The organism is Nocardia sp. CC213A (assembly GCF_030766805.1).
In the GTDB taxonomy this organism is placed as follows: Bacteria; Actinomycetota; Actinomycetes; order Mycobacteriales; family Mycobacteriaceae; genus Nocardia; species Nocardia otitidiscaviarum.
This window is the reverse complement of record NZ_JASFXA010000008.1, coordinates 227430-284330: the sequence shown is the minus strand read 5'-3', so window position 1 is coordinate 284330 and position 56901 is coordinate 227430. Positions and strand designations below refer to the sequence as shown.

The window sequence follows — 56901 nt, the reverse complement described above, 5'->3', positions numbered from 1 at the left end:
CGACGTGCTCGGAATCCCGTTCTACGTCTGGGATTTCGCCGATCGGTTCAAGGAGGACGTGATCGACGACTTCGTCGCGTCCTATGCCGCCGGGGAAACCCCCAATCCGTGCCTGCGCTGCAATGAGAAGATCAAGTTCTCGGCGCTGGCCGATCGCGCGGTGGCGCTCGGCTTCGACGCCGTGGTCACCGGGCACTACGCGCGCCTCGCCGACGGGGTGCTGCGTCGCGCTGTGGACGCCGACAAGGACCAGTCCTACGTATTGGCGGTACTGACCGCCGAGCAGCTCGCGCGGGCCATGTTCCCGGTGGGCGACACCCCCAAGCCGCTGATCCGCGAGGAGGCCGCTTCGCGCGGCCTCGCCGTGGCGAACAAGCCCGACAGCCACGACATCTGCTTCATCCCCTCCGGTGACACCCGCGCGTTCCTGGGCGCGAAGATCGGTGTCCGGCCCGGTGCCGTCCTCGATGCCGACGGCACCAAGCTCGCCGATCACGAAGGCGTGCACGGCTTCACCATCGGCCAGCGCAAGGGCCTGGGCCTGCCCGGCCCGGCCGCCGACGGCAAGCCGCGCTACGTCACCGATATCGACCCGGAGACCGGGACCGTGCGCGTCGGCTCCGCCGCCGACCTCGAGGTGTGGACGGTGCTCGCCGACCGCGCCATCTGGACCTCCGGCGAGGCCCCCGATGGTCCGATCGAGTGCGTGGCCCAGGTGCGCGCGCACGGCGGCACCGCACCGGCGGTCGCCGAACCCGCCGACGGCGGCCTGGTGGTCCGCCTGCGCCAGCCCCTCACCGGTGTCGCCCGCGGCCAGGCCGTGGTGCTGTACCGCCCGGACGCCGACCACGGTGATCAGGTGCTCGGCAGCGGGACCATCAGCGGCACCGAGCGCGAACGGCATTCGTACGCGACGGAATTGGCGTCGGACGCCACGGTGTGAGCAGCGCGTGTGCCGGTGCACGGTCGCGAGAGACGGAGTAACCGACGTGGGTGACGGCGGAGCGGGCGAGCCGGTGCGGCTCCGGGGTGGTATCGCCACCGGGGTGGGCTCGTGGCCCGGGACCGATATCCGAGAGTCCACGGCGACCGTCGTCGGCGAACTCGGCGATCTCCCGCATCTGGTCGAGTTGCCCGCGCGCGGCGTGGGCGCGGATATGACCGGCCGCGCCTCGGCGCTGCTGGTGGATATGGCCTTCGACAGCACGCCCCGGGGCTACCGGCTGGCCGCACGGCCGGGCGCGGTGGCCCGCCGGGCCCGTGATCTGCTGCGCACCGATCTCGACGCCCTCGAAGAAGCTTGGGAGACAGCCGGTCTGGCGGGCGCCGGGCGCACGGTCAAGGTGCAGGCGACCGGCCCCCTGACCCTCGCCGCCCAGGTCGAACTCCCCGTCGGGCATCGCGTGCTCACCGATTCCGGTGCCCTGCGCGACCTTTCGGAGTCCCTCGCGGAGGGGCTCGCGGGCCATGTCGCGGAGGTGGGCAAACGCCTGGGCGCGAACGTCGTCGTCCAACTCGACGAACCGTCGCTGACGGCGGTGCTGGAGGGTTCCCTGCGCGGTGCCAGCGTCATGAACACCGTGCGCGCCCTGCCCGCCCCGGAGGCCCAGCACATCCTCGACACCGTGATCGCAGCCCAGCCCGCCCCGGTCCTGATCCACAGCTGCGACGCCCGCCCACCGCTGGGGTTCCTGCGCCGAACCACCGCTGCCGCGGTCGGCTTCGACCTGTCCGTCATCGGTACCCGCGATCTCGACAGTATCGGCGAACTCCTCGACACCGGTCGCCACCTGGCCCTCGGCCTGATCCCCACCACCGCCCCCGCCACCCCGACCACCTGGCGCGAGATCGCCGAACCCGCCGTCCGCCTGCTGGATCGCCTCGGCCTACCCCGCCGCCTGCTCGCCACCCACATCCTGGTCAGCCCCGCCTGCGGCCTGTCCGGAGCACCGTTGACCTGGGCCCGCAGGGCGCTGGAACTGTCCGCCGAATGCGCCCGCGCCTTCTCCGACGAACCGGAAGCCCTGAGTTTCGACTGACGTCACCGTCCCCCTGGGGGTCCCGGCCCGGTGCCGGGCCATCCGCGCTCAGGACCCGAAGTACGGCCGCGATCCCGGATGCTGGATCTGCCAGTTGTCCGGTTTCCCCGGCGGATACGCCACCGGAATCTGATCGCCCACCGACGGCCACTGCTTCACATCCCACGCGAACCGCCCGTACGTCTCGTGCGCCACCACCGACGGCCCGGAGATATTGCCGCTGATCGTCACGTACTGATCCCCGGGCACATCCGGTCGCGGACTCACCCCGGTCACATACAGCGTCCCGTTCTCGGCCCCCGTCATCGGCTTCCCCTGCCGTCCGCGCCGGTAGAGCATCACCACCGCCACCAGAGAACCGACGATCATCACAAGGAAGGCGAATTCCAACATGCCTTCCATGCTATTGCGCGGCCCGGCGGTGCCTCAGTGTGCCGTGAGTTCGCTGGTGCCCTCGGGGGTGCGGCGCAACTGCCAGACCGTGGTGCGTTTGGCTTGGGACCGGCCGTTGCCGCGGTCGATGAGGGTGCGGTTGGGGGTGGTGAAGACCAGTTGGGCGCCGTGGGTGTTGGTTTCGGGGTTCTGGAAGAGCTGGATGAGGCGGTCGGTGGCGTCGGGGGTGAGGTGGGCGTCGATATCGTCGACGGCCAGGACGCCGCCGGAGTCGAGGGTGTCGAGGATCGGGGGGAGCAGGCGGAGCAGGGCCAGGGTGGCGGTGGACTCCTCGGTGATGCCGAAGGGGGTGTCGATGCCGTCGTGCACCAGTTCGAGGCCGACGCCGCGGCGGGCCACCATGCGGGCGTAGAGGGCGTCGCGGGCGGCGTAGAGGGCGGTGAGTTCGCGATGCAGCACCGTGACGGTCAATCCGTGATCGCGCAGCAGCACCTCGGCGCGGGCGGGGGAGGTGGTGGCGGCGTCGATCTCCTTCGCGGTGGTGGCGATATCGCTGTCCAGCTCGCGCAGATAGTCGGCGTACATGGGGTCGTTCTCGGGGATGAGCAGATCGGTGATGCCGAGATCCGCGGAGCGCAGCAGCGTGAGCAGGCGGGCGGCGTGGTCGGTGGAGCGGGAGATGTGACTGCCCAGGCGGTGCGCGATGGCCTGCGGATCATGCTGCCCGCGTTGGACTTCCAGCAGTGACTGGAACCAGCGGTAGGCGGGGACCAGTGCTTCGGCGTACATCTGCCCGGACAGGCTGAGCAGCAAGGCATTCGGGCGCACCAGCGGCACCAGGGCGCCGATGCCGTAGCGGGCGGCCTCGAACATGGGGCCGACGCGGATATCGGTTCCGGTGCGTTCGAAGACGATGCGCTTGCGGTTGTGCGGGTGCGTGTGCAACCACTCGGCCGTCACGTCGGCGTTGTCGAGCCGGAATCCGTAGGTGTACGGGCAGCCCTCGGCCACGAAGTTGACCACGAATTCCGAAGGGCGGTCCGGGAATCCGAGATGCGGGTTGCGGACGGGTCCGGCGAAGGGATCCCAGCCGGTGACGGAGTTCAGCACCGCGTCGCGCATATGCCACAGCGCGTCGACGAGCGAGGTCTTGCCGGTGGCGGCCCCGCCGTGCACCGCGGTGACCGGAACCGCGACCGGTCCGCTACCGCGGGTGAGCCGCAATTCCTGCGGTTCGGCGAGGGATCTGTGATTCGACACCTGGAAGCTGCGCAACACGCTCGCCATCCTGCCGGGCGCTGCCGGAATGCGCGAGCGGGGGGTCTCGTCGCAACCCTTGACATGCAACCAATAGGTTGCCTATGGTCTAATGTGCAACCAAGGAGTTGCCTATTGAGGAGATGGCGTGGACGAGGTGTTCAAGGCACTGGCCGACGCGAGTCGCCGCCGCCTGCTCGACAGCCTGAACGACCGCACCGGTCAAACGCTGCGCGAGTTGTGCGCCGGGCTCGACATGTCCCGGCAGGCGGTCAGCAAGCATCTGGCCGTGCTGGAGGCCGCCAATCTGGTGACCACCCGCCGCCACGGCCGGGAGAAACTGCACTACCTGAACGCCGCGCCCGTCAACGCCATCGCCGACCGCTGGATCAACCGCTACGACCGCGGGCGGGTGCACGCACTCGCCGACCTCAAGACCGCATTGGAGAGCACCATGGGCAGCAACGAATTCGTCTACGCCACCTACATCAAGACCACCCCGGAGAAGCTGTGGCAGGCCCTCACCGAACCGGCCTTCACCAAGCGCTACTGGGGCGCGAGCTTCGACACCGACTGGCAGCCGGGCTCGGAAATGGTCTGGCACGAACGTGAGTGGACGAGCAAGGCTCCCGAGCAGGTGGTGCTGGAGGCGCAGCCCTACACCCGGCTGTCCTACACCTGGCACTCCTTCGGCCCCGAGTACGGCAAGGAGTTCGGGCTCGACCAGGACACCATCGACGCATGGGCGAACGAGACCCGCTCCAAGGTGACCTTCGAACTCGAACCGGTCGGCGCACTGGTCAAACTCACCGTCGTGCACGACGGGTTCGACGACGGCAGCGGCCTGCTCGAGGCCATCAGCCACGGCTGGCCCGGCATCCTCACCAACCTGAAGGCCCTGCTGGAAACCGGCGAGACCCTGCCCGAACTCGACCCGGACGCCTGGACGCCCGAATCTGTGTGAGCCAGCGGCGATTCAGCCGAGCATGCCGTACGCCCGCGTCGTCGTGATCCGCACGACGACGCGGCGGTCGGCCACCATGGCCCGCCGATAGTCGTCCCAATCCGGATGCTCCCCGCTGAGCGCGCGGTAGTAGGCGATCAATTCCTCCACCGTCGCATCGCCCTCCTCGGCCGCCACCGGCGACAGCTCCGCCTTCCCCTCCAGCACCGCGTACGACCAGAAGTCCTCGCTGGTCACATGCAACGCCGCCCACGGCTCCCGCCGCAGATTGTGATACTTGGCCCGATCGGCCGTGATCGAGATCCGAATGATCCCGTCCTCCGCCACCCAGTGCGTGACATTGGACAGCTGCGGCCGCGTGTCCTTGCGAATCGTGGCCAGTACCGACCGGCTGTGCTCGCGGGCGAATGTGACGGCGGTCTCGATATCCATACGCTCTGCAACCGCCGTAGGCGTGGCGCTGTTCCCGCCGCACAGTGTCCGAAATCCGCTGGTGCGAGACAGCACCGACCGGTCGCGACTTGGTGGTGATACCCGCGCGACGTGCGGGAATGTCGCGCCTGAGTGTCGGTGGGCTCCGATAGGGTGCCTGTGTGAGCGAATCGGGAATCGAGATCACCCCGGCGAGCGGGGACGAGCGCGTGGAGTGGCAGCGACTGGCGGAGGAGGTTCGCGACCATCAGTTCCGCTATTACGTGCGGGACGCGCCGATCATCTCGGATGGGGAGTTCGACACGCTGTTCCAGCGGCTCGAGGCGCTGGAGGAGGCGCATCCGGATCTGCGGACGCCGGATTCGCCGACGCAGCTGGTGGGCGGGGGATTCACCACCGAGTTCGCGCCGGTGGACCATCTCGAGCGAATGTACTCGCTGGACAATGTGTTCAACGACGAGGAGATGCGGCAGTGGATCGCGCGGGTGGAGGCCGAGACCGGGCCGGACATCCAGTACGTGTGTGAGGTCAAGATCGACGGCGTCGCTCTCAATCTGGTCTACGAGGACGGGCGGCTGGTCCGCGGCGCGACCCGGGGTGACGGACGCACCGGGGAGGACGTCACGCTCAACGCGCGCACCATCGACGACATCCCGCACGTGCTCACGCCCAGCGACGAATTCCCGGTGCCGAAACTGCTCGAGGTGCGCGGCGAGGCGTATATGACGCTCGAGGACTTCGCCCACCTCAATGCCGCGATCGTGGCGGAAGGCAAACCGCCGTACGCGAATCCGCGCAATACCGCGGCCGGATCGCTGCGGCAGAAGGATCCGGCGGTGACCGCGCGGCGGCGGCTGCGCATGATCTGCCACGGCTTCGGCCGCCTGGACGGCTGGTCGCCGGAATCCCAGCACGAGGCGTACCGGGCGCTGTCCGCCTGGGGCCTGCCGGTCTCCGCGCACACCGTGTTGTTGCGGGGTGCGGACGCGGTACTCGAGCGCGTCGCGTACTGGGGTGAGCACCGCCACGACATCGAGCACGAGATCGACGGCCAGGTCGTCAAGGTCGACGAGTTCGCGCTGCAACGCCGCCTCGGCGCGACCTCGCGGGCCCCGCGCTGGGCCATCGCGTACAAGTACCCGCCCGAGGAGGCCACCACCACACTGCTGGACATCCAGGTGAATGTGGGCCGCACCGGCCGCGTTACCCCGTTCGCGGTCATGGAGCCGGTGACGGTCGCGGGCTCCACCGTCGCCATGGCCACCCTGCACAATGCCGCCGAGGTGCGGCGCAAGGGCGTGCTCATCGGCGACACCGTCACCATCCGCAAGGCCGGTGACGTGATCCCCGAGGTGCTCGGCCCGGTGGTGGACATGCGCGACGGCAGCGAACGCGAATTCGTCATGCCCACCCGGTGTCCGGAGTGCGGTACCGAACTCGCCCCGGAGAAGGAGGGCGACGCCGATATCCGCTGCCCCAACCAGCAGTACTGCCCGGCGCAGCTGCGGGAACGGGTCTTCCACGTGGCGGGCCGGGGCGCGTTCGATATCGAAGCGCTCGGCTACGAGGCCGCCGTCGACCTGCTCGAATCGGGAGCCATCGCCGACGAGGGCGACCTGTTCGATCTCGACGAGGACAAGCTGCTCACCACCAAGCTGTTCACCACCAAGAACGGCACGCTCTCGGCGAACGGCAGGAAGCTGCTCGACAATCTGGCGGCCGCCAAGGACCGCCCGCTGTGGCGGGTGCTGGTGGGCCTGTCCATCCGGCATGTCGGGCCGACCGCCGCGCGGGCGCTGGCCTCGGAATTCTGGAGCATGGAGCGCATCGACGCCGCCACCGTCGAGGAACTCGCCGCCACCGACGGTGTCGGGCCGACCATCGCCGCCGCGGTGGCGGAGTGGTTCACCGTCGACTGGCATCGGGCCATTGTCGACAAATGGCGGGCCGCGGGCGTGCGCATGGAGGATGAGCGCGACGAGTCCATCGAGCGCAATCTGGAGGGGCTGTCGATCGTGGTGACCGGTTCGCTGCAAGGGTTCACGCGCGACGGGGCCAAGGAGGCGGTCATCGTGCGCGGCGGGAAGGCGGCCAGTTCGGTGTCGAAGAAGACCGCCTTCGTCGTCATCGGCGACGCGCCCGGATCGAAAGCGGCCAAGGCCGAGGAATTGGGGGTACCGATTCTCGACGAGGATGGCTTCCGGCGGCTCCTGGAGGGCGGACCCGACGCCGTCGGGGGGTGAGCAAGATCATGGGGAACCGGTGGCGGTCGCCACTCGCGCACTGCCGCCGTCAGTTCCCCGTGATCGAATGTCCAGTGCTGGGTCGGATGGAGGCGGTATGGGTGTGGAGATCCGGGAGGCGCGGGCGGGGGAGTTCGCGGCCGTCGGGGCGTTGACGGTCGAGGTGTATGTGGGGGAGGGGCATGTGAATTCGCGCAGTGATTACGTGGCGGAGCTCGCGGATACCGCGACGCGGGCCGCCGCGGCGGAGGTGCTGGTGGCGGTGCGGGGGGACGAGCTGCTCGGGTCGGTGACGGTGGCCCGGCCGGGAACGCCGTTCGCCGATATCGCCCGGCCGGGCGAACTGGAGTTCCGCATGCTGGCCGTGGCGAAGCGGGCGCGCGGCCTCGGCGTGGGCTCGGCGCTGATCGATCGGGTGGTCGAGATCGCGCGGGCCGAGGGCCGCGCGGGCGTCGTCCTCACCACCATGCCGACCATGGCCGATGCCCGCCGCATCTACGACCGGATCGGTTTCGTCCATGTGCCGGAACGAGATTGGCGGACCATGGCGGGGACGCCGCTCACCGTGATGCGGCTGGATCTGCGCCAGGAGACGTAGCGCCCACCTCGACGGATGCGAATCCGCTAGGGCGCGTGGCCGTTTCGACTAACCCAGCTTTCGACTAACCCAGCTTTTCGACTAACCCAGCACAGTGGCGATTATCCCGGCCAGATAGCCCAGCCGCGCCACCTCACTGGGCCGGAAATCCGGTCCGCCCGGGCGGCCGAGCAACAGCACCTTGCCCGTGTCGCCGAGGGGCGCGGCGGCGAGTTTGGTGTCCATGTCGCGCCAGATCTGCGGCACCCAGTCGGCCTCGCCGTCGAGTACGCACGGCTTCTCCAGGGGCATCCAGGGCGCCGACGCCGCCTGGGTGGAGGGTGCGCTCTGGCTGCCGACCACGCGGTAGGCCCCCTGCGGACCCATGTCGATAATGGTGCTCCAGCCGACCCGCAGCACCCGCGGCACCCCGTCCACCAGCACTTGAAGCCGGTCGTCGCGGGCACTGGCCACCTGGTCGATGAGCTCGAGTTCCCGATGCGTGTCCAACATCCCGGAGTACGGGCGCAGCGAGTCCACGAGCACGTCGGCCAGGGATTCGGCCGCGGTGATCAGGGTGTCGGGGAGTGCGCCGGGCGGCACCTCCACCACGATGTCGTCGATCGCGTAGCCGTCGCCGCGTTCGACGACATCCAGCGAGAGGATGTCGGCGCCGACGGAGCCCAGCGCGAGGGCGAGTGAGCCGAGACTTCCCGGGCGATCCGGAAGTTGCACGCGGAGCAGAAATGACACGTGCGTCCCTTCCTTTCCTGTGCAACCGACAACTCGGAACGGATACCCGAGTCTGGCAATACTTACACCCTCGTGAGACCGTTATCGAGTCGACGGGATTCCGGTGACGTGGACCACTGCTCATTGTGGCGGCTATCGAGTGTGCCCGCCATGGTCCCGACCGGTGACGGACGCCCCCGCACGAGTCGATAGGCTGTCGGACAGCCGAATCACCACGCTAAACCATGCCGAAAGGGGTCCCGCGGTGCCCGCCATCTCCCGCGACGAGGTCGCACACCTCGCCCGGTTGTCCCGGCTCGCCCTGACCGAGGAAGAACTGGACCTGTACGCCGGTCAGCTGGATTCGATCCTGAACCACGTCAAGGCCATCTCCGAAGTCGCCGCCGCCGATGTCCCGGCCACCGCGTCGCCGAACCCGGCGACCAATGTGACCCGCCCGGACGAGGTCCAGCCGTGCCTGACCCCGGAGCAGGCGCTGTCCGGCGCACCCGCGGTCGAAGAACAGCGGTTCATGGTCCCGCAGATCCTGGGAGAGGGCGAATGAGTGACCTGACACAGCTGACCGCGGCCGAGCTGGCGGAGCAGATCCACGGCCGCGAGGTGTCCTCGGTGGAGGTCACCGAGGCGCACATTCAGCGCATCGCCGAGGTCGACGGCGAGATCAACGCCTTCCTGCACGTCTCCGGCGAGCAGGCGCTCGCCGCCGCCGCCGAGGTGGACCGGGCCGTGGCCGCCGGGACCGTGGCTTCGCCGCTGGCCGGTGTTCCGTTGGCGCTCAAGGACGTTTTCACCACCACCGATCAGCCGACCACCTGCGGGTCCAAGATCCTGGAGGGCTGGGTCGCGCCCTACGACGCCACCCTGACCACCAAGCTGCGCGCGGCCGGTATCCCGATTCTCGGCAAGACCAATATGGACGAGTTCGCCATGGGCTCCTCCACCGAGAACTCGGCGTACGGGCCGACCCGCAACCCGTGGGACTCCGATCGGATTCCGGGCGGTTCCGGCGGTGGTTCGGCGGCGGCGCTGGCCTCCTACCAGGCGCCGCTGGCCATCGGCACCGACACCGGCGGCTCCATCCGGCAGCCCGCGGCCGTGACCGCGACCGTCGGCACCAAGCCCACCTACGGCACGGTGTCGCGCTACGGCCTGGTGGCGTGCGCGTCCTCGCTGGACCAGGGCGGGCCGTGCGGTCGCACCGTACTGGACACCGCGCTGCTGCACGAGGTGATCGCCGGATACGATCCGCGCGACTCCACCTCGCGCGATGTGCCGGTGCCGCCCGTGGTCGCCGCCGCCCGCGAAGGCGCGCGGGGTGATCTGAAGGGCGTCAAGGTCGGTGTGGTCAAGGAACTGCACTCCGACAGCTACCAGCCCGGCGTGCTCGCCTCCTTCGACGCCGCCGTCGCCCAGTTGAAGGATCTCGGCGCGGAAGTGATCGAGGTGTCGTGCCCGCACTTCGAGTACGCGCTCGCCTCCTACTACCTGATCCTGCCGTCGGAGGTGTCGTCCAACCTGGCGCGCTTCGACGCCATGCGCTACGGCCTGCGCGTCGGCGACGACGGCACGCATTCGGCCGAGCAGGTCATGTCGCTCACCCGCGAGGCCGGATTCGGCCCGGAGGTCAAGCGCCGCATCATGATCGGCACCTACGCGCTGTCGGCCGGTTACTACGACGCGTTCTACGGTCAGGCGCTGAAGGTGCGCACCCTCATCGCGCAGGACTTCGACTCCGCGTACGAGAGCGTCGACGTGCTGGTCTCGCCGACCAGCCCGTTCACCCCGTGGAAGCTGGGCGAGAAGGTCAACGACCCGCTCGCCATGTACCTGTCCGACCTGTGCACGCTGCCCACCAACCTGGCCGGACACTGCGCCATGTCGGTGCCGTCCGGGCTGAGCCAGGACGACGGCATGCCGGTGGGCCTCCAGATCATGGCCCCGGCCCTGGCCGACGACCGGCTGTACCGCGTCGGCGCGGCCTACGAGGCCGCGCGGGGACCGATCGTCTGAGTGTTCGCGGGCTTCGGCCGCAATCCCGGTGACCACTGAACTGATCCGGCCCACGCGAAACCCGGGGCCGGATCAGCTCTCGGGGGCCGGATCGGCTGGGTTCAGCAGGTGCCGAGGCGGGTGCCCTGGTCGGGGCCGTAGCGGTGACCGTGGCCGGTGGGGGCGTCGAGGGCGGCGAGGAGGTCGGCGGTGGTCTGCAGGAAGCTCACCACCGGGAGCCACGGCGGGACGGGTGCGTCGGGGCGGGTGTCGGTGAGGTTCGCCGGGCGCCACAGCAGGGCGGGGGACCAGTGCACCACGGGGTCGGAGGCATTGGCGAGAACCGTTGCGCCGCCGCGGTTGACGGCTCCGGCCGGGGGGCCGGCCCAGAGGACGGCGCAGGTGCGGCGGTCCTGGTCGGCGTCGTCGGGGAAGATGGCGCTGCCGCCGAGCGCGCCGAGGCTCTGGCCGTAGACGTAGAGCTTCGGCGGGTGAGGGAGGGCGGACAGACGCTGTTCGATGGCCGTGAACACAGCGCGGGCGGACCGTTCCGCGGCGGCGCGGCCGAAGACGAAGGTGGCCCAGCTCGGTGCCGCCGAGTATTGCAGGCCGACCAGCGCCACATCGCCGTCGAAGCGGTCGTCGAGACCGGCGGCGGCCTCGGCGTCGATCCAGCCCGAACCGGTGGGAACGGTGACCACCAGATGTGAGCGCCGCAGGCCGCCGGAGCGCTCCAACTCCCGAATGGCCAGTGCCACGCGGGAATTCAGATCCGGGGCGGAATCGAGGCCGACGTATACCCGCACCGCTCGCGCGGGCGTACCCGCCACGAAGCGACGGCCCTGCGCGCCCAGTGACGGCCAGCTGACCGTGGATACCGGGCTGCCCGACCGCGCGGCGGAGATCGGCTGCCGCACCGCCGGATCCACCGCGGCGTTCGCGGCGGCGTAGGCGTCCTGCCGCCACTGCACCACCGCCGGAACCGCGACCCCCTGCGTCGCCACCACCAGCAGGACGCCGAGCACCGCACTGCGCAACCGTCCCATGCGCCTTACCAGCCAATGGATTCCGTGCGCGAGCCCGACGGCCGCGCCCACGATGAGAGCGGTTCCGAGCAGCCACCACAGCCAGTACTCCGCGCCGACCTGCGCGACCCCCATGGCGTCCCGCAACCGCGTCTGCCAATGCTCGGCATACCCGACGGCCCCGCCCGTCGCGACGACCGCCACCAGCAGCGTCGGCTGCCGCCACCGCGCCGTCACGGCATCGACATGCACGCCGCAGCGCCGCAACGTGAACCGCACCAGCCCGGCCAGCGCGAGACCGATCACGGCCAGCAGCCCGCTCAGAATCGCCTGCGCCGACGGTGTGCGCGGCAGCAGCCCCGGAGCCAGTGAGGCGAGTACACCCAGCGTGATTCCCACCGTGGTGCCGAGCCGCGGCGTTGCCGCGGGACTGATGGACACGAAACGAACCCGCGGCCCCCGCCGCTGCCGCTGATCGTCGGCCGGATCGAAATCCGTGGACCGGCCCATCGGCCGTCTCCGATCCTGCGGGGTCGTCGGCGTCACGCGCTGCGGACTTCGACCCCCGCGGTCGCCAGCGTTCGAACGGGCGGATGCACGGTGCCGCCGGTGGTAATCCGGGTTGTCGTGTCCCGTCGTGCGTTGCCGTGCTCGGTTGTCGTGGTCTGTTGGCGCTGTGGTGTGCGGCTGCGACTCCGGTGGTTCACGGCGCTGTGCGGCATCGGCTGCGGGTTCATGTGTGGTGTTCATGCCGAGGTCCCCCGTGCGCTCGCTTCGGTGGTGGGGCGGCGGAACCCGCCCGTATCCGGTCGATCGGCGCGGCGGCGCAGGCCGCGGCCGGTGGCGAATCCGCTCAGCGCCAGCGCAGCGGCGGCGAGCGGGTAGGCGGCCGCCATGGATGGCGAGGTGGGAGCCGTCGCGTCGGCGAGATTCTCGTGGACGGGCGGTCCGTAGTCCTGGCGGCGCGAGTTGAGGTCCACGGCCGTGGTGGCGACGCTGGCCATGATGCGGCAGCGGGCGCGGGCGATCGGTTCCTGGCGCGCGGTGCAGGCCGCGTGCATGCGCTGCTCCAGGGTGGCGTCGAGCGCCTGTCGAGCCCACGCGGTGAGCGGCTCGCCCCGCGCATCGGCGTAGCGCAGCAGATCGTATCCGAGATCATGGGCCTTGCAAGCGTTCTCGAACTCGGCGGGCAGCGGAACAGGGGAGGAGCAGTCGCCACCGGGGTTGACCAGCAACCCCTGCTCGACCGTCGGGTGATAGCCCATGACGGCGGCGAAGTCGGGCGGGATCGCGGCACCGGATCCGGCCGTGGAGGTGAGTGCGACGACCGCCGACCGCGCACCGGCGTTCTCGTCGCGCACCGTGCTCGGAATGGGCGCGCCGTTCCCGGTCCCGGCGGCCGAGCCACCGTCATCAGCGGTGGGATCGCCACCCACGTCGGTCGCCGGAACGCCGGTGATCGCTGCGGCGACCCGAGGTGGGATGGTCGGCAGTCGGTCGCCGACGGCAGCGGCGGCGTCCGGACTGTCGGAGTTGACCGCGACAGCACCGTCGGGTGTCGCGGGATTACCCGGGGCGGGTGCGGTCGCGGTCGCGACAGGGGCCGTTGCCACCGTGGCGGCCAGCAGCACCGCCGCCGCGGCCGCCAGCCGCGCACCGCGGATCGGCCTACTGGAGCGTGATGCGGTGGGGCACGGGTGGGGACGGCGGGGACGACCCTGGTGGTCCGGGCTCACGATCATGGTTTCCGACGCTATGGAGGAGGCGGGCTCCGGGACGTCACGCTGCGGGACGGTTTCCCGGCTGCGCGGTACGGGGGAGGGGTGCCGGGAAGTGATACTCCGGTAGGGGGTCCAAGATCGCTCGGGGGTATGAGGTGCGGCGGCGGGACGGGTCCTACTGTCGTGGCTATGGTTGCGACATTGCCGTCACGGCGGCTGCAGCACGCGCGGCTCTGGTTCGACGTGGGCACCGTCGCGGTGGCGCTCATCCTCTACGCCGTCGCGTGGCCGACACTGTTCATCACCCACCAGGTGGCCGCGGCGGCCGCCCCGTTCATCGCCGGGTTCGCCGCCTTCCCGCTGCTGCTCGCCCGGGTGAATCCGGCGCTGGGCTGGGCGATTTCGGCCGGGGCCGCGCTGGTCATCGCCTTGGCGATTCCGAATCGATCCGGTGAGGACATCCCGTTCCAGGTGGTGCACCTGCTGTGCCTGTTCGCGCTGCTGTTCGCGGTGGCGGTGCGCTCCGGCATGCAGATCGTGCTGGTCGCGTGGCTGGCGACGGCGCTGCTCATGGGCACGACCATGGCCGCGCAGGGCGACGAGTTCGCCACCTCCGGGTTCGGCTGGCCCATCGCCGTGACCGGGATCGTGCTGCTCGGCCTCATGGTGCGCTCGCTGACCCAGTCGCGGCAGGCGCTGCTCGCGCAGTCCGAGGAGACCGAACTGGAGCGGGCCCGCCGCGCCATTCTGGAGGAGAAGGCGCGCATCGCCCGCGACCTGCACGATGTGGTCGCCCATCACATGTCGATGGTGGTGGTGCAGGCACAGACCGCCCCCTACCGCATCGACGGCCTGTCCGCGGCCGCCCGCGCGGAGTTCGAGGCCATCGGCGTGGGCGCCCGCGCGGCGCTCAACGAGATCCGCGGCCTGCTCGGCGTGCTCCGTAGCGACGGACAGTTGCCCGAACACGCCCCGCAACCCACCGCCATGGAGGTACCCGACCTCCTGGAGGGCGCCCGCCGCGCGGGCATGGCCCTCACCACGGAGATCGACGGCCCGCTGACGGCCATCCCCGACGCCACCGGCCTCGCCCTCTACCGCATCGTCCAGGAATCGCTGGCCAACGCCTCCCGCCACGCCCCCGGCGCGCCGGTGCGGGTGCGCATCGTCGCCGCCACCACCGCGGTCACCCTCACCGTCACCAACGACGCCGCCACCCAGATCCCCACGGCCCCTCGTTCCCCCCACGACACCCCTGGCAGCGGCATCACCGGCATGCAGTCCCGCGCCCAGGCCGCGGGCGGCCACCTCACCGCCACCCCCCACCCCGACGGCACCTTCGAAGTCCACGCCCACCTCCCCATAGATACGTAGTCATCGGATCACGGGGGAACTGGTGGCGGCATCGTGCGAATGGCCGCCGCCACCAGTTCCCCCTCGCGGGCATGCCTTCGGTGCGAGCGTGCGAGACTCGTGGGGTGCGTGAGGTGGGACTGTGGCGATAACCGTGTTGATCGCCGACGATCAGGCGATGGTGCGGCAGGGGTTCGGCGCGCTGCTGGCGGCGCAGCCGGACATCAGCGTGGTCGGGGACGCGCCCGATGGGAAAACCGCTGTGGCGGAAGCGAAGCGGCTGCGGCCGGATGTGGTGCTCATGGATGTGCGCATGCCGGAGATGAACGGTCTCGACGCGGCGCGGGTGATTCTGTCCGCGGGGCTCGAGCCGCCGGTCCGGGTGCTCATGCTCACCACCTTCGATATCGACGACTACGTCTACGAGGCGCTCGGGATCGGGGCCAGCGGATTCCTGCTGAAGGACGCGCCCGCCGAGGAGCTGGTGCGCGCCGTGCGCGTGGTCGCCGGTGGTGACGCGCTGCTCGCGCCGACGGTGACACGGCGGCTGATCGCCGACGTGACCCGCCGCCGGGCCCGCCGGGCGCCCACTCCGGCGCTGGGCGATCTCACTCCTCGCGAACGCGAGGTGCTGGAGTTGATCGCGCGGGGTATGTCCAATGCCGAGATCGCCGAAACCCTGTTCGTCGCCGAGCAGACCGTGAAAACCCACGTGTCCAAGGTGTTCGCGAAACTGAACCTGCGTGACCGGGCTCAGGCCGTGGTACTGGCCTATGAATCCGGGCTGGTGACACCGGGCTGAACCATGTGCGAGACCGTGGAACCGAGCGGCCGGAAGGACATCGTGCGCGGTAGGCTCTCCGCACCCGTATGTCACCGGAAGGGGGGCCGTCGCCTTGCTGAAGACGGGTGACGTATTCGCCGGATTCACCATCGAACGGCTGCTCGGGCAGGGTGGTATGGGATCGGTGTATCTCGCGCGGCACCCTCGGCTCGGGAAGCTGACGGCGCTGAAGCTGCTCAACCGGGAGCTGTTCGCCGACCGCGAGGTACGGGCGCGGTTCGAGCGCGAGGCCGATCTGGTGGCGCAGCTCGATCACCCGAATATCGTCGCCGTGTACGACCGGGGTTCCGAGGACGCCCAGCTGTGGATCTCCATGCAGTACGTGGACGGTGTGGACGCGGCCAGCGTGCAGACCGCCACGCTGCCGCCGGAGCGGGCGGTGCAGATCATCGAAGGGGTCGCGGACGCACTGGATTACGCGCACAGCAGGGGCGTGCTGCACCGAGATGTGAAGCCCGCCAACATCATGCTGGCGCGGGCGGTCGGCGGGCACGGGGAGCGGGTGTTCCTCACCGACTTCGGAATCGCGCGGCTGCGTGAGGATTCCACGCATCTGACCCAGGCGGGCATGTTCACCGCCACCCTCGCGTACGCCTCGCCGGAACAGATGACCGGCGGTCGGCTCGACCACGCCACCGACCAGTACTCACTGGGCTGTGCCCTCTACTGGCTGCTCACCGGAATCGGCCCCTTCGACTCTCCGAACCCCGGTGAAATCATCAGCGGCCACCTGCATTTCATGCCCTACCCGGCCAGCGTGCGCCGCCCCGGACTCTCCCCGGCCGTCGACGCCGTCATCGCCAGGGCCATGGCCAAGCGCCCCGCCGACCGCTTCCACACCTGCGCCGAATTCGCCGCCGCCGCCCGCCGCGCCCTCAAGGAACCCGCCCCACAACCCGCCGCCCGCCCCGCCGCCCCATACCCCTATCCGCCCAACCCCCAAGCGCCCCAACAACCCTTCCCACCCGCATACGCCCCGCAGCAGCAGGGCTACCCCCAGCCCCCCGCCTACCCTCAGGCCTACCAACCCCCCGCTGCCCCGCCCCCGCACAACCCCACCCCCGGCTACCAGCCACCCCTGCCCCAGAACTACACCCCCACACCACCTCCCCCACCGGCCTACCCGCCCCCGGGAACACCGCCCGCCCCAGACCAACCACTCCAGGCCGGCCCGGCCTCCCCCGGCCAGCCGCCGCACGGTGCCCCCGCGCCCGTGATGCGGCCTCCGCAGGAGGGCGTCGCACCGCCTGGCCAGCCGCCACAGGAGGGTGCCGCGCTGCCAGGCCAGCGGTCACCTGCGGACCAAACGCCGTCGGGTTCGCCTTCGGAGGGAGGTGCCGCGTCCAGGAGTCTTCCGCTGCAAGCCTTCTCGGCCGCTGAATGGCGGCCGGGTGGGGACGCGCCGCACCCGAGTGATGCGTCGCTGGACTCGACGCGCAGTGACCGGTTGTCGCGCGAGGATGTCGCGGCGCGCGGAGGCCGATCACCTCACCTGGATGCGGCCGTCGGCGCGGAGGTGCGACCCGGTGACGCTGAGACGGCCGGTGGGTCCGGCTCATCCGCTGTGATGCGTTCGGTGACGGAGCCTGTCTCGTATGCCGTTGGTGTGCAGCGCGATTCGGACGGCTCCGGGTCCGAGGGGCCGAGTGGTTCAGCCTCCGCCGTCGACCCGGGCGGTTCGCCCCCGGATGGCGGAACGGATATGCCTGCCGTGGGCGACGAATCTGGTGTTCCCCCTTCGGGAGCGGGTGTCGCGGCGGGTGGTGCCGAGCCGTCCGGTGCTGCGGACGCGGCTGCCGGACAGGTTGATTCGAGTACCGCCGTCCGATCCGGCGCGGGAGAACCTGCCGCGGTGGGACCCGATGCGCTGCCACCCGCCGCCGGAGCGCCGCCGCCGTTCGTGCCCTATCCCTATCCGCCCCAGCAGGTGCCGCCGGTGCGACCGCCGCGGCGGTCGCCGTTCGGGGAGGTGCAGCCTGCCGCGGTGGTGGCGTTGGCCGTTGCGGCGGGGGTGCTGCTGGTGCTGGTGGTGGTGTTGGTCCTCAGCGCGATCGATCCGTAGCGGAGCGGTCAGTGGGTGGCGCGGTCAGTGGGTGGCGCGGTCAGGGGGCGGCGCGGTCGTCCAGGACCATTTGTCCGGCGTCCACCAGGATTTGGCGGGCTCGGCGTCGGACTCGGCAGTCGTCGACCGTGCAGCACATGTGCAATTGCATGGCTTGGTGGGATTGTTCGGGCGTGAGTTCGCCCGGGTCTGTCGTGCAGTCGAGGATGTACATCATCAGGTCCGCCGGAATCAGCGCGAGGGGCACATTAGGGCCAGCGTAGCGAGAATCGCCGGTCATGCGAGCCGTTTCGAGTCGCCGAAGATCGAGAGGTGCGCCCGGCTCGGGGACGAGTGTGTCCAGAGTTGTCAGGGCTCCGGCTCTCACCGGGCGCGCCTACAAGCACAGCAGGCGCGAGGCGGAAATGTCAGGCAAAGGCGGCAGATACTCGGAACTTTTCCGAAACCGCCAGGTCAGCATTCATGACGCATGGCAGCATCGTTCACAGTGACCGAAAATCAGCTTCGCGGGGGAGGATTCGATGTCAGAGCACGGTTCCACACTGCCGCGCCGCCAGCTGGGGCGATACCTGCGTGAGGGTCGGATGGAGTCCAATCTGACCATTGCCGAGGCGGCTTCGCTCATGGAGTGGAGTGAATCGAAGTTGCAGCGTCTGGAAACCGGCAATGCCGAGAAGATCCGCGTGCTCGACATCCGGGAACTGTGCCGTATCTACGATTTCGACGACGAATTCACCGCGGCGTTGGTGGGACTGGCACAGCAGTCGAACGTGAAATCGTGGTGGCACGAATACGACAGCCTGGTGCCCGAGGGCTTCGACATGTATGTGGGCCTGGAATCCTCGGCGCGCACCCTCATTTCCTATCAACCCGATCTGGTGCCCGGATTGCTCCAAACGCCGGATTATGCGCGCGTTCTCATCGCCGATTACTGGCCGGATGCTCCCCGTGAGCAGATCGACCGCCGTCTCCAGCTGCGCGTGCGTCGTCAACACCTGCTGACCCGCAAACGCAGCCCCGCGGTCTTCGACGTGGTGCTGCACGAAACCGCGTTACGCAGGGTCGTCGGCACGCCGCGCATCATGTCGGCACAGTTGCGCCGCGTGGCCGATATGAGCACGCTGCCGACGATTACTGTTCGTGTACTACCCTTCTCCGCAGGCGTCCCGTCGGGGCATACCGTCGGGCCGTTCGTGATTCTGGAATTCGGCCGGGACCCGCGGCACAGGCCGGTCGACCCGACCGTGGTGTATCTGGAGAACTATCTCGGCGACCTCTACCTGGAGAAGCAGGCGGCGGTCGACCGGTACCGCGAGGCGTACCACGCGCTCCAGCACGCGGCGTTGGACGAAGCGAGCAGTAGAGACCTCTTGCGGAAGGCAGCGAAGGAGTACGTGACGTGAACGTCGAGCGGTCCGGCGCGCGGTGGTTCAAGAGTACGCACAGCACCGGCGCGAAGGAATGCGTGGAGATCGCGTTCCTGGCGGGCGTGGTCGGCGTGCGCGACAGCAAGCATCCGGCCGGACCGGCATTGATGTTCACGCCCGCCGCGTGGGAGGGGTTCACCGCCGCGGTGACGGCGGGCCGATTCGACCACTGATCGACCGCTGAGGCGCGACGCTCGCGGCCCCCGCACCGATGGAGCGGGGGCCGCGAGAGTTCGGTTCAGCCGAAGAAGGCAGCCGCCTCGTTGTAGCGGTCCGGCGGCACCAGTTTGAGCTGCTTGGTGGCCTCCGACAGCGGCACCAGCTCGATCTCGGTGCCGTGCAGGGCGACCATCTGCCCGAAGCGGCCCGCGTGCACGGCCTCGGCGGCATGGACGCCGAAGCGGGTGGCGAGGACGCGGTCGTAGGCGGTGGGCTGACCGCCGCGCTGCACGTGGCCCAGCACGGTGGTGCGGACCTCCTTGCCGATGCGGCGTTCGATCTCGGCGCCGAGCTGCTGGGCGACGCCGGTGAAACGGACATGGCCGAATTCGTCGATACCGCCGTCGCGCAGGGTCATGGATTCGGGCGCGGGATGCGCGCCCTCGGCGACCACGCAGATGAAATGCTTGTCACCGCGCTGGAATCGACGCTTGATCATATTGCAGACCTCGTCGACATCGAACGGCACTTCGGGGATGAGGGTCAGATGCGCACCACCCGCGATTCCGGCGTTCAGCGCGATCCATCCGGCGTGGCGGCCCATGACCTCCACCAGCATGACGCGCTGATGCGATTCCGCCGTGGTGTGCAGCCGGTCGATGGCCTCGGTGGCGACCGCCAGCGCGGTGTCGTGGCCGAAGGTGACGTCGGTGCAGTCGATATCGTTGTCGATGGTCTTGGGCACGCCCACCACCGGCACGCCCTCGTCGGACAGCCAGCTGGCCGCGGTCAGGGTGCCCTCGCCGCCGATGGGGATGAGCGCTTCGATGCCGTTGTCGTCGAGAGTCTGCTTGACCCGGCCGAGTCCGGCGCGCAGCACATCGGGATTGGTGCGCGCGGTGCCGAGCATGGTGCCGCCCTTGGCGAGCAACCGGTCGGTGCGGTCGTCATTGAAGATCTGGATCTTGCGATCCTCGAGTAGGCCGCGCCACCCGTCCTGGAAGCCGACAATCGCGTCGCCCCAGCGACCGTTCGCGGTACGAACGACAGCTCGGATGACCGCGTTCAAGCCTGGGCAGTCCCCGCCTCCGGTCAAAACTCCGATACGCATGCCGCCCATCTTGCCCCGTCCGCGCTACTCTGTGGGCCGCACCCCCGTGAACCGCTCGTTACGGATTGCCGTACCGCTCGGCACCGCACGATGTGATGCGCGGCTACGGCGGGCAGCCGCCTCCGGCGAGTTCCTCGAGATGCAGTTCGATCAGCCCCGCGAGCTTGGTGAGCAGGGCGGCGCCGTCGTCGAAGGAACCCGAATCGGGCGCGGCCGCAAGTGCGATGGCGATCTCCCCGCCGGTCACCGGGAGTAGCCCGAACTGACGCACCAGATAGTCGCCGCCGGTGTCGGGCCCCCAGCCGCCCTTGAACCGCGCGCCCTCCAGGGTGCCCAGCCCCCACCGCTGGCCGGAGCTGACCTTCCCCATGAGCGCGGTGACCGTATCGGCCTGCGGCAGGCAGGGCAGCCGGGAGGCGAAGCGCAACTGATCCGACAGCGACCATTCGGCCTGCCCGAAGGCCGAGTACTCCGAGCGCGGCGGCCGGGCGGGCACGGTGGTGGTCGCATCACCACCCTCGCGCAGCACGGCCTCCACCGCCTGCGCGGCCGTATCCGCTGATCCGAGCGACTGCCAGAGCATCTCGGCGGAGGAGTTGTCGGAGGCCGTGATCGCCGCGCTGGCCGCGCCGCTGTACCCCGGATTGTTGCGCAGCGCGGCCAGGGTCAGCGGCACCTTGATGGTCGACCAGGCCACACCGGTGCTCCAGTCGCCGAGGGTGACCTGCCGCTCACCACCCACGGCCATGACCGCCAAGCCCACCGTGCCCTGCAACGTGGCCTGCAATTCGTTGAAATCCCAGGCCAGCGAACCGGGAAGGGCGGCAACGAGTCCGGTGGTGGGCTTGACGGCCGTCGGTGTGGCACCGGTGGTTTCGGGCACCAGGGTGGGCTGGCTGCTGCAGGCGGACAACGCCAGCACGGCGGCCACCCCGGCCGCCCGCGCGAACCGGCTCCACCGCCGGTCGTGACGCGTCGATCGTCGTGGGGACCCGCCGCATCCGGCGCCGTCCCGGCTGTCCGACCATGGGACGTCCACCCCGTCTACCTCCATATCCCGGGCGTGGTGGGCGACTCGTCGATGCTCGACCACCGACTCCCGTCGATCGCAAGGATTCTGGTGCGTCGCCGCGCGGTGGTCAAATGCGGTTCTGACGCGCGGATTTCGGTGCGCGAGGCGGGATGGCCTCTCTGTGACATCCGGCGCCTCGGCATCCGGTGCGCCCGAGTGAGGAGGCCGCGGTGACGCGGCGTCACCGGGTCAGCGCACGCACCAGCCCCCGCGCAGTTCCTCGAGATGGTCGGCGACCAGCAGGGCCATGCGGTCCATCATGTCGGTGGCGTCGGTGAAGCCGCCCGAGGCGGGTTCGGCGGCCATGGCCACCGCCACCGGGCCCGACAGTGTCGGGATCAGGCCGAACTGCCGCACCGTGTAGTCGCCGGTGTCGTCGTCCGGACCCCAGCCGCCCTTGAACTCGGCGCCGATGAGTCGGCCCAGACCCCAGCTCTGGTCGGGTGTGATCTCGCCCATGAGCGAGATCACCGTATCGGCGTCGTCCAGACAGGGCAGCCGGGAGGCGAAGCGCACCTGATCGGTCAGTGTCCAGCTGGTCGCGCCGAAGGCCATGAGTTCGTAGGAGCCCACGGTCGCCAGTCGGGTGTGCCGGTCGGCGATATCGGTGACGGTGTCCCCGGCCTCGCGCAGCACCGACTCGACCGCGGTGGCGGCCTCCTCCGCGCTGCCCAACGAGTTCCAGAGCTGTTGTGCCGCATCGTTGTCGGAGAAAGTGATGGCCGCCTCGGCGGTGTCGAGCAGCCCTTCCGGATCGCGGCGCAGGGCCGCCAGGGCGATCGGCACCTTGATGGTCGACCACGCGATACCCGTGCTCCAGTCGCCGAGCACTGTCACCTCGCCACCGCCGACCGGCATGATCGCCATTCCCATGCGACCGTCCAGGCGAGCCCGCAGATCGGCGAAATCCGCTGCCAGGGAGATGGTTCGGGGCAGGCCGAACAGATCCGGCAGGTCCGGTGCGCCCAGTGAGCGATTCCCCTCCGCCGCCGGTAGGCCCATCGCGCGGTCCCCGCCGTCGGGCGCGATCTCCGCCGAATCGGCGGCGGGCACACCGGAAGTGCCGACCTGAACGGCACACGCCGACACCGCGAGCAGGGTGGCGAACACCACCGTGTTCCTCAGGGCCTTACGACAGATCCGAAACGGATCAGTAGACATACACCACCGCGTTCTCTCCACCGGTGCAGGTCACCAATTTCCCTGCGGCCGTGCAACTCATCGGGTACGAGCGACCGGTCACCGGACTCACCGCGACCACCGTAGCCGTCGTTCCCGGGGTGTCGCCCGCCGCGTCGGCGTAGGCCCGGCGCACCTCCTCGGCGAACGGGCAACTGGTGACCGAGGTTCCGGTCGCCGAGGAGGCGTAGCCGCCCAGCGACCCGAAGACCGAGGGGCACGGCGTCGCACCCGCGGGCAGCTGCACCGTGGTCGGCGTGGTCGTGGTGGTGGGCGCGGTTGTCGTACGGCCGGGGGTGGGCGGCGCCGTCCGTGGCCGGGTCGGATTGTCCTGTGCCGCCGGCACGTTCGGTGATTCGGTACCGCCGTCGTCGATGGCCTGCCAGCCCAGCACGCCTGCCACCGCGGTCAACGCGACGGCCAGCACGCCCACCGCCACCGGCACCACGATCGACCGGCGCTGCCGCGGTCGGGGTTCGGTCGGGGGCGGTTCGACGACCGGATGCTCCGAGGTGGGATAGGCCGACGGGTCCGGCGCGGGCGCGTACGGGAAGTCGGCGTCGCCGGAGGCGTAGGAGTGCTCACCCCACCGCGGCTGCGCCGGTCGCGCCTGCTCGGGCAGGGGCGTGAAGTAGAAGTCGCTGGGCCGCACCATGGTCGGATCGGCGGGCACGATCACCGGAAGATCGCCGGTGGCGGGTTGCTCGTCGCCGGCCGGGGGGAAGGCTCCGGTCGCGTAGGCCGGTCCGGACCCGGCGGACCCGGCGGGAGTCCGCCGCACCACGGTCGGATCGGACGCGCCCACCCGCGGCGGGACCGCGCTCGGCGGGACCGCGACCGGCACCGTGGGCGGCGGGACGGTGCGGGCGGGCGGCACGGCCGGTGGCGGCGGTGTCGCGACCGGTCCGCCGATCAGCGCGTTGCGCGCGGCCGCGGCGAATTCGCCCGCGGTATAGAACCGGTCGGCGGGATTCTTGGCCATGGCGCGGGCGATCACGGCATCCAGCCCCGGCGGAATGCCGGGCCGCAGGTGCGATGCCGCGGGCGGCGACTGCGACAGATGCGCCCGGACCAGCTCACTCATATTCTGCGCCGGGAACGGTCGGGTGCCGGTGAGCGCCTCGTGCAGGACGCAGCCCAGCGAGTAGATATCGGCGCGACCGGTGACCGGACCGTCATCGAAGCGTTCCGGGGCCATATAGGCATAGGAGCCGACGGCCGAGGTCGCCGTGGTGACGGTGCTGTCACCCTCCGCACGGGCAATGCCGAAATCGGCCAGATAGGCGAAATCCGCCTCCGTGACCAGAATATTGGCGGGCTTGACATCCCGGTGCACCAGACCCGAATAGTGCGCGGCGTCCAAGGCCGCCGCGACCTGCTCGAGAATGCCGACCACCCGGGCGGGCGGCAGGGTGTCGAACTGGTTCAGCAGGGAGCGCAGATCCCGGCCGCGCACCAGCCGCATATCGATGTACAGTACACCGTCGATCTCGCCCCAGTCGTGGATCGGAATGATGTGCGGCTCGGCCAATCTCGCCGCCGCCTGCGACTCCCGGCGGAATCGTTCCTGGTAGGAGGGATCCGCGGCGAGTTCGGACGGCAGCAGCTTGAGCGCGACCACCCGGTCCTTCCCGGTGTCGTAGGCCTCGTAGACCTCACCCATCCCTCCCCTGCCCAGCAGCGAGCGCAACTCGTACGGCCCGAACCTGCTCCCGGCCCGCGATGGCGGTGCATCCACCCCGTCCAACCTCCAACTCTGGGACGGGGCGCGGCGGCCGCGACCCATCCGTCAGAGATTGGATTCTCCTGGGGCGACCACACCCTGGTCAAACGCGAAGACGATGGCCGCGGCCCGGTCCCGCAGCCCGAGCTTGCCGAAGATGTGTCCCACATGGCTCTTCACGGTCACCTCGGAGATGCCCAGGGCATGCGCGATCTCGGCGTTGAGGCGGCCGCGGCCGATGAGCTCGAGCACCTCGAGTTCGCGCGCGGTGAGATCGCCGAGCCGGGTGGCGGCCGGGGACGGGGTGGGACGGGCCGACCGGTACGCGGTGAGCACGCGCGGAGTCACGGTGGGGTCGAGCCAGGCGCCGCCCGCCGCGACGGTGCGCACCGCCCGGATCAGATCCTCGGCGGGGGAATCCTTGAGAATGAACCCCGCCGCGCCCGCGCGCAGCGCACCGGACAGCAGCTGATCGTCGTCGAAGGTGGTGAGCACCAGCACCGGTGGGGCGTCGGCCGATTGACGCAGGGTGCGGGTGGCCTCGATGCCGTCGATGCGCTTCATGCGCAGATCCATCAGCACCACCTGCGGTCGGTGCGCGGCCACCGCGGCGGGCACCTCGTCCCCGTCGGCACATTCGCTCACCACGAAACCGTCACGGCGGCGCAGGATTCGGCGCAGGCCACCGCGCACCAGCTCCTGATCGTCGACGACGAGTACCGCGGTCGGCTCGTCCTCCGGCTGCGTGCTCACACACCCTCCTGGCTCTCCCGCGCCGAGTCGGCGCGGCCCTCCTGCAATTTGCGGGTCATGTTCTGGAACATGGATTTCAGCGAATCCTCGGCGGTACTCGCGGCATTGATGACGACACAGCCGTCGACCGGCCTGCCGGACAGGGGAATGCGCGCCCGCACCTGCCAGCCGCCCGCTTCGGGTCCGGCCGACAGCATCCCGCCGAGGAGTTCGGCGCGCTGTCGCATACCCCGGACGCCCATGCCGTTGCCCGGCCGGGCGGCCACCCCGGCGGGCAGCGTGTTGTGCACGGAGACGGTGATGCCCCGGTCGTCCACCATGATCCGGATACGCGCCCGCGCGCCCGGCGCGTGTTTGGCGACATTGGCCAGCGACTCCTGGCTGATCCGGTACAGCGCCAGTCCCAGCCCCGCGCTCACGGTCGCCGGATCGCCCTCGAGTTCGTAGTCCACCGCCATTCCGGCACGGACGAAGTCACCCACCAGCTCGGCGATATCGTCCAGGCCCGGTTCCGGGGTGGTGCGGGAGGGCCGTTGGTCGAGCAGCCCGACCGTGCGGCGGATATCGGCCATGGCCTGGCGGCCCAGACGCTCGGCGTCGGCGAGGGCGTCCACGGCCTCGTCCACGTCGCGGTCGGTTTGCAGCGCGTGGCGGGCGGCGGTGACGTGCAGCAGCGTGATGGACAGCGAATGCGCGATCACATCGTGCACCTCCCGCGCGATGCGGCCGCGTTCCTCGTCGGCGGCCCGCGCGGTGCGCACCTCCTGGGTTTCGCGCTCCTGGCGAGTGAAGCGGCTCTGGTACTGCAGCATCCGCCCGGTCATCCAGCCGCACACCACACCCGCGCTGTACTGGAGCGCACCATCGAGATGGCCGATCCGGGCGAAGAAGGCGAGCTGCCCCAGCATGACGAGAGTGAGCGGCACACTCACCAGTGCCGGGGTGATGGCGGCGACCTCGCCCGCGGCCAGGATCAGGATCAGCGGCGAGATATCGTTCTCCACCGGCTGCGTCAGGAACAATGCCGTGGCGACCATGGCCAGACCGCCGATCATGACCGGTTTCGGCACCATCCCGAAGAACGCGTACAGCGGGCCGGTCACGTACGTGAGGCCCATGGCCACCAGCGGCAGCAGGCTCGGGAAGTACTCGTGCCGCTGAATCATGGCGATGGTGGCCGCCACCAGCAGCACCACATCCAGCAGCATGATCGTGGCCGCCGGATAGTCGTAGGGCAGCTCCGCCACATTGCGCTGGAACTCGCGCACCGGATCGCGCAGGAACCGGCGAGCCCGCGCGCGGCTGTCGCGCGCACTCTCCCGCAGGTCACGCCAGGCGGCCCCGGCGAACCGTGACGTGGCGTCGGTCACGTTCATCCTGTAAGGCTAATTGCCCGGATCGTTCGTGTGCATCCTTCGTCGAGTGGGCTCGGTCTCCTACCCCGGTAGGAGTGCGATTCGGGTCCGCGGCACGAAGACAGCACAGAGCCCGGTACGTAGCGTGTGAGATCTCGAGAACGAAAGGTTGGGGCCATGACTTGGGCAGACCACCACGCTCGCACGGATATCCTGCACGCCGTACTCGACCGAGCGGCGCGAAATCCGGCTGATCCCAAGCTCTTTCATGGACTGCCGGATATGGAACGCCTCTTCGGCGGACCAGCCGGGGTGCTGCTGGCACTGCGGTACCGCTGGGAGAACCACCTGCACGCGAAACTCGACAACGCGCTGACGGAGGGGAAATCGGCGGTCGACGTCTACCTCGAACTGGCCTCCGAACAGCCCGTGCTGCGCGCCGTCCTGGACACCTACGACACCGACCACCTGATCGGCCGGCCGCGAGACCGCGCACTCGCGAGCTGAGGGCGATCGACGTTATTTCCGATGAGGGGAAGCACATGCTGGAACTGACCGACGTCACCAAGGAGTACCGGGTGGGTGAACAGACGGTACGCGCGCTGGACGGCATCAGCCTGCGTATCGAACCGGGGGAGTTCACCGCCATCATCGGCCCGTCCGGCTCCGGCAAGAGCACCCTGCTGCACATGCTGGGTGCCCTCGATTCCCCCGATTCCGGATCCATCCGCTTCCAGGACCAGGAGATCGGCGGCCTCGACGACGATCGGCAGTCCGAATTCCGCAGGCACCGTGTCGGTTTCGTCTTCCAGTTCTTCAACCTGCTGCCCACGCTGTCGGCCTGGGAGAATGTCGCCATTCCGAAGCTGTTGGACGGCACCGGACTGCGCAAGGCCAAGCCGCGCGCCCTGGAACTGCTGGAGCTGGTGGGACTGGCCGACCGCGCCGAACACCGGCCCGCGGAACTGTCCGGCGGGCAGATGCAGCGGGTCGCGGTGGCGCGCGCGCTCATCATGGACCCGCCGCTGATCCTGGCCGACGAGCCCACCGGCAACCTGGATTCCAAGACCGGGGCGTCCATCCTGGAACTGCTCGGCGACATCACCCGGCAGGGCAACTCCGTGGTCATGGTCACCCACGACATGGGTGCGGTGCGCTACTGCGACCGGCTGATCACCCTGCGGGACGGGAAGATCGGCTCCAATGAACTGGTCGAGCACACCGAGAACGGCGAGGTGCGCACGGTACCGGTGGAACTCACCGCATCGCTGAGCGAGGACGGCTCCGAGCCCGCCCAGGCGGTGCGTCCGTGATACGTGCGGGGTGGGATCGGCTGCGGCTGTTCAATATCGGTGAACTGCTCGCACATCGGGGGCGCACCGTCATGTCCATGATCGTGATGGGCGTATCGGCCGGGCTGCTGGTGTCGGTGTTCAGCATCTCCGGCTCCATCACCGGATCGGTGGACCGGCTCGCGCGCAGCCTCTCCGGTGATGCCGTGCTGGAGATCAGCGGCATCACCGACGCCGGATTCGAACAGTCGCTGCTGCAAGAGGTTCGGGCGGTGGCCGGGGTGGGCACCGCGGTCCCCATGCTGCGCGCCCCCATCGGGGCGGGCGGGGACCGCGCCCTGCTCATCGGCGCGGACGCCAGCGCCTCCGCATTGGGCAGCGATCTGGACGGGCCGCTGCGCGAACAGGCGGCCAAGCTGCCGACCGTCCGCAACGGCGTGCTGGTCGGGACCGGCATGGGTTATGCGGAGGGGGAGACCTTCGGCATCGGCGGTACCGCCGTCACCGTCGCCGGGGTGCTCGACGATCCGGCCGCGCGCACACTCAACGACGGGCACCTGGTGGTCGCGCTGCTCCCGGTGGCACAGCAGATCACCGACCGGGCCGGGCGGCTGGACTCCATCCAGATCCTCGCCGCCCCCGATGCCGATGTGGCACAGCTGCGTTCGAACCTCACCGAGGTGGTGGACGGGCGCGCCGTGGTCGCCGATCCGAGTATGCGCGCGGCGCAGGCGGGCGGCGCCGTGCAGGTGGTCACCCTGGCGACGCTGGCCTCCTCGGCCGCCGCGCTCATCGTGTCGTCGTTCCTGATCTACAACGCCATGAGTATGGCCGTGGCGCAGCGTCGTCCGATGCTGTCGCTGCTGCGCGCCATCGGCGGCCGCCGTACGCCCATGGTGCGCGATCTGATCGCGGAATCGGCGCTGCTGGGACTGATCGGCGGGCTGGTCGGCGCGGTGGTCGGCGTGTTCATGGGGCGCATCGCCATTCACCGGCTGCCCGCGGCCATGCTCAACTCCTTCGAGGCCCGGACCGAGTTCATCCTGCCCGGCTACGCCGTGCCGGTGGCCGTAGCGGCCTGTGTGGTGGCCAGCGTCGCCGCCGCCGCGCTGGCCGCGCGCCAGGTGTACAAGGTGGCGCCGATCGAGGCCTTGGCCCCAGTCGGCACGTCCAGCGCCGACACGACGAACCCGGTATTGCGCTGGGGCGCTGTGGTAGTGGGCACGGCGCTGGTGGTGGCCGCCATCGTCATCGCCACGGCCGATCTGGGCCGGATCTCCATGGCCGCGGTCTCCATGGCGATCGCCGGTGCGGTCATGTTCTGCTTCGCCGCCACCGGGCCGATCGTGCGCGCCGCCGCCGCCGTCGCGCGGCTGTTCGGCGCACCCGGGGCACTGGGGGCCACCACCGTCGAACGGGCGCCGCGCCGGGTGTGGGCGACCGCCATGACCGTCATGATCGGCGTCACCGCGGTGGTGGCCATCGGCAACGCCACCCGCAATATGGCCGACTCGGCGACCGAGAGCTTCGAGGGGCTCGGCGTCACCGACGTGTTCATCAGCCCGACGGCCATGGAGCAGTTCCCCACCGGGCCGATCCTGCCCGCGGACCTGAAGGCGAAGATCGCCGCTGTTCCCGGCGTGGCGGGGGTCGGGTCGGGACAGATGGCCTTCGCCACCCTCGGCGGCGGGCGAGTGATGTTGCAGGCCTTCGAGGAGGGGCAAGGCCGCCAGGCCGCGACGGCGGCGTTGAGCGCGGACACCCTGCGGCGCATGGCCGCCGGGGAAGGCGTCGTCGTATCCCGCGACGTGGCACGGACATTGGCGGTGCAGCGCGGGTCCACCCTCGAACTGCCGACACCCAGCGGCGTGCGGCGGGTCGAGGTGCTGGAGGTGATTCCGTACTTCTCCGCCGTCGCCGGTGCGGTGATCCTGGACCTCGACATCCTGCGCCAGTGGTACCAGCGGCCCGGTGAGACCATCATCGGCGTCGACTTCCTGCCCGACGCCGATCCGGACCAGGTCTTCGCGGCCATTCGCGCGGCCGTGCCGCCCGAGATCCATGTCGAGACCGGACCGGACGCCGTCGCGGCCATCGCCGGCAGCGTCCGCCAGGGCACCTCGCTGAGCACCTCCATCCTGTGGATCGTGGTGGCGGTCTCCACCATCGCCCTGCTCAACACCCTCATGCTCTCGGTGCTGGAACGCCGCCGCGAACTCGGGGTGCTGCGCGCCATGGGCACCAGCCGCCGCTTCCTGCTCCGCACCGTCCTCACCGAGGCGGCGGGCATCGGGGTGGTGGGCGCGGCCATCGGTCTGGCGGTGGGCGCGGCCGTGCACTACCTGGCCACCCTCGCCATGACCAACTCGCTGTCCTTGGACGTGGCCTATCAGCCCAGCCCGCTGCTGCTCGTCTACGCCGTGGTCGCGTTGCTGCTGGCGCTGCTGGGCTCCATCCCGCCCGCCGTCCGCGCCGCCCGCCTGCCCATCGTGGAGGCCATCGCGGCCGACTGAATCCACCCGCCCACGGTGCGTGAATACCGCCGACCGGCCTTACATAGACTGATCGTCATGAGCGCACCCACGGTGGACTTGATGGACTACGCCGATGTCATCGACCGGTACGAGCCGGTGCTGGGCATGGAGGTGCACGTCGAGCTGGGCACCGCGACCAAGATGTTCTGCGGTTGCCCGACCGAATTCGGTGCGGAGCCGAATACCCAGGTGTGCCCGGTGTGCCTCGGACTGCCCGGTTCGCTGCCCGTCGTCAATCAGAAGGCGGTGGAATCGGCGATCCGGATCGGGTTGGCGCTGAACTGCTCCATCACGCCGTGGGGGCGGTTCGCGCGCAAGAACTACTTCTACCCGGATCAGCCGAAGAACTACCAGATCAGCCAGTACGACGAACCCATCGCCACCGACGGCTACCTCGACGTGGTGCTCGACGACGGCTCCATCTTCCGGGTGGACATCGAGCGGGCGCACATGGAGGAGGACACCGGCAAGTCGGTGCACGTCGGCGGCGCCACCGGCCGCATCCACGGCGCCTCGCACTCGCTGCTGGACTACAACCGCGCGGGCGTGCCGCTCATCGAGATCGTCACCAAGCCCATCACCGGGGCGGGGGAGCGGGCGCCCGAGGTGGCGCGCGCCTACGTCACCGCGCTGCGGGATCTGCTGAAGGCCCTGGACGTCTCCGACGTGAAGATGGAGCAGGGCTCGCTGCGCTGCGACGCGAACGTGTCGCTGATGCCCAAGGGCGCGCAGGAGTTCGGCACCCGCACCGAGACCAAGAACGTGAACTCGCTGCGCAGCGTCGAGGTGGCGGTGCGCTACGAGATGCGGCGGCAGGCGGCCGTGCTCGCCGGCGGCGGCACCATCATCCAGGAGACCCGGCACTTCCACGAGACCGACGGTTCCACCTCGTCGGGCCGGGTGAAGGAGACCGCCGAGGACTACCGCTACTTCCCGGAGCCGGACCTGGAGCCCATCGCACCCGACGCCGCCTGGGTGGAGGAGCTGCGCGCAACTATCCCGGAGTACCCGTGGCTGCGGCGCGCCCGCATCCAGGCCGACTGGGGGCTGTCCGACGAGGTGTTCCGGGACCTGATCAACGCGGGCGCGCTGGACCTCATCATCGCCACCGTCGACGCCGGCTCCTCGGTGGACGCCGCCCGCTCCTGGTGGGTCGCCTACCTCACCGAGAAGGCCAAGGACCGCGGCGTCGCCCTCGAGGATCTGCCCATCACCCCGAAGCAGGTCGCCGAGGTGGCCGGGCTGGTCGAGGCCAAGACCATCAACAACAAGGTCGCCAAGCAGGTCGTCGACTTCGTCCTCGACGGCGAGGGCGAACCCGCCCAGATCGTCGAATCCAAGGGCCTGGGCATGGTCAGCGACGACTCCGCCCTCCAAGCCGAGGTCGACAAGGCCCTCGCCGCCAACCCCGATATCGCCGACAAGATCCGCTCCGGCAAGGTCCAGGCGGCGGGCAAGGTGGTCGGCGACGTCATGAAGGCCACCCGCGGCCAGGCCGACGCCGCCCGCGTCCGCGAACTGGTCCTCGCGGCCTGCGGCGTCGCCGGGTAGCCCCCGGGACAGACGAAGATCAGTCCGGCCCGCTGCCCGGCCCACCCGCCGGCGGCGGCACCCGGACCACACGGTCGTCGTATTCGCCGGGGGTACCGCCCTCACCCTTGTTGACGGTGCCGACCCAGACCGCGCCGTCCGGACCGAGCGCCGCGCCGTTGAGGCGGCCGTAGCGGTCCTGCATGGTCAGCGTGGGCGCCTCGGTGATGGCGTGGGTGGCCGGATCGGCCTTGGCGAAGGCCACCGCCTTGGCGTCGGTCATGGCGATGGCGACACCGTCGGCGGCGGCCGCGCAGCCCGCCACGCCCGGACGGTCGGGCCACGACCACGCCCTGGTCACGTCGCCCTCGGGGGTGACGTGCTGGAGGCGGTCCTCGACGGCGGTGCGGTCGGTGACCCAGATGCTCTGCGGGCCGACGCACACATCACCCGCGATGCCGATACCGGAGATGACCACCTCGGGGACGCTGCTGTTCGGGGACGGATTCGGCACCCGCAGCAGTTTGCCCGCGAGCGAATTCGGATCGTCGGCGGCGGCGGGGTTGCCCGCGTTGCCGGTGAGCACCATCAGGTCCCCGCCCGCGAAATCGATGGCGCCCCGATTGCCGGTCGCGCCCTTGGGGATACCGGTGAGGATCGGCTTCACCGAACCGTCCTCGGACACCCGGATCACCCGATTGTCACTGGGGCCGGTGACGTACAGGTAATACAGCCCGTCCTCGTAGTAGGACGGTGAGAGCGCGATATCCATGAGCCCGCCGTCCGCGGTGCCGGTGTCGATCTCCTGGTCGATCCGCTGCTCCTTCGCTGGAGGCGGCGGCACCTCGCTGGGACCCACCGGCGGCAGCAGGGTCAGCACCTCGAGATCCGTGCGATCCAACACGATCGAGGTGCCGTCACCCAGGACGACGATCCCGCCCGTGACCCCGAGGCAGGAGATCACCACATTCGGGTCGGGATCGACACACGGCCCGGCGGGGCGCTGCGCCGAGGTGGGCGCCTGCTTGTCGGTCGGGCCGAGATCGGCGTCCTGCCAGGACGGTTCGGGAGTGAACGGGCTCGACGCGGACTCGTCGAAGCGGGCACACCCGGCCAGCAGCGTCACGCCGACCACGAGACCGACCGCGAGCCTCCCCGCGCGGCCCCTGACTCGCCCTCCGGCAACCAAACTCATGCTGGAGACGTTACGGAAATACCGCCGCGCACGCTCGTACGGGGGTGGTCTGTATGTGAAACATCCGCAGGACACGCCCGCGATCCACCGCGCGTCGAGGGCTCGGGGCGCATACCCTGACCCGCGTGACCGACAAGCCGAACGATCCGTCCACCGCGGCGGGGCAACCCGAACCCGAACCCGCGCAGCGGCCGGGGACGCCGGTGCGCAGCCCCTTCGACAGTCCGACCGAGCAGATCGACACGGCCGGGCCGAACCTCACCAAGGAGATTCCCCGCACCGACGAGGACCTGGGTCTCGACCCCGACGTGCCGACGCGCGCGCAGGTGGAGAACGGCGACACCACCCCGATCGCCGCCGACGCCCCCGCTCCCGGAGTCGCCGCCCCCGGAGCCGCTCCCGACCCGGACGCACCCTCCTACGCGTTCGCGAGCATCCCTCCGGCCCCGACCTCGCCGGAGAACGGTCGGCTGCGTCGCCGCGACGATCGCCGCGGCACCCTGGACCTCGGTCGGCTGCTGTTGCGCCTGGTGGTCGGCGGCACCTTCATCTACCACGGCCTGCAGAAGCTGACCGGCTGGTTCCACGGCCCCGGTCTGGAGGGCACCCGCGACATGCTCGAACAGGGCGGCTGGGACCAGGCCGACATCGGCGCGGCCTTCCTCATCGTCGGCGAACTCGGCGGCGGCATCCTGCTGGTCCTCGGGCTCGGCACCCCGCTGGCCGCGGGCGCGGTGCTCGCGGTGATCCTGGACGCCTGGCTGTGGAAGCAGGGCATGATCCCGGGCTTCCAGTACAAGGCCGAGGCCAGCGCCGTCGAACTGGAGACCGTGCTCGCGGGCGCGGCCGCCGTCATCATCCTCACCGGCCCCGGGCGACTGTCCCTGGACCGCAACCGCGGCTGGGCCACCCGCCCGTTCCTCGGCTCGGTCGCGGCGCTGGTCGCCGCCGTCGCCGCCGCCATCGGCACCTGGCTGTGGCTGCACGGCGGCAACCCGCTGACGGGTGTCGGCCCGTTCGACTGAGAGCGGCATATCCGGCTCGCGCGGAAGCACAACGGCCCCGGAACCTTTCGGTTCCGGGGCCGTCCTGTTCAGGTCACCACTCGGCGTGGGTGAACCGCTGCCACTCGTCGAAATTCTCCGAGTGCAGGCGCAATACCTCCTGCGATTTGGCGTCCACCTGTTCCTCCAGGGCCGCCCGCTGGGCGCGGATGTCCTCGGCGTCGCCGGGTGGGGCGGAGTATTCGGCTCCGAACAGCTCCCGGGTCTCCGCGGCGAGCGCCTCGGCCTCGGCGAGCAGTTCCTTCGCCTGCGCGTTGCGCTCGTCGCAGCGATCGAGCATGGCGGTGTATTCGGCCAGCATGGCGTCGACCTTGCCGGTGTATTCGATTGTCACACTTCCCCCTTGCTGACTACGGCACTCGCCGGACTGCACCCTTGTCCGCCGACGTCGCCAGAGCGGCGTAGGCGCGCAGGGCGGTGGTGACCGGACGATCGCGGTCGGCGGGCTGCCACGGCCGTTCGGACGCCTCCATTTTCGCGCGCCGCCTGGCCAGTTCGTCCTCGGAAACGAGTAATTCGAGCGCACGGGTATGCACGTCGATACGAATCCGGTCACCGTTCTCGATCAGGCCGATCGCTCCGCCGCTGGCCGCCTCGGGCGAAATATGTCCGATGGACAGACCCGAGGTGCCGCCGGAGAACCGGCCGTCGGTGATGAGCGCGCAGGACTTGCCCAGCCCCGCGCCCTTCAGGAATGCGGTGGGGTGCAGCATCTCCTGCATGCCCGGGCCGCCCGCCGGACCCTCGTAGCGCACCACGACCACGTCACCGGCCTTGATCCGCTTGTTCAGAATGACCGATACGGCTTCCTCCTGGGATTCGACCACCACGGCCGGCCCCTCGAAGGTGAACAGGTCCTCGTCGATGCCCGCGGTCTTGAGGATCGCGCCGTCCGGGGCGATATTGCCGCGCAGCACGCACAGCCCGCCCTCCACGGTGTAGGCGTGGGCGATATCGCGGATGCAGCCCTGCTCCTGATCGGTGTCCAGCGACGACCAGCGGTTCTCGGTGGAGAACGGCTCGGTGGTGCGCACCCCGCCCGGTGCGGCGTGGAACAGCTCCACGGCCTCCTCGGATGCCTTGCCGGAGCGGATGTCCCAGGTGTCGAGCCATTCGTCGAACGAGGCGGTGTGCACGGTGGTCACCTCGGTCTCGAGCAGGCCGCCGCGGCGCAGTTCGCCCAGGATGGCCGGAATGCCGCCGGCGCGGTGCACGTCCTCCATGTGGTAGTCGGAGTTCGGCGACACCTTGGACAGGCACGGCACCCGCCGCGAGATCTCGTCGATGGTCTCCAGATCGAAGTCGATCTCACCCTCCTGCGCGGCGGCGAGGGTGTGCAGCACCGTGTTGGTGGAGCCGCCCATGGCCACGTCCAGGGCCATGGCATTGCGGAACGCCTTCTCGTTGGCCACGTTTCGCGGCAGCACCGAGGCGTCGTCGTCGCGGTACCAGCGGTTGGCGATATCCACGATGACGCGTCCGGCCCGCTCGAACAGCGCGCGGCGGGCGGCGTGGGTGGCCAGCGTGGAGCCGTTGCCCGGCAGTGCCAGACCCAGTGCCTCGGTGAGGCAGTTCATGGAGTTGGCGGTGAACATGCCGGAGCAGGAGCCGCAGGTCGGGCAGGCGCTGCGCTCGACCTCGGACAGGCCCTCGTCGCTGACGGCGCTGGAGGCGCTGGCCGCGATGGCGGTGATGAGGTCGGTGGGGGCCTGCGCCACGCCGCCGACCACGACGGCCTTGCCGGCCTCCATGGGGCCGCCGGAGACGAATACGGCCGGGATGTTGAGCCGCATGGCGGCGTTCAGCATGCCCGGGGTGATCTTGTCGCAGTTGGAGATGCACACCAGTGCGTCGGCGGTGTGGGCATTGGCCATGTATTCCACCGAGTCGGCGATGATCTCGCGCGAGGGCAGCGAGTACAGCATGCCGCCGTGGCCCATGGCGATGCCGTCGTCCACGGCGATGGTGTGGAACTCGCGGGGCACGCCGCCCGCCGCGCGGACCGCCTCGGCCACGATCTCACCGACGTCCTTGAGGTGCACGTGGCCCGGTACGAACTGGGTGTAGGAGTTCGCGATGGCGACGATCGGCTTGCCGAAGTCGGAGTCGGTGAGACCGGTGGCGCGCCAGAGGGCGCGAGCGCCCGCGGCATTGCGTCCGGCGGTGGTGGTGCGTGAGCGAAGCGGTGGCATTGATGGGTCCTCGGGTCTCGTCGCGGTGGGCTGTGGCGACTGCGCCGAATCTGCTTCGGCGGCCAGCCCACGTTACTCCCGCGTTATCAACCCGCCGCGCCCACCGGCAGATTCCGCACCGGTTGTCCAGAAACGCACCGCGTCCGCGGCGGTGCTAGCCCTCGTCCGTGCCCCGCGGTTCGGCGTGTTCCGATTCGGCGTTCTCCGATTCGGCGTCCTCCGGCTCCACGAACGGGTCCGGAATGCGCCCGCCGGAGGCTTCGACCAGATCGCGCAGCCGGTCGTAGCCGACCGCGGGCAGCTTCACCTCGGACTCATCGGCGAGATGCAGCCGCAGGTAGCCGCGGGGCGGGATCCTCAGGCCCTTGACCTCGTCCCAGTCGATGTGCCGTGTGCCGCGCACGGTGCGCAGGTCGAGCCCGTCGGGGGAGATCTTGGTCCGGGTGCGCTCCACCCACACGGCGAGGGCCAGCGGTATCGCGAACAGGATCCACAGCACCTGGGGCCAGCCGGCGAACGGGAACAGTGCGCCCAGCGCCACCACGAACACCGCGAGATGGGCGAGCCGCGGTATCGCGATCACGCGCACGCCCGGATCCGCCAACTCCCCGCGCGCGGCGCGCACGAAGGTGCGGATGCGCCCGAAGTCCACTCCGGGCAGCGGGATCTCGTTCCCGTCGGCGAGCGTGGCGTACACGCGGTTGAATCCGGGAATGCGGACGCCGGAGATTTGCTCCCACGGCACCCGGCGGGTCCGGAAGAGCCCGCGCACCTCCAGACCGTTGCCGCTGACCACGGTTTGCAGCCGCGTCAACCACAGCGGGAAGGTGACTACGAGGGGCACGATGGCGACGGCCGGGATCCACAGCCAGTCGGTGCGGAACCGGATGCTCGGGTAGCCACCCGTGTCCGATCCTTCGGCGGGCGTATGGGACGATCGACCTGGTGGCACGGACTGATGCGGTGATGACACACCCCCATCCTCGCATTGTGGTGATTGAACCCGAACAACCGCTCTGTCTCACATAATGGGACACCATTGGTCAGAAGTTTGACTGAACGGACCACGCGCACTTACCGTCGTGCGCGTGAAACGAATCGAGTTGCTCGTAATCGGCCGGCGCGTCCAGCGCTGAGCCGACGATGTAGCTCCCATACGTCAGCTCGCAGCTGCGACGCGCCACCCTCGAACAGCCATAGGCTGTCGGGGGCTTTTTTGTGTTCAGGCAAGTGTGGTTACGACAAGCAGTAAGGAACCAAGACGGTGAGCGCACCTACCGCCCGGCCCGGGCCCTCGGCCCGCAGGCCCGCGCCTTCGGCTAGTCAGCCGACCGCGGCTACGGCCGCACCATCGAATCGCCGCCAGGTCCCGCCAGAGCGGGTCACCGGCGCGCAGTCGGTCGTCCGATCGCTCGAGGAGCTCGGCGCGGACACGGTATTCGGTATTCCGGGCGGTGCGATCCTTCCCGTCTACGACCCGCTGTTCGACAGCACCAAAGTCCGCCACGTCCTGGTCCGGCACGAGCAGGGCGCGGGTCACGCCGCCACCGGCTACGCGCAGGCCACCGGCAAGGTCGGTGTGTGCATGGCCACATCCGGTCCGGGCGCGACCAACCTGGTCACCCCGATCGCCGACGCCCAGATGGATTCGGTGCCGCTGGTCGCCATCACCGGCCAGGTCGGCCGCGGCCTGATCGGCACCGACGCCTTCCAGGAAGCCGATATCTCCGGCATCACCATGCCGGTCACCAAGCACAACTTCCTGGTCACCGATCCCATCGACATCCCGCGCATCATCGCCGAGGCGTTCCACCTGGCCGCCAGCGGTCGCCCCGGCGCGGTGCTGGTGGACATCCCCAAGGACGTGCTGCAGGCGCAGACCACCTTCAGCTGGCCGCCGGAGATGCGCCTGCCCGGCTACCGTCCGGTCACCAAGCCGCACGGCAAGCAGGTGCGCGAGGCCGCCCGCATGATCATGGAGGCCAAGGCCCCCGTGCTCTACGTCGGCGGCGGCGTGATCAAGGCCGAGGCGTCGGCCGAGCTACTGGAACTGGCCGAACTGACCGGCATCCCGGTAGTCACCACCCTGATGGCGCGCGGCGCGTTCCCCGACTCGCACCAGCTCAACATGGGCATGCCGGGTATGCACGGCACCGTCGGCGCGGTGGCGGCGTTGCAGCGCTCCGACCTGCTCATCACCCTGGGCGCGCGCTTCGACGACCGCGTCACCGGTCAGCTGGACTCCTTCGCGCCCGGCGCCAAGGTCATCCACGCCGATATCGACCCGGCCGAGATCGGCAAGAACCGGCACGCGGACGTCCCGATCGTGGGCGACTGCCGTGAGGTCATCACCGAACTCATCGACACCCTGAAGGCCGATCCCGCCGCGAGCGCGAATCCGCTGCTGGACCTGTCGGAGTGGTGGACCTACCTGGACGGCGTGCGCAAGCAGTACCCGCTGGGCTGGACCCCGCCGAGCGACGGCTCGCTGTCGCCGGAGTACGTCATCGAGAAGCTGGGCGCGCTCGCCGGACCGGACGCCATCTACTGCGCGGGCGTGGGCCAGCACCAGATGTGGGCCGCCCAGTTCATCAAGTACGAGAAGCCGCGCACCTGGCTGAACTCCGGCGGCCTGGGCACCATGGGCTACGCCGTGCCCGCCGCCATGGGCGCGAAGATGGGCGCACCCGACCGCGAGGTGTGGGCCATCGACGGTGACGGCTGCTTCCAGATGACCAATCAGGAACTGGCCACCTGCGCCGTGGAGGGCGTGCCGATCAAGGTCGCGCTCATCAACAACGGCAACCTGGGCATGGTCCGGCAGTGGCAGACCCTGTTCTACGAACAGCGCTACTCCAACACCGATCTGGGCACCCACACCCTGCGCATCCCCGACTTCGTGAAGCTGGCGGAAGCGTTGGGCTGCTACGGCATTCGCGTGGAGCGGGAGGAGGACGTGGAGGCCGCCATCCGCGAGGCGCAGTCCATCAACGACCGCCCCGTAGTGATCGACTTCATCGTCGGCAAGGACGCCCAGGTGTGGCCGATGGTGGCCGCCGGCACGTCCAATGACGAGATCATGGCCGCCCGTGGCATCCGCCCGCTGTTCGACGACGACGAGTCCGCCGCCGAGCCCGCGGTCATCCACGAGGCCATGTCGCATGAGAAGGCCACGCTCGCGGCGCATGAGCGGGCGACGAAGGAGACCGAGCGATGACCACCACCACCCACACCCTCTCCGTGCTGGTGGAGGACAAGCCGGGCGTGCTCGCGCGCGTGGCGAGTCTGTTCTCGCGCCGCGGCTTCAATATCCAGTCGCTCGCGGTCGGCGGCACCGAGATCCCCGAGATCTCGCGCATGACGATCGTCGTGACGGTGGAGGATCTGCCGCTCGAGCAGGTCACCAAGCAGCTCAACAAGCTGGTCAATGTCATCAAGATCGTCGAGCAGGATCAGGAGAGTTCCGTCGCCCGCGAACTCATCCTGGTCAAGGTGCGCGCCGACGCCAGTGTGCGCACCCAGGTGATCGAGGCCGTGAACCTGTTCCGCGCCAAGGTGATCGACGTCTCGCCGGACGCGCTGACCATCGAGGCCACCGGTACGCGTTCCAAGCTGGACGCGCTGCTGCGCATGATGGAGCCGTACGGCATCCGCGAGATCGTGCAGTCGGGCGTGGTCGCCGTCGGACGCGGACCCAAGTCCATTACCGCGACGCGATAGATTCGTCGGGAATCCCCGCCACAGCGGGGATGAGCCGTCCATCACGGCGACGCGATGAGGCGGTCGGCGTCGCTCCCCGCGAGTGCGGGGATGAGCCAGCGCACAACGTTATCCCCGAATGAGCGGGGACGATTCATCAGAAGGGAACCAACAGTGGCAGTCGAGATGTTCTACGACGATGACGCCGACCTGTCGATCATCCAGGGCAAGAAGGTCGCGGTCATCGGCTACGGCAGCCAGGGCCACGCCCACTCGCTGAGCCTGCGCGACTCCGGCGTCGACGTCCGCGTCGGCCTCGCCGAGGGGTCGAAGTCGCGTCCGAAGGCCGAGGAGGCCGGTCTGACCGTCGGCACCCCCGCCGAGGTCGCCGCCTGGGCCGACGTCATCATGGTGCTGGCCCCCGACACCGCGCAGGCGTCGATCTTCACCAATGACATCGAGCCCAACCTGAAGGACGGCGACGCGCTGTTCTTCGGCCACGGCCTCAACATCCACTTCGGCCTGATCAAGGCTCCGGCCAACGTCACCGTCGCTATGGTCGCCCCCAAGGGCCCGGGCCACCTGGTGCGCCGCCAGTTCGTCGACGGCAAGGGCGTTCCGGCCCTGATCGCGGTCGACCAGGACCCGACCGGCCAGGGCCAGGCGCTCGCGCTGTCCTACGCCAAGGGCATCGGCGGCACCCGCGCGGGCGTCATCAAGACCACCTTCAAGGAAGAGACCGAGACCGACCTGTTCGGTGAGCAGGCCGTGCTGTGCGGTGGCACCGAGGAACTGGTCAAGACCGGTTTCGAGGTCATGGTCGAGGCCGGTTACGCGCCGGAGATGGCCTACTTCGAGGTGCTGCACGAGCTGAAACTGATCGTCGACCTCATGTACGAGGGCGGCATCGCCCGCATGAACTACTCGGTCTCCGACACCGCCGAGTTCGGTGGCTACCTGTCGGGTCCGCGGGTCATCGACGCGGGCACCAAGGAGCGCATGAAGGAGATCCTGAAGGACATTCAGGACGGCACCTTCGTCAAGCGCCTGGTCGCCAATGTCGAGGGCGGCAACAAGGAGCTCGAGGGTCTGCGCAAGCAGAACGCCGAGCACCCGATCGAGGTCACCGGCGCCAAGCTGCGCGGCCTGATGAGCTGGGTCGACCGGCCGATCACCGAGACCGCGTAAGGTCTTTCGCCGACACGGAAAAGGCCCGGCTCCCGCTCGCGGGTGCCGGGCCTTTTCCGTACCTTCCTAGCTGCTTCCGAACGCGCCACGAGGGAATGCGTGCCGGAACGGATTGCGGAAGGGGTCGTGACCGCGGTTCCAGTCGCCGTGATCGCAGTCGCGGTCCCAGCGGTCGTGATCGTGCCAGCGGTCGTGATCGTGCCAGCGGTCATGGTCGTGCCAGCGGCCGTGATCGTGTGGATTCCGGTTCTCCCACGGGTACCGGGGATCCCACGGATTACGGTCCTGCCAGTGCGGGCGGGAGACCTCGGTGACCTCGGGCTCGAGCGTGACCTCGGCCGCGGCCGGAACAGCAAGCGCGGTAAGGGGAATCGCGGTGATCGCACCGGCCACGGCCAGGCGGGCCAGCTTTCGTCGGGCGGAAGTGGATGACGTCGACCTCATGGTCAGACACTGTGCCGCACTTCGGCCCGAAACGGTATGGGGCTACCCCCATTTCGGAGAAGATCAGGGGCGGACTACATCTCAGGTATGACCCGCCCCCGAGGGCCACTCAGTAGTGGGTGCCGCCGTCGATGCGGATCTCGGTGCCGGTGATGAACGCGCCGTCGTCGGAGGCCAGCATGGCGACCACGCCCGCGACGGTGTCGGGGGAGGCGAAGCCCTGGCCGATGCCGGGGATGAGCTTCATGAACAGGCTCAGGTCGGCGTCCTCGGGCAGGCCCGGTCCGCGGCCGTCGGTCATATCGCTGGAGATGGAGCCCGGTGCGACGGCCACCACGCGCAGCCCCTGCTTGCTGTACTCGGCGGCCAGCGCGTGGGTCATGGACATGATGCCGCCCTTGGACGCCGCGTACGCCGACATGTAGGGGTGTGCGAAGAACGTCGAGGTGGACGCGAAGTTCACGATCACCTTGTGATCGGAGGCCAGCAGCGTCGGCAGTGCCTCGCGGATCATGAGGAAGGTGCCGGTGAGGTTGGTGGTGATGATCCGGTTCCAGTCGGCGAGGGGCATCTCGTGGGTGTGCGCCGAGCGCAGGATGCCCGCGGCATTGACGAGAACGTCCAGCCCGCCCAGGGTGTCGACGGCCTTGGCGACGCCCGCGCGCACCGATTCCTCATCGCCGATATCGACGGTGACGGTGGCGAGCCGGTCCGCGTGCCCGTGGTCGGCGGCCTGCTTGGCGGTCTCGGCGAGTCCGGCCTCGCTGATATCGGCGGCCACGACGTGCCCGCCCTCGCGCAGAATGCGGTGCACGGTGGCCCGGCCGATGCCGGAACCCGCGCCGGTGATCAGGACACGGCGGTCGGTGAAACGCTCCATTGCGGCAACTCCTCTATGTTTCTTCGACCCCACCCGCTTGACACGGTACGCCGTACTGGCACAACGTGCCACTATGGCATCCGGTGATTAGGATGGACCTATTCGACCTGGAAGGACGCCCCGTGGCAGCACCCGACCGCCTGACCCTGGCCGAGCGCCGCAAGCAGGAAACCCGCCTGGAGATCGCCCGCACCGCGGCGCGGCTGTTCGCCGAACGCGGGACCGCGGAGGTCACCGCCGAGGAGATCGCCGCCGCCGCCGGGGTCGCCCTGCGGACCTTCTACCGCTACGCACGCACCAAAGAGGACGCCGTGGAACCCATGCTGGCCACCGGCGCGCAACGCTGGCTGGCCATCATCGCCTCCGGTCCGCGGCGACTACCCAAGCTGAACGAATTGCAGGCGGCGGCCGTGCGGTCCATGGCGCTCGAGGACGACGCGGATCTCGAACTCACCCGCGGCCTGCTGCGCGCCATGGACAACGATGCGGCACTGCGCGGCATCTGGCATCGCATCAATATGGAGAGCGAACGCGACCTGACCCGGGTGCTGACCGAGCTGGCGGGCCCCGACGTCGATCCGCTGCGGGTGCGCCTGCTCGCCGCCGCCGCGGCCGGGGCCATGCGCATCGCGCTGGAGGAATGGGCGCTCGACACCTCGCCGCAGGGCCGCGGCGCGAATCCGGCCTCCCTCGCCGTGCGCTGCATGCGGGCACTGGCGGGCGGCATCTGACACTCAGCCGATATGGGCGACCCCACCCAGCATGGACACGGCTTCGGCGCGCGGATGCGGCCGCCACTCCTCCGGACGCCAATTGGTCACCGAGGTGATGCCGGGGGCCACCAATTCCAGACCCGTGAAGAAGCGCGAGATCTCCTCGCGCGAGCGTAGGTAGAACGGCACCCGGCTGCGCTTGTTGGCCTCGAGGGTCGCGGGCCGATCCTCCGGAGCCAGGTAGTCGCCGGTGGCGTGGGAGATCACCAGGTAACTGCCGGGGGCGAGCGCCTCGCGCAGCTCCCGCACCAGGTTGTGGGGCTTTTCCTCATCGCCGATGAAATGCAGGATGGCGACCAGGATGAGCGCCACCGGCTGGCTCAGATCGATGGTGTCGAGCAGATCCGGGTGGGTGAGAATGCGCTGCGGCTCCCGGACGTCGGCCTCCAGGTAGGCGGTCTTGCCCTCGGGGGAGCTGTTGAGCAGTTCGTTGGCGTGCACCAGCACGATCGGGTCGTTGTCCACGTACACGATGCGCGATTCGGGCACGACGGTCTGCGCGATCTCGTGCACATTGCCCGCGGTGGGCAGGCCCGTGCCGATGTCCAGGAACTGTCGGATGCCCCGTTCGGCGAGGTGACCGACGGCGCGGCGCAGGAATTTCCGGTTCTCCAGCGCCGAGATCTGTACCGTCGGGAATGCCTCGGCCACCATCTCGGCGGACTCCCGATCGGCGGGATAATTGGCCGATCCGCCCAGCCAGTAGTCGTACCGGCGGGCCGGATGCGGCTTCGTCACGTCGATCCGGTCCGCTGCCGAGTCCGAGTTCATTACGCCCCCAATGCATCTCGACTAGTGTTCAGTTTCGTCGGCTCAATACGAACCGCTGGCGATCCTAGCGACGCTACGCCCCGGAAGGTCTACTCGTGCAGTTGCAGTACAGCCCCTACGATTTCGCGGTCCACAGTGATCCTTACCCGTACTATGCCGCCTTGCGCGAGCAGGCCCCCGCCTACCGCAACGAGGTGGACGATTTCTGGGCGCTGTCCCGGCACGCCGACGTGCTCGCCGCCCTGCGCGACTCCGACCGTTTCTCCAGCGTGAACGGTATTCGCATGGAGCCGGCCTTCTGGGGACCGCAGGCCGAACGGTTCTTCTCCTTCGTGGCCATGGACCCGCCCAAGCACACCCGGCTGCGCGGGTTGGTCACCAGCGCTTTCACTCAGCGGCGCGTGCAGGGGCTGGAGCCCCGGCTGCGGGAGATCACCCGCTCCCTGCTGACCCCGTTGGTGGAGGGCGGCTCCTTCGACCTCATGGCCGATTTCGCCGGGCCCTACCCGACCGAGGTGATCTCCGAACTCGTCGGCGTGCCGCAGTCCGACCGCGATATGGTGCGCAAGCTCGGTATGGAGATCATGTACACCGAGGAGGAGTCCACCGATCTGCGCCCCGAGGCCATGCAGGCCATCGGCGCGCTGGTCGCGTACTACACCGACCTCACCATCGAACGGGCCCGCCACCGCACCGACGACCTGCTCTCCGGCCTGCTGGACGCCGCCGACGGCGACGACCGGCTCACTCCGGAGGAGATCGTCGGCGTCCTGATCCTGTTGATCGGCGCGGGCATCGAGACCACCATGCTGACCCTCGGTAATATCTGGCACGCCGGCTGGCTGCACCCCGACCAGCGCCGCACCGCCCTGGCCGGCGGCATCGACGCCTGGATCGCCGAATCCATGCGCTGGGATCCGGCCACCCAGGTCCACCTACGCACCACCACGACCCCCGTGGACCTACACGGCGTGACCATCCCCGCCGACGCCCGCATCCTGCTCCTCACCGGCTCCGCCAACCGCGACCCGGCGGTCTTCCCCGCCGCGGACCACTTCGACCTGGGCCGTGACACCAGCGCCTCACTGGTCTTCGGCAGCGGCCGCCACCACTGCCTGGGCTCCAATCTCGCGGTCCTCGAACTGCGCACCGCACTCCAGGAATTCGCCGCCGCGATCACCGATTACGACATCGACGCCGAGAAGACGCGGCGGATCCACTCGTCGAACAACCGCGGCTTCGCGTCGCTGCCCACGGTCGTCACCCGCCGCTGAGTGGTACCTCGGATCCTGCCGTTCGAGAGCGCGGCAGGATCACGACCGCGCGGGGTGCGATTCCACGTCTGCCGATTCGACCATCCACTCCGCGCGGGCAAGGAGTTCGTCGAACGTCAGAATCTCCGGTTGCACGAGTTCCCGACGAAACAGTTCGAACGAGCGGATCTTGTCTTGGTGGTATCCGCCGCCTTCGCCACGCAGACTCTCCAGGCTGCCGATGATCAGATACGACCGTGGCCGCAGAAGATAGGTGAACTCTCCGGGAATGTCGCTGCCGTCGGCCGCGGTCGCCTGAATCCGTTCGCCGATATGGGTCACGGCGCGATGAACGGTGCCCTGCGCTTGGACCACGCCGCCCGACAATTCGAATGACGGTGCCCAGCAGCCCGAGCGGTACGACTCCCGCACAGGCTCGAGCAGCTCCTTCCGGTGCGTCTTGATCTCGGCGAAGACCATCGAGGGGATTCGGCTCACTGTGCGAAGCAACGCATCGGTGCGTTTACCGACCGTCGCGACCGAGTGACCGACGACAACCTGCTCCAACTTGGCGCTGTCCCAGGACGTCAGAAGTTGGCCGGACAACGAGACGCCGAAAATCCAGGGGTTCCTTTCGAACAGGTCCTGCCAGACCGCTTCACCACCTCGATTCGGAAACCTGGCCTTCTCGGAATCGAAGTACTCGTCATCCTCCAAGAGGCGTCGAAACCGCGCGACCTGCTCCCGGCGATGTGCCATGGCGATGACGTCGCTCGCAGCCCTGTCGTCACTGATGAACTGCCGGAAGATCGCAGGGTTCCGGTTGTAGACGGCCGCGAGAAGGGCGATGTCGACCGTGACCGCTCCGTCCTGGGGCGCGACATCCATATCGACCTTCGTTCCCAGCACGTCGTCCCCGAACGAGTCGTGCAGGATCTTGACGAGCTGGGCCGCGGTTTCGGTATCCAGCTGTAGCGACTGGCTGCTCTTGGGATGCGATTCCCGATCCTTGGAACCGAGCGTCGTCAGGTGCAGGATCTTCGCGCCATCGGTATCGGAGATCACCTGGTGCTCGCAGATCACCCCCTTGTCGACGCTATGTGTTGTAATCCGCTGCGTGTTGGGCTGGAATCCGAGAATGCGCGCCACCTCCTGATTCTCCGGAGGAGACCATGTGATCGTCAACGAATCGGTGGCGGGCCGGTCGTCGGACCGCGCGCAGTCGCGCGATACCTTCCCCTGGACCGAGCCAGCCTCATACGCGGCCGATATATCGTTCACCAGGTACGTTGGCGTAGATGTGAAGCAAAGCCGCGCGTGCTGCCGGAGAGGCGAGAGCGAGGTTGGCATCCCGTGTTCGCATCCATTCCGCCCATGTCCATCCGGCACCGGCATCGACGGGGAACAGCGTTGCAGGCACCTCCATGCCATCTACGAAGATGCTGACGTCGGTGGGACCGTCAGGATCGCGGACGACCACGGCCTCGACCCGAGTGCCCGTACTGGATCCATCGGACATGGATGGTCGTCCGCGATGTCGGCGGGATCGACTCGCGGGCAGACTGTTTCGATCGATAATGTCCTCGACGAGTTGCCCTGCCGAATCGGAATCGGCAGGTTCGATACCGTCGAAGATCGCATCGAGGATGTCCGCGCGATCGAGGGTCGTGGGATGGGAATGGGTGGCGCGGGCGCTGACGATGACCGCGTGCAGGATCGTGGCGTATATCCGCATGCGGGAAACGGTCAGCTGCCAGCCGCAGCGTTCGCGTTCTCGTAGTTTGGCCTCGACGGTATCCAGGACATCCTGGATGACCTGGAGTTCGAGCTGGTCGCGCTCGTCGGGGGACATAGCTACCGACCTCCCTGTCGTTGCGGTGGGACCCAGCACACCATCTCTGGCCAGCGGCTGCCACCGAAAGTGAAGCTTCAGATTGTTTCGCTTCAAAACGCCAGAGCGGGCTTCGAATCTGCGGTACAGATGGCTTCAGATACCGGCGTCGTCAGCTTCACTTCTGGAGAGCACCACATGAGCGACACAGCCAGCCAGTCCTCAACTCTGCCCCGCCGCCAGCTCGGCCGATTCCTACGAGAGGCCCGCGAAGCGCTCGGGCTGACGCAGAAAGTTGCCGCCGAAATGGTTGAGCTGAGCGAACCCGGGCTGCAGCGCATCGAGGCGGGGCGGGTGAAGAAGGTTCGCATCCGAGATGTGCGGGCCCTCTGCGAGATCTACGAAATCAGTCCCGAGAACACGCAGCGGGCGGTGGAACTGGCCGAGCAGGCGAAGGTGACAAGCTGGTACCACGCATTCGGCGGTCTGTTCAGCGACAGCTTCAATATGTATGTCGGCCTGGAAACTTCAGCGCGACAGCTGGTCACCTACCACGAACACGTCCCGGGGCTATTGCAGACCGCGGACTACGCGCGATCGCTCATCGGGGCCTTCTTCCGGGATGACAGCCGCGAGGACATCGAGCGGCGCGTCGAGCTACGGATGAAGCGACAAGCCATCGTCACCCGAAAATCCCGGCCGCTGAAACTCGATGTGCTCCTGCACGAGTCGGCCCTCTATCGCGTGATCGGTGACCGACGGATCATGGCGGCGCAGCTGCGGCATCTCGCGGAGATCAGCAAGCTGACCAACGTCACGGTACGGATTCACCCATTCTCCGCCGGGTGCACCTGGGGTTTGCTGCACGGTCCGTTCGTCATTCTCGACTTCGGCGTCGATGCTCGAGGTAAGCCGATAGAACCACCGGTGGTGTATCACGAGATCCAGATGAGCAGCGACGTCTACTTGGAAAAGCCCGCCGACGTACGGCGCTACCATGAACTGGCTGTGGCCCTACGGGCCTCTGCTCTCGACGAGGACACCACGCGAGACCTGCTCCGGCGGGCAACAAGGAGTTACGAGCGGTGAACACTGACCTACCAGGTGCGCGTTGGTTCAAGAGCAGTCACAGCGAGAGCAGCGGAGCCTGCGTGGAGGTCGCGTGGCTCGCGGATGGCATGATCGGCATCCGCGACTCCAAGAACGCGACCGGCCCGGCTCTGGTCTTCCCTGCCGACGAATGGGCTGCCTTCACTACGGGGATCACTGTCGGCGAGTACGACCTTCCCTCTTGACGATGGCATCTACGAAGGATTGGTAACTGAGGGGTTAACCTCGCCATCGCAGTTCGGGCGAGGAGCGTCGTCTCGCACGAGTGGGGCTGTGAGCGCGTCAGAAGGGGGGAGGGTCCGTATCCCCACTGCTGCGGCCGATGCCGCATGAGACCGTTGCTACGCGGACAGGCAGGCTGGCGTCGCGGACACGCCTGCTGCGACGGCTAGGTGGGATGTAGACATGCAGCAGTTCGGTCAGTGCGTTGACCACTGGACCGGGGTCCAATAGCGGTGGACCAGGTTGTGGTTCAATCGGTTTCACCCGTGTCGCGGGCACCGGAGTGTGGGGGAACAGGAACTTCGCGCCCTCGGGGCGGGTGGTGATCACACCGCCGGTGGGGGTGCGCCATTCGATGCGCCGGTCCCGGTGGTGGGTGACGGTCCAGCCGTTCATGCCATGGTCGGCCAATGTCTTCAAGCGGTGGTGGCGGCGGCAGCGGCAGCCGAGATTCTGCTCCGTGGTGCGGCCACCGGAGGTGGGGGAGCGGTGGTCGAAGGGGAGTTGATGATCGAGATCGGTGACTGCGGCTGGTGTTTGGCAGCCGGGAGCGCGGCAGATCCCGTCCAGTGCTCGTACCCGTGCCGCGAGGCGCTCGCTCGGCCGGTACCGCAACTCTCGCGGGTTTGCCGAGTGCGGTGGGGAGCAGTTGGTGTCGGTGTTCTCGGACGTCGTCCTGAACGGTCCGACCGATCGTGGCGGTGTGTCGAATTCGCCTTCGGGGTCGGTGTTTTCGGTGATGACCCGGAAGCGGGCGTGGCGGGCGATCTGCCGGGCGAGGTCGGCGTCGATCGCGCCGAACCCGGCCAGCAGCCCGGGGTTGTCCTGCGCGGCGAGCAGCGTGGCCGCGCTGACACCGACCTGCACCAGCGCGCGCCGCGCGTTCGGAACGGGAGCGTTCGGGTCGCGGCGGGGGCAGTCGGGCAGGTCGCAGCGGCAGGTGAGTTGTCCGCTGCCGTCGGCGAGCGCGACCAGTGCGTCGGCGCGGCGCTGGTTCATGGTGCGCGGGTCCGCCGCGCAGCACTGGGTGATCGCCATCTCCCGCAGTCGTTCGAACAGGCTCCAGCCTCCGGCAGCGGGGAGGACGCCGTCGAGTAGCGCGGTGCCGTCGTCGGCGGCGCGCACCGCGACGTACCGTTCCCGCTCGGCCTCCTGGCGGCGGCGGGTCTGTCCGGCCGGGTCGATCTCGAGCAGCTTCTTGCGGATCGTTTGCCGCAAGCGGGCGGGGTCGCAGCGTTCGGCCCGTGCGACGACCAGATCTTCCAGTTCGGTCACCGTTTCGTCCGGTGCGTTGACCAGCGTGTCGTGAATGGCGCGTGCCCGTGCCAGGTCGATGCGGCCCTCCGCGAAGGCGCGCCGGGTGCGTGGCAGCCGCGCCAATCCCATACCGAGGGCGATCAAACCGTCGGCGGTGCGTTGCGAGACCCGTACCGCCACACCGATTTCGGTCGCCGCCGATTCCCCCGCGTACCGTGCCGCCACCCCGGCCTCGAGCTGCTGCGCGCGGCGCAGCCGATACAGCCGCGTCATCAGAGCGACTTCCTCGGCTTGGGCGGCGGCGATCTGCGTATGGACCGCCTGCAGCCGCTCCACCAACTCGAAGCTGGTGAGCTCGACCTCGGCGGTATCGCTCATGTGTTCGAATCTACCCGGCTGCATTGCGACACGAAACCCCAGTTCACGCGACATGCCGTAGCAATCGAGCGAAGATCTGTACGACGCACTCCTGATGTTCTGGCGAAGGCATATCGGCCAGTACGGAATGGCTATGTGCGTTCTTCGATGACTTTCGGAGTCCCGTATCCCGTGCGCCGGATCACGTCCGCGACAGCCGTCTGTTCTTCGACGGTGAGGGCGCGTGGCATGCCGATCATCGCGGCGTCCACGTAAAGCGTGCAGGCCCACTCCAAGAGGAGGGCGTACTCGACAGCCTGATCCAGCGTCGGTGCGTGGGTGACCGCACCGTGATTGGCGAGCAGAGCCGCGAATCTGCCGGGGAGGGCTGCGCGGACGGCGTCGGCGAGTTCGGGAGTGCCGAACGGGTGGAAGGGGACTACCGGGGTGGGGCCGCCCAGCGGCAGTTGCTGGTAGTGGAGGACGGGGAGTTCGGGGAGGACCAGGCCGACGGCGGTGGATTTGGGGGCGTGGGTGTGGACGATCGCGCCGGCGTCGAAGTCGCGGTAGATGCCCAGGTGGAGGTGGAGTTCGGAGGTGGGGGCGAAGGCTCCGGAGACCACGGTGCCGTGCGGGTCGACGATGGTGATCTGGTCGGGGGTGATGTCGGCGAGGACGGTGCCGGTGGCGGTGATGGCGATGAGGTCGTCGACACGCATGCTCACATTGCCCGCGGTGCCGATCAGGAGTCCGGCTTCGGCGAGGCGGCGAGCGGCCGCGGCGACCTGGGTGCGGGCGTCGTGAGCGGGGGAGGACATGGCGTCAACGTACTGGGGAAGTGACCTTTTCGATGGTTCGGGGCGGTGTGGCCGACACGGAAATCAATCGCGCGGTAGGCCCACGGCGAATCCCAGTCCGATGATGATGACGGCGACGATGGAAATGGCGACGATACTCCACATAGCCGTGCAGGCTACGTGCTCGGCGGTCGGTATGTGACCGAATTGCTGTGCGGGGATGGATTATTTGAATGTCATTCGCGCGCAGGAAACATAGTCGTCGGGGTCGACCAGCATGCGGACTTCGGGGCGGGTGGCCTCCGGCAGTTTCGCCAGTTCCGCGTGCAGCGGAGTACGGAACGCCTCGCCGCGCGCGGTGATGAGCGGAAGCCAGTTGTCGTGGTGGTTCGGTACGAAGATCGTGGGGCGCAACGCCTCCACGTAGCTGCGGGGATCGCGCAGGCCGTTGGTGAACTGGTTGAAGCCCTGGATCGCGCCGATGTGCACGTCCGAGGCGGGCAGAGCGCGCAGGATCTCGAGCACCTCGGGCGCGCGGTCCAGCAGCGGGCCGGACGAATCGTGCCAGGTGAGCGTGAAATCGGCGGTGCGGAACTGGTACAGCAGGGTGCCGCCCTCCGGTGCGGAGAGATGGCGGACCAGGTGGGTGGCATCGGCCAGGGTCGGGCGGTGGGTGCGGATATCGCCGAGGCACGGGGCGGGGGAGACGCGGGCCGAGGAGGTCGGGCCACGGCGGGTGGGCGCGGAGTGCAGGTGGCGCACGGCGGTCACCTCCAATCCGGGCAGCAGCGGGAAATCGTAGCGGTCACCCGGCCCGGAGTCGGCGGAACCCAATTCCACACAGGCGAATTCGGCCTTGAACGCGACCTGCTTGCGAATGGCCGCGCAGTGTTCGGCCGTGCCGTACACCGTCGCACCGCTGGCCTGCGCGATCGGCCCGGCGTCGGCCGCGTGATCGAAATGCCCGTGGCCGATGAAGATGGCCTCGGGGCGCAGCGCCGCCAGCTGGGCCGGGGTGGTGGGAACGTAATGCGAGGTCAGTCCGCGCGGCACCCAGGCGTCGAGCAGGAAGACGGTGCCGCCCATGGCGATCGCGAATCCCGCGCAGCCGAACCAGGCCGCCAGCACCCGATCCGGGCTCACCTCGCCGGTGACGGGATCGACCGCCTCGCCGAAGAAATGCCGTCGCGCGGCAACGGTCTCGGCCGGAGTCGGGATGGGCAGGCTGGAATCGGTCAGCCCGGCGAATCGTCCCGCCAGCCTGTTCAGCAGTCGTTCTTTGCTCACCAACGGAAACTCCTTCCTGGCAGTCGCGACCCGTCTCTCGGTGTGCGCCGTTCGACGCACGGGGCCGGCGGTCACAGGCCCGGACAGGGTCGCGTCGGCCCCACCATTGTCGCCGCCGCGGTCGGTCGTGTCAGCGGGTCTTCTCGAAGTGGCACCCGGCTCGCCGGTTGTTCGCCGCGAGGTCGCATGCCACGCTTAGGCGGGCGCGGTCGGGGCCGTGCCCTTCGAATCCCTGCGATGGTCGAGAAAGAACGGGAATGGCTCGCGGCACGGTGAAGTGGTTCGACAGCTTGAAGGGTTTCGGTTTCATCACCCCCGACGACAGCGGTCCGGACGTCTACGTCGAGTACACCGCCATCGCCGGGGAGGGTTTCCGCTGGCTGGAGGAGGGCCAGCGGGTCGAGTTCGAATGGCGACGCGCCAAACCCGGCCCGGAGGCCACCCACGTCAGCGCAGCGCCTGACGCCTGAAGAACTCGGCGGTCAGAGCGTGCGCCCGGCTCCGGTCGTGGCCGCGCTCGCGGGTGAACGCGTCCGCCGCCCGGTCGAATTCGGCCGTGATGAAATCGCTGATGGGGGTCGGCACCGCTCCTGCTCCCATTTCTCGCGTCCGTGACTTCAACTCGGTCAATTCCTGTACCGCACCGGTGAGATCGGTGGGCAGTTCGCATTGTTCGAGCAATGTCGGCAAGTGCATGGGCGCGACCGCCGAATTCGGATGTTCGTGCAGCCATCGCAATGCCATCGCGGGGCGCAGCGAATAGAACACCTTCTTCAGCGAGCGATTCGAATCGAATAGCCGCCACTGCCGCCTACCCAGGTGCAGATAATGCATGGCGATCCGGTTCCGATCCGCCACCGCATGCGCCAATTCGCGGAGTTCGTCCCGGAATTCGGCATCGCCGCGATACACGATCGGCGACATCAGCCATTCGACGAGCACCGCATTGCCCGCCACCAGCAGGCGCAGCGCCTTGGCCAGCTCCCAGCCGTTCACGTCGAGCAGGCCGACCAGCGGCGTCTCGATGACATCGCGGCCGCGCCACGGCGTCAGGTAGTCGTCCAGATGCGCGACGTAGACGAACCGGCAGTCGTAGTCGGAGTCGGGCGACGGGAAACCCCATGCCCGGCTGCCGCTTTCGATGGCCAGGCGCACGCCGACCCGGTGGTCGCGCTCGATCCGGTCCAGTTCGCCGTCGATCGTGGCGACCACCGCGGGGTCCATGGAGGCGGGGATCGCGCGCAGGGTCATGGCCGGTGAGGCTAGTCCCGGGCGGTCGCGCGGTGCCACTGGTTTTCGGGGCTTGAAGACTTGTGTCGACTGTGTGTGATAGTTCCGTGATATGAATGACCGATAGGGACCATATGACTGCGCCCACACATTGTTACTTTTTGTTGCGCACATCACATAGTCGTAAACCTTGGTAACGGGTTCGAAAATCCGCCCGATATGCTCGGCGTCAGAAGTTCAATTGGGAATTCGCAAGGAGAGGTATCCCATGATCCCCGTTATTATCGACACCGGTTCCGCTGCCCTGAACGGTCTGCTCGCCACCGGCAGCGCCGCGCTGCACGGCATCCTGGACACCCTGTGGACCGGCTCGTTCGGCGGCTGAATCTGACGTCGAATTAGTCGACTTCGAAAGCCGACCTCGGGATCCGCAGCCCCGAGGTCGGCTTTTCGCGTTTCCGGCTATTTATCGAACGATCCACTCGCGGAGCCGCTGGCCGAGCCGCTGCCCAGGATGCAGAGTGGATTGTTCACCATCGCGGCCTGCGCCGAGCCGGAGGACGAGCCGGTGATTCCGGAGTCGACCGGCGGCGTATCGGGCACCGGGGCGGACGGGTCGCCCGATCCGCCCGACAGCATGGACGCGCCGTCCAGGTTCCCGGGCGCGGGGATGTCGAGCAGGTCCAGCACGGTCGGCGTGATGTCGGCCAGCGTGTAGCCGTTGTACTCGGCGCCGGCCGCGAAGCCCGCGCCGCGCGCGATGACGAAACTGGCCGTCTCGTACGCACTCTGCCCGCCGTGCCCGCCGTCCGGTGTGTGGCCGTGGTCGGTGGTGACCAGAATCGTCCACCGTTCGTCGGGATGCGCCGCGGCGCGGGCGTCCACCGCCGCCGTGATCTTGCCGACCAGGGTGTCCGCCCGGCCGATGGCGTCGCGGTACGCCTGCGGCCAGATGCCGCGCAGCGTATGGCCCACGATGTCCACCTGATCCAGGTGGGTGAACACCAGATCCGTGCCGTCCTCGACGGCGGAGACCACGTCCGCGGTCGCGTTCGCGTCGGCCGTCGTCTCGCAGATGCCCGCACCGGTCGGATCCATCTGCGTGACCTTCACCCGGTCGGCACTCGGGTCGCCGGTGCGCGCGATCATGCCGATCGTGTCCCAGGTTCCGATGGATGCCGTGGACAGGTGCGGCCGGGTCCGCTCCACCTGGGTGAACACCGTCGGGTACGACGCGAAAGGTGTTGGGTTGCAGGTGGACCCGTTGTCCTGGATGCCGTGTTTGGTATCCCACACGCCGGTCAGCGCGGTCGCCCAGGACACGCACGACATGGTGGTGTGCGGGGCGATGGAGGTGCGGGCGAGGGTGCCCTCGGCGGCCAGGCGGCCCAGATTCGGGGCGTTCGCGGCGCGCACCTCACTCCACAGCGTGCCGTCGATGCCGATGACGACGACCTTGTTCGCGGTCGGGGCGGCCGTGGCCGGAACCGCCGCGGCGAGGGGGAGGGCGGCCAGTGCGGCCGCCGCCAGCAATCTGCGAGACATGCGCGGCACCGTAGCCGCGTAGAGCGTCCGCCGCGCATTGAATCTGGACAATCGACCTAGAAAGTCCCGCTCAGTGGGAAGTCCCCGCTCGCCGTAGTGAAGGCACCCGCCTACCAGGCGGTAAGGCCACCCGAAATCGCGCCCATTAAGCTGGGCCGCGAAAATGCCGACCCCATTCCTCCAGGAGTACCCCCAGTGAGCCAAGCAGGCCGTCCTGTAGTTCTGATCGCCGACAAGCTCGCCCAGTCGACCGTCGACGCGCTCGGTGACGGCGTCGAGGTTCGCTGGGTCGACGGACCCAACCGGGCCGAGCTGCTCGCCGCCGTGCCCGAGGCCGACGCGCTGCTGGTGCGCTCCGCCACCACCGTCGACGCCGAGGTGCTCGAGGCCGGCAAGAAGCTGCAGATCGTCGCCCGCGCGGGCGTGGGCCTCGACAATGTCGACGTCCCGGCCGCCACCGAGCGCGGTGTCATGGTGGTCAACGCGCCGACCTCCAATATCCACACCGCCGCCGAGCACGCGGTCACCCTGCTGCTGGCCGCCGCCCGCCAGATCCCGGCCGCCGACGCCACCCTGCGTGAGCACACCTGGCAGCGCAGCAAGTTCAACGGTGTCGAGATTCTCGGCAAGACCGTCGGCGTCATCGGCCTGGGTCGGATCGGGCAGCTGTTCGCGCAGCGCCTCGCGGCCTTCGAGACCAAGATCATCGCGTACGACCCCTACACCTCCCCGGCCCGGGCCGCGCAGCTCGGCATCGAACTGGTGAGCCTGGACGAGGTGCTCGAGCGCGCCGACTTCATCTCCATCCACCTGCCCAAGACGCCCGAGACCAAGGGCATGCTCAATGCCGAGACGATCGCCAAGACCAAGAAGGGCGTCATCATCGTCAACGCCGCTCGCGGCGGTCTGATCGACGAGCAGGCCCTGGCCGACGCCATCACCTCCGGCCACGTGCGCGCCGCCGGTATCGACGTGTTCGAGACCGAGCCGTGCACCGACAGCCCGCTGTTCAACCTGCCGCAGGTCGTCGTGACCCCGCACCTGGGCGCTTCCACCGCCGAGGCGCAGGACCGCGCCGGCACCGATGTCGCCAAGTCCGTGCAGCTCGCCCTCGCCGGTGAGTTCGTGCCCGGCGCGGTCAATGTCACCGGCGGCTCGGTCACCGACGACGTCGCCCCGTGGCTGGAGATCGTGCGCAAGCAGGGCGCGCTGCTCGGTGCGCTCGCCGATGAGCTTCCGGTCAGCCTGGAGGTTCAGGTGCGCGGCGAGCTGGCCGCCAACGACGTTGCGGTGCTGGAGCTCTCGGCCCTGCGCGGGGTGTTCTCGGCGCTCATCGAAGACGCGGTCACCTTCGTCAACGCGCCGTCGCTGGCCAAGGACCGCGGCCTGGAGGCCTCGGTCACCACCCACACCGAGAGCCCGACCCACCGCAGCCTGGTCGATCTGCGCGCCGTCTTCGGCGACGGTCGCACCCTGAATGTGGCGGGCACGCTGACCGAGCCGCAGCAGGTGCAGAAGATCGTCAATATCAACGGCCGCAACTACGACATGCGCGCCGAGGGCCTCAACCTGGCCGTCCTCAACTACGAGGACCGTCCGGGCCAGCTGGGCCGCCTGGCCGGCAAGCTGGGCGAGGCCGGGATCGACATCCTCGCCGCGCAGCTCACCCAGGACCTCGACAAGGAGGGCGCGACCGTCGTGCTGCGCGTCAACCAGGAGGTTCCGGCCGAGGTGCAGGCGTCCATCGCCGAAGCCGTCGGCGCGGCCAAGGTCGCGCAGGTCGACCTGAGCTGAGTTCCCGGGCGGCCGAGACGCCCGAAAGTCCTTGCCGCCGAGCCCCCTTCCGCGAGTCTGGAGGGGGCTCGGCGCGTTCCGGGTGCAGTCGGGGTCTCGAAATCTCATAGATTGGGAAGTTGCCTACCTCACCTGCTGCGGCCTCATCCCATTGATTGAGATGCGGTTGCCCTGGTGCGGGTGAGCGAGCGGGTACCCGCTATCGTGGCCCGTGGATCACTCCGC

53 protein-coding genes (1 of these 53 cut by a window edge) are annotated in these 56901 nt (G+C 69.0%); 26 read left to right on the top strand and 27 right to left on the bottom strand.

What is annotated here, in order from left to right; translation table 11 throughout:
- Positions 1-943, top strand: the 3' portion of a protein-coding gene (mnmA, locus tag QJS31_RS17485) for a tRNA 2-thiouridine(34) synthase MnmA (protein WP_282778495.1). 182 nt of this gene lie to the left of the window's left edge; only the last 943 of its 1125 coding nucleotides appear in the window; the start codon falls outside the window, past its left edge; its stop codon occupies positions 941-943.
- A gap of 46 nt (positions 944-989) precedes the next feature.
- Complete coding sequence (locus QJS31_RS17480) at positions 990-2039, top strand: methionine synthase (RefSeq protein WP_282778497.1); 1050 nt, start codon at positions 990-992, stop codon at positions 2037-2039.
- A 48-nt stretch (positions 2040-2087) separates the two neighbouring features.
- On the opposite strand, the gene QJS31_RS17475 is transcribed toward QJS31_RS17480, so the two are convergent.
- Entirely contained in the window at positions 2088-2432 is a 345-nt protein-coding gene (locus tag QJS31_RS17475) for a hypothetical protein (protein WP_282778499.1), read from the bottom strand.
- A 33-nt stretch (positions 2433-2465) separates the two neighbouring features.
- A complete protein-coding gene (locus QJS31_RS17470) occupies positions 2466-3719 on the bottom strand; it encodes an ATP/GTP-binding protein (protein ID WP_282778501.1) in 1254 nt (417 codons plus the stop codon).
- 118 nt (positions 3720-3837) lie between these two features.
- Here QJS31_RS17470 and QJS31_RS17465 point away from each other — a divergent pair, with 118 nt between their 5' ends.
- Positions 3838-4653, top strand: a complete 816-nt coding sequence (locus QJS31_RS17465) for a metalloregulator ArsR/SmtB family transcription factor (RefSeq protein WP_282778503.1) — start codon at positions 3838-3840, stop codon at positions 4651-4653.
- A 12-nt stretch (positions 4654-4665) separates the two neighbouring features.
- On the opposite strand, the gene QJS31_RS17460 is transcribed toward QJS31_RS17465, so the two are convergent.
- Complete coding sequence (locus tag QJS31_RS17460; RefSeq protein WP_282778505.1) at positions 4666-5085, bottom strand: PPOX class F420-dependent oxidoreductase; 420 nt, start codon at positions 5083-5085, stop codon at positions 4666-4668.
- Positions 5086-5246: 161 nt separating this feature from the next.
- Here QJS31_RS17460 and ligA point away from each other — a divergent pair, with 161 nt between their 5' ends.
- Both ligA and QJS31_RS17450 read left to right on the top strand, forming a co-directional pair.
- Positions 5247-7328 carry an NAD-dependent DNA ligase LigA gene (gene ligA / locus QJS31_RS17455; protein ID WP_372341777.1) on the top strand — a complete coding sequence of 694 codons (2082 nt, stop codon included), beginning with the start codon at positions 5247-5249 and terminating at the stop codon, positions 7326-7328.
- A 97-nt stretch (positions 7329-7425) separates the two neighbouring features.
- The gene (locus tag QJS31_RS17450; RefSeq protein ID WP_282778507.1) at positions 7426-7926 is read left to right on the top strand and encodes a GNAT family N-acetyltransferase; all 501 of its coding nucleotides are present in this window, start codon (positions 7426-7428) and stop codon (positions 7924-7926) included.
- Between the two features lie 81 nt (positions 7927-8007).
- Here QJS31_RS17450 and QJS31_RS17445 read toward each other — a convergent pair whose 3' ends face one another.
- Entirely contained in the window at positions 8008-8658 is a 651-nt protein-coding gene (locus QJS31_RS17445) for an amino acid-binding protein (protein ID WP_029930689.1), read from the bottom strand.
- A 244-nt stretch (positions 8659-8902) separates the two neighbouring features.
- On the opposite strand from QJS31_RS17445, the gene gatC reads away from it, so the two are divergent.
- Together gatC and gatA are read left to right on the top strand one after the other, a co-directional pair.
- On the top strand, positions 8903-9202 hold the full coding sequence (gene gatC / locus QJS31_RS17440; RefSeq protein WP_029930688.1) for an Asp-tRNA(Asn)/Glu-tRNA(Gln) amidotransferase subunit GatC: 300 nt from the start codon (positions 8903-8905) through the stop codon (positions 9200-9202).
- Complete coding sequence (gene gatA, locus QJS31_RS17435; protein ID WP_282778509.1) at positions 9199-10668, top strand: Asp-tRNA(Asn)/Glu-tRNA(Gln) amidotransferase subunit GatA; 1470 nt, start codon at positions 9199-9201, stop codon at positions 10666-10668. Before gatC ends, gatA begins: the two co-directional genes overlap by 4 nt.
- Positions 10669-10769: 101 nt before the next feature.
- Here gatA and QJS31_RS17430 read toward each other — a convergent pair whose 3' ends face one another.
- Together QJS31_RS17430 and QJS31_RS17425 are read right to left on the bottom strand one after the other, a co-directional pair.
- Entirely contained in the window at positions 10770-12182 is a 1413-nt protein-coding gene (locus QJS31_RS17430) for an alpha/beta-hydrolase family protein (protein ID WP_282778511.1), read from the bottom strand.
- A 236-nt stretch (positions 12183-12418) separates the two neighbouring features.
- Entirely contained in the window at positions 12419-13414 is a 996-nt protein-coding gene (locus QJS31_RS17425) for a hypothetical protein (RefSeq protein ID WP_306357171.1), read from the bottom strand.
- Between the two features lie 168 nt (positions 13415-13582).
- On the opposite strand from QJS31_RS17425, the gene QJS31_RS17420 reads away from it, so the two are divergent.
- The 3 genes from QJS31_RS17420 (at position 13583) to QJS31_RS17410 (ending at position 17652) form a co-directional block, all read left to right on the top strand.
- Entirely contained in the window at positions 13583-14767 is a 1185-nt protein-coding gene (locus QJS31_RS17420) for a sensor histidine kinase (protein ID WP_306357170.1), read from the top strand.
- Between the two features lie 121 nt (positions 14768-14888).
- On the top strand, positions 14889-15548 hold the full coding sequence (locus QJS31_RS17415; RefSeq protein ID WP_039816221.1) for a response regulator transcription factor: 660 nt from the start codon (positions 14889-14891) through the stop codon (positions 15546-15548).
- Between the two features lie 94 nt (positions 15549-15642).
- Positions 15643-17652 (top strand): serine/threonine-protein kinase, encoded by a 2010-nt coding sequence (locus QJS31_RS17410; RefSeq protein WP_306357169.1) that lies wholly within the window; start codon positions 15643-15645, stop codon positions 17650-17652.
- Between the two features lie 40 nt (positions 17653-17692).
- On the opposite strand, the gene QJS31_RS17405 is transcribed toward QJS31_RS17410, so the two are convergent.
- Entirely contained in the window at positions 17693-17899 is a 207-nt protein-coding gene (locus QJS31_RS17405; protein WP_148310451.1) for a hypothetical protein, read from the bottom strand.
- A gap of 274 nt (positions 17900-18173) precedes the next feature.
- Between QJS31_RS17405 and QJS31_RS17400 the strand changes: the two genes are divergently transcribed.
- A complete protein-coding gene (locus QJS31_RS17400) occupies positions 18174-19055 on the top strand; it encodes a helix-turn-helix transcriptional regulator (protein WP_306357168.1) in 882 nt (293 codons plus the stop codon).
- On the top strand, positions 19052-19252 hold the full coding sequence (locus tag QJS31_RS17395; protein WP_029930680.1) for a DUF397 domain-containing protein: 201 nt from the start codon (positions 19052-19054) through the stop codon (positions 19250-19252). The genes QJS31_RS17400 and QJS31_RS17395 overlap by 4 nt, the downstream gene beginning before the upstream one ends.
- Before the next feature lie 65 nt (positions 19253-19317).
- Here QJS31_RS17395 and QJS31_RS17390 read toward each other — a convergent pair whose 3' ends face one another.
- The 6 genes from QJS31_RS17390 to QJS31_RS17365 all read right to left on the bottom strand — a co-directional run bounded on the left by QJS31_RS17390 (position 19318) and on the right by QJS31_RS17365 (position 26452).
- Complete coding sequence (locus QJS31_RS17390; protein WP_029930679.1) at positions 19318-20349, bottom strand: ATP-dependent 6-phosphofructokinase; 1032 nt, start codon at positions 20347-20349, stop codon at positions 19318-19320.
- A 103-nt stretch (positions 20350-20452) separates the two neighbouring features.
- Positions 20453-21271 (bottom strand): hypothetical protein, encoded by an 819-nt coding sequence (locus tag QJS31_RS17385; RefSeq protein WP_282785801.1) that lies wholly within the window; start codon positions 21269-21271, stop codon positions 20453-20455.
- A gap of 339 nt (positions 21272-21610) precedes the next feature.
- Entirely contained in the window at positions 21611-22534 is a 924-nt protein-coding gene (locus QJS31_RS17380) for a hypothetical protein (RefSeq protein WP_306357167.1), read from the bottom strand.
- A gap of 37 nt (positions 22535-22571) precedes the next feature.
- Positions 22572-24338, bottom strand: coding sequence for a serine/threonine-protein kinase (locus QJS31_RS17375; RefSeq protein ID WP_306357166.1), 1767 nt, complete (start codon positions 24336-24338; stop codon positions 22572-22574).
- Positions 24339-24389: 51 nt separating this feature from the next.
- The gene (locus tag QJS31_RS17370) at positions 24390-25076 is read right to left on the bottom strand and encodes a response regulator transcription factor (RefSeq protein WP_039816207.1); all 687 of its coding nucleotides are present in this window, start codon (positions 25074-25076) and stop codon (positions 24390-24392) included.
- Positions 25073-26452 (bottom strand): sensor histidine kinase, encoded by a 1380-nt coding sequence (locus tag QJS31_RS17365; protein WP_306357165.1) that lies wholly within the window; start codon positions 26450-26452, stop codon positions 25073-25075. Before QJS31_RS17365 ends, QJS31_RS17370 begins: the two co-directional genes overlap by 4 nt.
- 156 nt (positions 26453-26608) lie before the next feature.
- Here QJS31_RS17365 and QJS31_RS17360 point away from each other — a divergent pair, with 156 nt between their 5' ends.
- From QJS31_RS17360 to gatB, 4 genes are read left to right on the top strand one after another with little or no spacing between them, the layout of a single operon-like run.
- Positions 26609-26938, top strand: a complete 330-nt coding sequence (locus QJS31_RS17360; protein ID WP_306357164.1) for a hypothetical protein — start codon at positions 26609-26611, stop codon at positions 26936-26938.
- A gap of 35 nt (positions 26939-26973) precedes the next feature.
- Positions 26974-27744, top strand: coding sequence for an ABC transporter ATP-binding protein (locus QJS31_RS17355; protein WP_282783924.1), 771 nt, complete (start codon positions 26974-26976; stop codon positions 27742-27744).
- Positions 27741-30236 (top strand): FtsX-like permease family protein, encoded by a 2496-nt coding sequence (locus QJS31_RS17350; RefSeq protein ID WP_306357163.1) that lies wholly within the window; start codon positions 27741-27743, stop codon positions 30234-30236. Before QJS31_RS17355 ends, QJS31_RS17350 begins: the two co-directional genes overlap by 4 nt.
- A gap of 57 nt (positions 30237-30293) precedes the next feature.
- Positions 30294-31808 (top strand): Asp-tRNA(Asn)/Glu-tRNA(Gln) amidotransferase subunit GatB, encoded by a 1515-nt coding sequence (gatB, locus tag QJS31_RS17345; RefSeq protein WP_282783919.1) that lies wholly within the window; start codon positions 30294-30296, stop codon positions 31806-31808.
- Between the two features lie 19 nt (positions 31809-31827).
- Here gatB and QJS31_RS17340 read toward each other — a convergent pair whose 3' ends face one another.
- A complete protein-coding gene (locus tag QJS31_RS17340) occupies positions 31828-32976 on the bottom strand; it encodes a PQQ-dependent sugar dehydrogenase (RefSeq protein WP_372341615.1) in 1149 nt (382 codons plus the stop codon).
- A 131-nt stretch (positions 32977-33107) separates the two neighbouring features.
- Here QJS31_RS17340 and QJS31_RS17335 point away from each other — a divergent pair, with 131 nt between their 5' ends.
- The gene (locus QJS31_RS17335) at positions 33108-34007 is read left to right on the top strand and encodes a DoxX family protein (RefSeq protein ID WP_306357161.1); all 900 of its coding nucleotides are present in this window, start codon (positions 33108-33110) and stop codon (positions 34005-34007) included.
- Between the two features lie 73 nt (positions 34008-34080).
- On the opposite strand, the gene QJS31_RS17330 is transcribed toward QJS31_RS17335, so the two are convergent.
- The 3 genes from QJS31_RS17330 to QJS31_RS17320 all read right to left on the bottom strand — a co-directional run bounded on the left by QJS31_RS17330 (position 34081) and on the right by QJS31_RS17320 (position 37211).
- Positions 34081-34380, bottom strand: a complete 300-nt coding sequence (locus QJS31_RS17330; RefSeq protein WP_282785359.1) for a hypothetical protein — start codon at positions 34378-34380, stop codon at positions 34081-34083.
- 16 nt (positions 34381-34396) lie between these two features.
- Complete coding sequence (gene ilvD / locus QJS31_RS17325) at positions 34397-36238, bottom strand: dihydroxy-acid dehydratase (protein ID WP_282785358.1); 1842 nt, start codon at positions 36236-36238, stop codon at positions 34397-34399.
- 154 nt (positions 36239-36392) lie between these two features.
- The gene (locus tag QJS31_RS17320; RefSeq protein ID WP_306357160.1) at positions 36393-37211 is read right to left on the bottom strand and encodes a PH domain-containing protein; all 819 of its coding nucleotides are present in this window, start codon (positions 37209-37211) and stop codon (positions 36393-36395) included.
- Between the two features lie 291 nt (positions 37212-37502).
- Between QJS31_RS17320 and QJS31_RS17315 the strand changes: the two genes are divergently transcribed.
- The 3 genes from QJS31_RS17315 to ilvC all read left to right on the top strand — a co-directional run bounded on the left by QJS31_RS17315 (position 37503) and on the right by ilvC (position 41125).
- Positions 37503-39455: an acetolactate synthase large subunit gene (locus QJS31_RS17315; protein WP_282785356.1), complete on the top strand. Its 1953-nt coding sequence runs from the start codon at positions 37503-37505 to the stop codon at positions 39453-39455.
- A complete protein-coding gene (ilvN, locus tag QJS31_RS17310) occupies positions 39452-39958 on the top strand; it encodes an acetolactate synthase small subunit (protein ID WP_029930140.1) in 507 nt (168 codons plus the stop codon). Before QJS31_RS17315 ends, ilvN begins: the two co-directional genes overlap by 4 nt.
- Before the next feature lie 165 nt (positions 39959-40123).
- A complete protein-coding gene (gene ilvC, locus QJS31_RS17305) occupies positions 40124-41125 on the top strand; it encodes a ketol-acid reductoisomerase (RefSeq protein ID WP_029930139.1) in 1002 nt (333 codons plus the stop codon).
- A gap of 66 nt (positions 41126-41191) precedes the next feature.
- Here the strand turns inward: ilvC and QJS31_RS17300 are convergent, their stop codons facing one another.
- Positions 41192-41569 carry a hypothetical protein gene (locus QJS31_RS17300; RefSeq protein WP_306357159.1) on the bottom strand — a complete coding sequence of 126 codons (378 nt, stop codon included), beginning with the start codon at positions 41567-41569 and terminating at the stop codon, positions 41192-41194.
- Positions 41570-41678: 109 nt separating this feature from the next.
- Entirely contained in the window at positions 41679-42449 is a 771-nt protein-coding gene (locus QJS31_RS17295; RefSeq protein ID WP_306357158.1) for an SDR family NAD(P)-dependent oxidoreductase, read from the bottom strand.
- Positions 42450-42571: 122 nt separating this feature from the next.
- Between QJS31_RS17295 and QJS31_RS17290 the strand changes: the two genes are divergently transcribed.
- Positions 42572-43180: a TetR/AcrR family transcriptional regulator gene (locus QJS31_RS17290; RefSeq protein WP_282782059.1), complete on the top strand. Its 609-nt coding sequence runs from the start codon at positions 42572-42574 to the stop codon at positions 43178-43180.
- Positions 43181-43183: 3 nt separating this feature from the next.
- Here QJS31_RS17290 and QJS31_RS17285 read toward each other — a convergent pair whose 3' ends face one another.
- On the bottom strand, positions 43184-43993 hold the full coding sequence (locus tag QJS31_RS17285; RefSeq protein ID WP_306357157.1) for an SAM-dependent methyltransferase: 810 nt from the start codon (positions 43991-43993) through the stop codon (positions 43184-43186).
- Between the two features lie 95 nt (positions 43994-44088).
- Here QJS31_RS17285 and QJS31_RS17280 point away from each other — a divergent pair, with 95 nt between their 5' ends.
- Entirely contained in the window at positions 44089-45267 is a 1179-nt protein-coding gene (locus QJS31_RS17280; RefSeq protein WP_306357156.1) for a cytochrome P450, read from the top strand.
- A gap of 39 nt (positions 45268-45306) precedes the next feature.
- Here the strand turns inward: QJS31_RS17280 and QJS31_RS17275 are convergent, their stop codons facing one another.
- Complete coding sequence (locus tag QJS31_RS17275) at positions 45307-46395, bottom strand: Shedu immune nuclease family protein (protein ID WP_306357155.1); 1089 nt, start codon at positions 46393-46395, stop codon at positions 45307-45309.
- Between the two features lie 106 nt (positions 46396-46501).
- Positions 46502-47098 carry a hypothetical protein gene (locus tag QJS31_RS17270; RefSeq protein WP_306357154.1) on the bottom strand — a complete coding sequence of 199 codons (597 nt, stop codon included), beginning with the start codon at positions 47096-47098 and terminating at the stop codon, positions 46502-46504.
- 177 nt (positions 47099-47275) lie between these two features.
- Between QJS31_RS17270 and QJS31_RS17265 the strand changes: the two genes are divergently transcribed.
- Together QJS31_RS17265 and QJS31_RS17260 are read left to right on the top strand one after the other, a co-directional pair.
- Positions 47276-48166 (top strand): helix-turn-helix transcriptional regulator, encoded by an 891-nt coding sequence (locus QJS31_RS17265; protein ID WP_306357153.1) that lies wholly within the window; start codon positions 47276-47278, stop codon positions 48164-48166.
- The gene (locus tag QJS31_RS17260; RefSeq protein ID WP_306357152.1) at positions 48163-48372 is read left to right on the top strand and encodes a DUF397 domain-containing protein; all 210 of its coding nucleotides are present in this window, start codon (positions 48163-48165) and stop codon (positions 48370-48372) included. The genes QJS31_RS17265 and QJS31_RS17260 overlap by 4 nt, the downstream gene beginning before the upstream one ends.
- A gap of 97 nt (positions 48373-48469) precedes the next feature.
- Here the strand turns inward: QJS31_RS17260 and QJS31_RS17255 are convergent, their stop codons facing one another.
- The 3 genes from QJS31_RS17255 to QJS31_RS17245 all read right to left on the bottom strand — a co-directional run bounded on the left by QJS31_RS17255 (position 48470) and on the right by QJS31_RS17245 (position 52107).
- A complete protein-coding gene (locus QJS31_RS17255) occupies positions 48470-50044 on the bottom strand; it encodes an HNH endonuclease signature motif containing protein (RefSeq protein ID WP_306357151.1) in 1575 nt (524 codons plus the stop codon).
- A 131-nt stretch (positions 50045-50175) separates the two neighbouring features.
- Entirely contained in the window at positions 50176-50841 is a 666-nt protein-coding gene (locus tag QJS31_RS17250; RefSeq protein WP_306357150.1) for a class II aldolase/adducin family protein, read from the bottom strand.
- 204 nt (positions 50842-51045) lie between these two features.
- The gene (locus QJS31_RS17245; protein WP_306357149.1) at positions 51046-52107 is read right to left on the bottom strand and encodes an MBL fold metallo-hydrolase; all 1062 of its coding nucleotides are present in this window, start codon (positions 52105-52107) and stop codon (positions 51046-51048) included.
- A 257-nt stretch (positions 52108-52364) separates the two neighbouring features.
- Between QJS31_RS17245 and QJS31_RS17240 the strand changes: the two genes are divergently transcribed.
- Entirely contained in the window at positions 52365-52577 is a 213-nt protein-coding gene (locus QJS31_RS17240; RefSeq protein WP_029930128.1) for a cold-shock protein, read from the top strand.
- On the opposite strand, the gene QJS31_RS17235 is transcribed toward QJS31_RS17240, so the two are convergent.
- Both QJS31_RS17235 and QJS31_RS17230 read right to left on the bottom strand, forming a co-directional pair.
- Positions 52555-53358, bottom strand: a complete 804-nt coding sequence (locus tag QJS31_RS17235; RefSeq protein ID WP_282782075.1) for a nucleotidyltransferase domain-containing protein — start codon at positions 53356-53358, stop codon at positions 52555-52557. The genes QJS31_RS17240 and QJS31_RS17235 overlap by 23 nt on opposite strands.
- A 441-nt stretch (positions 53359-53799) precedes the next feature.
- Positions 53800-54882 carry an alkaline phosphatase family protein gene (locus QJS31_RS17230; protein ID WP_306357148.1) on the bottom strand — a complete coding sequence of 361 codons (1083 nt, stop codon included), beginning with the start codon at positions 54880-54882 and terminating at the stop codon, positions 53800-53802.
- 195 nt (positions 54883-55077) lie between these two features.
- Between QJS31_RS17230 and serA the strand changes: the two genes are divergently transcribed.
- Positions 55078-56676 carry a phosphoglycerate dehydrogenase gene (gene serA, locus QJS31_RS17225; RefSeq protein WP_306357147.1) on the top strand — a complete coding sequence of 533 codons (1599 nt, stop codon included), beginning with the start codon at positions 55078-55080 and terminating at the stop codon, positions 56674-56676.
- The last annotated feature ends 225 nt before the right edge of the window (positions 56677-56901 follow it).

Bases quoted from the DNA above. Each gene is read 5' to 3' on its own strand.
- ilvD (WP_282785358.1), bottom strand. From the start codon at position 36,238: ATGCCACCGCTTCGCTCACGCACCACCACCGCCGGACGCAATGCCGCG.
- QJS31_RS17400 (WP_306357168.1), top strand. From the start codon at position 18,174: ATGTCAGAGCACGGTTCCACACTGCCGCGCCGCCAGCTGGGGCGATAC.
- QJS31_RS17270 (WP_306357154.1), bottom strand. From the start codon at position 47,098: ATGTCCCCCGACGAGCGCGACCAGCTCGAACTCCAGGTCATCCAGGAT.
- QJS31_RS17240 (WP_029930128.1), top strand. From the start codon at position 52,365: ATGGCTCGCGGCACGGTGAAGTGGTTCGACAGCTTGAAGGGTTTCGGT.
- QJS31_RS17230 (WP_306357148.1), bottom strand. From the start codon at position 54,882: ATGTCTCGCAGATTGCTGGCGGCGGCCGCACTGGCCGCCCTCCCCCTC.
- QJS31_RS17360 (WP_306357164.1), top strand. From the start codon at position 26,609: ATGACTTGGGCAGACCACCACGCTCGCACGGATATCCTGCACGCCGTA.
- gatB (WP_282783919.1), top strand. From the start codon at position 30,294: ATGAGCGCACCCACGGTGGACTTGATGGACTACGCCGATGTCATCGAC.
- QJS31_RS17475 (WP_282778499.1), bottom strand. From the start codon at position 2,432: ATGTTGGAATTCGCCTTCCTTGTGATGATCGTCGGTTCTCTGGTGGCG.
- ilvC (WP_029930139.1), top strand. From the start codon at position 40,124: ATGTTCTACGACGATGACGCCGACCTGTCGATCATCCAGGGCAAGAAG.
- QJS31_RS17430 (WP_282778511.1), bottom strand. From the start codon at position 12,182: ATGGGCCGGTCCACGGATTTCGATCCGGCCGACGATCAGCGGCAGCGG.
- gatA (WP_282778509.1), top strand. From the start codon at position 9,199: ATGAGTGACCTGACACAGCTGACCGCGGCCGAGCTGGCGGAGCAGATC.
- ilvN (WP_029930140.1), top strand. From the start codon at position 39,452: ATGACCACCACCACCCACACCCTCTCCGTGCTGGTGGAGGACAAGCCG.
- QJS31_RS17250 (WP_306357150.1), bottom strand. From the start codon at position 50,841: ATGTCCTCCCCCGCTCACGACGCCCGCACCCAGGTCGCCGCGGCCGCT.
- QJS31_RS17425 (WP_306357171.1), bottom strand. From the start codon at position 13,414: ATGATCGTGAGCCCGGACCACCAGGGTCGTCCCCGCCGTCCCCACCCG.
- QJS31_RS17300 (WP_306357159.1), bottom strand. From the start codon at position 41,569: ATGAGGTCGACGTCATCCACTTCCGCCCGACGAAAGCTGGCCCGCCTG.
- QJS31_RS17285 (WP_306357157.1), bottom strand. From the start codon at position 43,993: ATGAACTCGGACTCGGCAGCGGACCGGATCGACGTGACGAAGCCGCAT.
- QJS31_RS17265 (WP_306357153.1), top strand. From the start codon at position 47,276: ATGAGCGACACAGCCAGCCAGTCCTCAACTCTGCCCCGCCGCCAGCTC.
- QJS31_RS17235 (WP_282782075.1), bottom strand. From the start codon at position 53,358: ATGACCCTGCGCGCGATCCCCGCCTCCATGGACCCCGCGGTGGTCGCC.
- QJS31_RS17460 (WP_282778505.1), bottom strand. From the start codon at position 5,085: ATGGATATCGAGACCGCCGTCACATTCGCCCGCGAGCACAGCCGGTCG.
- QJS31_RS17420 (WP_306357170.1), top strand. From the start codon at position 13,583: ATGGTTGCGACATTGCCGTCACGGCGGCTGCAGCACGCGCGGCTCTGG.
- QJS31_RS17365 (WP_306357165.1), bottom strand. From the start codon at position 26,452: ATGAACGTGACCGACGCCACGTCACGGTTCGCCGGGGCCGCCTGGCGT.
- QJS31_RS17390 (WP_029930679.1), bottom strand. From the start codon at position 20,349: ATGCGTATCGGAGTTTTGACCGGAGGCGGGGACTGCCCAGGCTTGAAC.
- QJS31_RS17450 (WP_282778507.1), top strand. From the start codon at position 7,426: ATGGGTGTGGAGATCCGGGAGGCGCGGGCGGGGGAGTTCGCGGCCGTC.
- QJS31_RS17470 (WP_282778501.1), bottom strand. From the start codon at position 3,719: ATGGCGAGCGTGTTGCGCAGCTTCCAGGTGTCGAATCACAGATCCCTC.
- QJS31_RS17255 (WP_306357151.1), bottom strand. From the start codon at position 50,044: ATGAGCGATACCGCCGAGGTCGAGCTCACCAGCTTCGAGTTGGTGGAG.
- QJS31_RS17355 (WP_282783924.1), top strand. From the start codon at position 26,974: ATGCTGGAACTGACCGACGTCACCAAGGAGTACCGGGTGGGTGAACAG.
- QJS31_RS17295 (WP_306357158.1), bottom strand. From the start codon at position 42,449: ATGGAGCGTTTCACCGACCGCCGTGTCCTGATCACCGGCGCGGGTTCC.